Origin of the sequence: Tateyamaria sp., from assembly GCF_039940735.1 — a bacterium.
In the GTDB taxonomy this organism is placed as follows: domain Bacteria; phylum Pseudomonadota; class Alphaproteobacteria; order Rhodobacterales; family Rhodobacteraceae; genus Tateyamaria.
This window is the reverse complement of sequence record NZ_JBDVGB010000048.1, coordinates 115,344-172,646: the sequence shown is the minus strand read 5'-3', so window position 1 is coordinate 172,646 and position 57,303 is coordinate 115,344. Positions and strand designations below refer to the sequence as shown.

Here is a 57,303-nt window from a genome sequence, read left to right as displayed (position 1 = left end):
TTGATATGAGCATTGCGAACATCGAACGGCACGACACTGACATTCTGATTTTAGGCTCTGGCGGGGCCGGCCTTTTTGCCGCACTACACGCGCAACAATCCGCGCCCGAAGGCACCAAGATCACGATCGCGGTCAAAGGGCTGATCGGCAAATCCGGGTGCACGCGCATGGTGCAAGGCGGCTACAACGTTGCTCTTGGCGGCGGCGACACGGTCGAGCGTCATTTCATGGACACGATCAATGGCGGCAAATGGTTGCCCAACCAAGACATCGCCTGGCGGTTGTGCGAACAGGCCGTTGTGCGCATCCGCGAATTGGAAAACGAAGTCGGGTGTTTCTTTGACCGCAACCCTGATGGGTCATTGCACCAAAAAGCCTTTGCTGGGCAGACGGCGGATCGCACTGTTCATAAGGGCGATTTGACGGGCATCGAAATCATCAACCGTTTGATGGAAAAGGTGCTGGCAAGCGGTGTTGAAAAGCTGCAAGAACACCGCGCCGTTGGCCTGATCCCGACAAAAGATGGCACCGCCTTGGCTGGTGTTTTGATGATCGACATGCGGACAGGCAAGTTTCGGCTGGTGCGCGCAAAGACCGTTTTAATGGGCACGGGCGGCGGGCCAAGCATGTACAAATACCACACGCCAAGCGGGGACAAGACGATGGATGGCCTCGCTATGGCGCTGCGGGTGGGGCTATCATTGCGTGACATGGAAATGGTGCAATTCCACCCCACGGGCCTGTTGGCCGGCGATCACACCCGCATGACCGGCACCGTCCTCGAAGAAGGACTGCGCGGCGCCGGTGGGCAGTTGATCAGCCACGCGGGCCGGCGATTTATGTTTGACTACGACGACAAAGGCGAACGTGCCACGCGCGATGTGGTCAGCCGTGGCATCTATTCTGAGATGCGCAAGAACAATAACCCCGAACAAGAGGGCGTGTTTGTTTCGATGGCGCATCTTGGCCCCGAAAATGTGCGCAAGAAATTCAAAGGCATGGTCAATCGCTGCGCTGACAGCGGGTTTGACCTTGCTGCGGGCAAAGTCGAAGTGGTGCCAACGGCGCATTACTTTATGGGCGGCGTCATCGTCGACGTCGACACCCGCACCGCGCTCGAAGGACTTTATGTTGCGGGCGAAGACGCAGGCGGCGCGCATGGATCTAACCGTTTGGGCGGCAATGGGGTTGCCAACTCAACCGTCTATGGCGGGATTGCGGGTGACACCATGGGCGCCGACATCCGCAGGATGCCCGCCTTGCGCGACCCGGACGAGGCCGTCTTGGCCGCTGAATATGAACGCGCGACCTATCCTCTTCAGCACAAGCCTGACCTTGTCCTTCCCCTGCGCAAACAGTTGCAGGATCTGATGTGGGAAGAGGTCGGCGTTATGCGCACTGAGGCTGGCATGAAGCGCGGCCTTACAGGCATCGCCGAAGTGTCAGATGCCTTGATGGATGTCGGCGTGGATGACGGCAATTTGGCCTTTAACCTCACGTGGCACGATTGGCTGAACCTGCGGTCACTGTGCGATGTCTCAGAGGTCATCACCAAGGCAGGCATCACGCGTGAAAATTCACGTGGTGCCCATTTCCGAGAGGACTTTCCAGACCCCGGTGCCATGAAAGACAGTGATTTTACCGTAGCCCGCTTGAACGACGGCGCGGTCGAGGTCACAAATGAACCCGTTCAATTTACGATTGTGCGCCCGGGCGAGACAGTCTTGCCGCAGGGCGCACCCGAAACATTGGTGGCAGCGCAATGATCCCGATAAAGCTTATCCAAAACACCGCCGAAATCTTGATGGACAAGGCGGCCATCGAAATCCCGCAAGATTACCTTGATGGGCTGCAACAGGCCGCCAAAACAGAAGATGGCGATCTATCGTCCTTTGTTTTGAAGGCGATGTTGGAAAATTACGAAGCCGCCAAGGAAGATCGCCGCGCGATGTGCGGTGACACCGGCGTGCCGCGTTGGTTTGTGAAAATGGGTAATGACGCACAGGTAGAGGGCGGCATGATCGCCCTTGAGGGGGCATTGCGTCAGGCCACGGCCACCGCCACCAATGGCGTCCCGCTGCGCCCCAATCGGGTGCATCCGCTTTGGCGCACGGATCACAACAACAACGTCGGGATCGGCGCACCCGAGATCGAATACGGGTTCGAACCGGAGGGCGCTTGGATCGATCTGATCACGGTTCACAAAGGCGGCTTGTTCGGGACAGATTACCGCATGCTGTTCCCCAGTGATGGCATCCAAGGGATCAAACGGTTCTACCTTGATAGTCTGATGGCCTTTGGCAAGCGCGGCCTTGCCTGCCAACCTGCAATCATCGGCATCGGGCTTGGCGGATCGAAAGACACCTGCATGGCGCTTGGGAAACGCGCGTCGACCTTGCGTGTCGTTGGCAGCATGAACAGCGATCCAAAGATTGCAGAAATGGAGGCCGAGTTTAAAGAACTAGGCAATTCCATCGGCATGGGTGCGATGGGTTTTGTGGGCAAAAACATGGTTATCGATTGCAACATCGAGGTGGGCTACTGCCACACCGGCGGGTTGCCGATGTCGGTCCATGCGTTTTGCTTGTCATCGCGCCGGGCGGTTGCACGTATCCACGCCGATGGGCGTGTCGAATACCGCACCGATCCAGATTGGTTCACCCCCTATCAACGCCGTGAAACCGTCGATTGGACCCCTGTACAGGAGGCCGCAGAATGAGCATCCGCGAAGTCCGCCTGTCAACGACCCCAACGCCCGAAGCCATCGCAGACCTGCGCTTGGGTGACATCGTTTACCTTGACGGGTTGATGTATACCGCGCGCGAAGGCGTCTATATGCGCGCCCTCGAAGAACAGGCCAACATCCCAATGGAGTTGCCCAGTCAATCGGCCGCCAACTTCCATTGCTCGCCTGCTGCGCGGATCAATGGGGATGGGTCTTTTGACATTGGCGCCGTGACGGCCACCGCCTCGTTCCGGTTTGCCAAGTGGTTGCCCGAATGGATGGCCAAAACCGGGGCCAAATTGATCGTCGGCAAAGGCGGAATGACCTCAAAGGACTACAAGGACTATTTCGTACCCAACGGGGCCGTTTACCTTTCGACCGTAGGCTATGGCACCGGCGCGTTGCTTGGGCGCGGGGTGCAAAGCGTCGAGGCGGTGCACTGGAACGAAGAACTTGGCATTGCGCAGGCCATGTGGGTGTTGAAGTGCAACAAGATGGGACCGTTCATCGTTGCGTCTGATATGAACGGCGACTGCCTATTCGAACGCGAAAACGCAAAAATCGCCGAGAATGTTGCTCGCGTTTACGAAGGCACCACACCTGCGACGTTGAAACGTTACGGCGAAACGGACGACCGGACGGATGAGGTGATTTGATATGCGCAAGGGTACGCCGCTCCGACCGACGTCACGCCTAACGTAAACCGTGAATGCCCAACACCTTTTGGGTCGACGCTCGGGCCAACATTGCATCGTGATGTGCGGACAACTTTGGAAAGGCTGTGATCGACAAGCCCACCGCCGCCATCCACCGCGCCATCAAGAACAGATACGGATCGCAATAGGTATAGGTCCGCCCCAAAGCCCACGGCCCTTCGTTGATTTCTTGTTCTAGAAAACCTGCGCAGTCAGTTAGGTTTCTTGCCACATTGGACTGCATATCCTTAACCGAAGCATCCTGTTCCGCCCATCTGCGCCCACGGTGATTGTGGGCAAAAGCCACGTGGGCCGTCGCGCACAGGTAAGCGGCCAAAGATCGCGCCTGTGCTTGTGCGTTGTGGCCTTCGGGCAGTGTTGCGCCGTCTTTCTGTGTCGCTGCGATATATTCAAGAATGGCGGGGTTTTCAGTGATGGTGGATTGCGGCGTCACAAGCACAGGAATCCGGCCCTTCGGGTTTATCTGCAAAAATTCCGGGGCTAAATGGTCGCCATTCGGAATTGAAACCTCGATTGCCTCGTAAGATGCTGCGACCTCTTCCAAGAGGATATGTGCCGCAACTGCGGACGATCCATTCGAGTAAAAGAACTTTAGCACCGCGGTACTCCTTTTGGGGTTCGGTATAATTTTGAGTGTGTCAGACACTCAAAACACTTCTGAGGTCATGATGCCAACGCCCATCATAAGCGTCAAAAGAATAAGAAGCCGACGAAAGGCGTTGTCGGTCAGTCTTTTGAAAACGGTGATGCCAATTTGCGCGGCGATCAACCCGATCGGTATCGTGATAGCAAGGGCAAGAAGGGCCGTCGCATCATAGGCCCCTTTCCAAAACAGCAGGCAAATTGTTGTGCTTAGAATGACGACATTAAAGGGTTGTAGCACGGCCCGTGTTTCCGACTTTGTCCAGGGTCGGATCGACAACCACATGGCTGGTATCGCGCCAGATACGGCCGCCGCACCGCCAAGGATGCCCCCGAACAAACCAACCACGGAATCTATGACCGGTGTGCGACGCGAAAAGGCAGGCAGTGTCGCGCGAAACCCAAAATAACACCCATAAAGGATCAGCAATGCGGCGACGGCAATCCGCAATGTCCCCTCATTGATCCGTTCAAGAAGCGCCAGACCAATCGGTATGCCAACAAGGCCCGGGATCAAAAACCGAAGCAACCTTGTGGGTTGGGATTTGATTTCGACACGCACAACCCAAAGCCCCTGCAAGCCAACCAAGACCGACATAAAAGCGACCACCGCAACCGCTTGGATCGGGTCCAGTACAACCAGATAAAACCCAAGCGCAAACAGCGCGGTCCCTGTGCCCGACAACCCGTTTACGAACCCGCCCGCAAGCGCGCCCAAGGCAAGGTAAACATGAAATTCAGTGATCACCCGCTGGCCGCCGATCGTTCAGACGTGGCCCGTTCAATGACCCCCGCCAAAACCGCATAGATTTCATCGATGGCTTGCATTTTGATATGGCTTTCTTGATGGATCAACCCAAGGGTCCGGTGCGGTGCGTCCGCCCCCAGACGAAGGCATTTAACAGCAGCAGCGTCCGGCGCCTTAACCGCAAGATCAGGAACAATCGAAACACCTAAGTTGGCGTTAACCATGCTGCCGATGGCCTCAGGGCTGTCCAACTCCATCGTTTCCGACACTCTTATACGCTTTGCCAAAAGCCAATTTTCGATCACCATGCCAAGAACGGCACTTCGATTAAAGCGGATGAATGGCCTCGTTTTCAAAAGCCGAATGGGATCGTTTTCGGGTTCTTCCGGGGCGGCGATCAACTGCATCGGCTCTTGGGTCAGCTCGCGAAACAAAACGCCGTCAGGCATCAAGTTCGGTTTGGTCACGATCGCAGCATCCAAATTGCCCCGCTCGACCTCTGTAATCAACGTTCTAGTAAGACCTGGCCTGATATGAAGGCCAAGTTCTGGGTAGTTTAATTTCAATTCCGCCATCGCTTGTGGCGTCAACCCAGTGAGGGTCGTGCGCAAAGCCCCAAGGCTGATGACGCCACTTAAGCCACTGTCCCCAAGCGCGGACGGCACAAGATTGTCGTAATCCGCGACGATGATGCGCGCCTTTGCAATGATCTGATGCGCCACGGGCGTGAGTTCAGGCGTTCTGGTACTGCGATCAAACAAAGCAATGCCCAAATCAGCCTCTAGTGTTTGCATTTGCTGACTGACGGCGGCGTGCGTCACGTGCACCACTTTCGCAGCCGCACTAAAGGTGCGCGAGTCCGAGACTGCGATCAAAGTGCGAAGCAAACGAATTGTCATTTTGAGGCCTTTTGGAAAGCAACCCTTTCCAGAGGTGTAAGTTTTTTTGGCTATGCTAAAGACAACCTTACTCATACGATATCGAAAAGCCAAATTCAAATAATAGAATTCAATGGGAGAGAGAATATGAACCGAACAAAATTGGCGGGTGCCATAGCGCTTGGAACGATGCTTGCGACGACTGCGGCTTGGGCCGAGTATCCAGAACGCGCGATCAACATGGTCATTCCCTATGGCGCGGGCGGTGCGACTGATATCTCGGCGCGCACCATCGCAGAACCCCTTGGCGAAGCCGTTGGCAAGCCATTGGTCATGGCCAACGTCACAGGCGCAGGGGGTGCCACAGGTTCGGTCGCAGTTCAAAACGCAAAGGGTGACGGTTACACGATGTTATTCGCGCGTGTCGGATCCCATTCAGTGAACCCGGCAATGAAGGCCACGTTGCCCTATGCATTGGACGATTTTCGTTTTGTTAATGTCTATGAAATCAACCCAGTGGCATGCGCCGTGACACCGGCATCCGGCATCACATCGATGGCAGAATTGACCGCAAAAGTTGCCGAAGGCGGCGTCACTTATTCGTCTTCAGGCGTTGGGTCCTTGCCGCATTTGGCAAGCGCAATGGTGCTGAAAGAATTCGGCGTCGAGAACCCATTAACGGATGCCACGCACATCCCGCAAAAAGGCGGCGGCGCGGCGGTCACAGCAGTTTTGAATGGTACCGCGACGTTTTTGTGCACGAACTCATCCGCATTGGCGAGCTTTGTGGCCAACAAACAAATGGTCCCACTTTTGGTCACAACGGCAGAACCGGTTGTTGGCTTTGATGCGCCAACTGCGAATGACCTAGGGAAAGACGCTTTGAATCAATTGGTTGGTTGGACGGGCATTGCAGGCCCCGATGATCTTCCTGATGATGTGGCCGAAAAATGGGGCGCGTGGATGGCCACGGCGACCCAAGATCCAAAGTTCAACGAAACCATGTCCGCCCGTGGATCTGTGATCCAACTGATGGGGCCTGTGGAAGCCAATGAATTCATCCAAGGTCAGTTCGAAACCTTCCGCGCGCTGGTTGATGAATTGGGCATGCGTATCGAAGGTTAACGCCTTTTTGTTTGAAGACATTTATGTTTTGCGGCCACCCTACGCGTGGCCGCAGACGTTTTAAGGGAATATCTGATGTCACCAAAAACAGTTCAGTTTCGGCTGGGGTTGGGGGCTTGCGTCGCAGCCTTGTTTCTTGGCTTCGTCGCAATTCCGATGTGGGTATCATCCCCAAGCAATGTTTCAAATATCGTTTTATCGCCAACGTTTTGGCCCTATGTGCTGACAGTGCTGACCGGGTTGATGGGCATCGGGCTGTTACTGGCAGCGCGCCAAGCAGGCACGACGGTAGCCGTTGAACACACGCATCCCACGGATGGGGCAGCTTGGTACAGGCTCCTCAGTCTGGGCGTTATCATGATCATAACAATGTTCGCCCTGCCCCGGCTTGGCATGGTTTGGACAACAATGGTTGTCTTTGGGATCACGGCCTTTTTGTTTCGCACGCGTCATCCCAAAACCGCACTTGTATGCGCCGTCATGATCCCCTTTTTACTGTACCTCTTTTTCGCCCATGTGGCCGGCGTCGCCATCCCTCAGGGTAATTTTGTGAGGTTGCCATGAGCTTTGCCGACAGCATACTGGCCGGGCTTAGCCTTGTTTGGTCGTTTGAGGCGTTTTTTGCCCTGTTTGCAGGGATTTGCATCGGTGTCATCGGCGGCGCCATCCCCGGATTGTCCGCGACGATGGCCGTCGCACTAACCTTGCCTTTCACCTTCGCGATGCAGCCCATCACAGGTATTTTGCTGTTGTTAGGGGTTTATAAGGGCGGCATTTTTGGCGGCTCAATTCCCGCGATCTTGATAAAAACACCCGGCACCCCTGCGTCGTCGGCGACGATTCTGGATGGGCATCCGATGGCCGAACGAGGTGAAGCAGGGCGTGCGCTTGGTATGGCGCTTTGGGCGTCTTGCACGGCGGACCTTGTGTCGAACTTAGCGCTTATTCTGTTTGCGGGTTGGCTGGCGTCCTTTGCACTGAATTTCGGCCCACCTGAATTTTTTGCACTTATTCTGTTTTCGCTAACCATCATCGCTGGCGTGTCCGGAGATAGCCTGTTGCGCGGTGCACTGTCGGCACTGCTTGGGCTTTTGCTTGCGACCGTCGGGCTTGATCTGGTCTATGGCACCAACCGCTTTACGTTCGGCGACCCCAACATGATGGGCGGGCTGAATTTCATTGCTGTGCTGATCGGTCTTTTTGCGATTCCTGAAGTGATTGCAATGGCATGGAACCCAACGGCGCACCTTGGCAAGGCGCAATCTCTGGGCAAATCAAAAGTCACCTTTGCAGATTACCGCCGCAGCTTTAAATCGATCATCCGAGGGAGTTTCATTGGTGTTTTTCTTGGCTCGATCCCGGGGATCGGCGCTGCACCTTCCGCATTCCTAAGCTATTCCGAAGCCCGTAGAAAATCGCCCAACAAAGACAACTTTGGCAAAGGGGAAATCGAAGGCGTTGCCGCCTCAGAGGCCGGCAACAACGGCGTCGCGGGTGCCACGTTGATCCCGCTTTTGGCGCTTGGGGTTCCCGGCGATGTGATCACTGCCATCATCATTGGCGCGTTTATGGTTCATGGCCTTCAACCCGGCCCGATGATGTTTATTCTAAACGTCGATATTATCTATGGGCTGTTCATCGGGCTGATTGTCAGCTCGGTCTTTTTGTTCATTGTGGGCAGTGTCGCCATCCGAGGATTCAAATTCGTGGCAGATGTGCCGAAACGCATTTTAATGCCCACCGTCCTTGTTTTGTGCATCTATGGCGTCTTTGCCGTGAACAACAACATCTTTGATGTGGGCGTTATGTTCGCCATGGGGTGGGTCGGTTACTTGATGTTACGCTATCAAGTGCCCGCCGCCCCGTTTCTGATCGCCTTTATTCTGGGGCCCTTACTAGAAGACAATTTCCGCCAATCCATGCTGATGTCAGGAAGCGATCCTATGATCCTGCTCAGAGGCCCAATCACGTGGTTTTTCTGGACGCTAACTGTCATCACAGTCGTGGCGATTGTGCGCACTATGCTAAGGACGTCGAAAACCGCGTGAGCCAATGCAATGCTGCGGTGATTGCCGACCATTTGGGCCTGTTCCGGTATCCTGATACGTGCATTGTGGTTGCAATTGATCCGGCCCCCGCCCTTACTTAGGTTGGGTTCAACTATCCCGCACATTCGGAGCGCCCCATGACAGAGTATGTGATCGAAACACCCCCCGTTGTTGCCTTGCCCGTGGCCGGAACAACGGCTCAATTCCCAGTGCGCCGTGTCTATTGCATCGGGCGTAACTATGCGGCTCATGCGATTGAAATGGGGCACGATCCGGACCGCGAGGATCCGTTTTTCTTCCAGAAGAATCCGGACAACCTCGATACATCCGGGACGTTCCCTTACCCTACAAAATCAAGCGACGTGCATCACGAGGCAGAGATGCTTGTGGCGTTGAAATCAGGCGGCACAGATATTGCTGTAGGTGACGCGCTTGACCACGTATTTGGCTATGGATTGTCGCTGGATATGACGCGTCGTGACCTTCAGGGCATTCAAAAGAAAATGGGCCGCCCTTGGGAAATCGGTAAGGCTTTTGAGTTGTCTGGCCCCTGTGGCCCGCTGCACCCGGTGTCTAAGGTTGGGCACCCTGATCACGGCCGGTTAGAGCTGAAAGTGAATGGCGAGGTGCGCCAAGAGGCCAACCTGAACCAGATGATCTGGAAAGTGCCCGAGATGATTTCATACCTGTCAGAGTATTTTGAGTTGGCGGCAGGCGACGTCATCATGTCTGGCACACCGTCGGGCGTGGCTGCGGTCGAAAAGGGGGACGTCATGCGCCTAACCATCGACGGCCTTGGCGTTCTGGACGTGACCGTCATTTAGGTACAGGTTGACCGATTAGACGGCCCCCAAACATGCAAAGACCCTGCACCTGTTTCGTCAGATGCAGGGTCTTTTGGTGCCATCGCTGACACGCTATTTTCAGAGCGTGGCGAGGATATCCTGAAGCGTTTTGGATGCCCGCATCACATTTTCAGTTTTGCATTGATCCGTCAGGTAATACCCGCCCAAGTCCGCCGGGCTGCCTTCGGCTGACGTGAGTTCCGCCAGAATGGCCGCTTCGTTTTCGGCCAACGCTTTGGCGACAGGCGCGAACTTGGCATTCAAATCTGCGTCTTCGTTCTGTGCGGCCAACGCCTGTGCCCAATACAGCGCAAAGTAATAGTGGCTGCTGCGGTTGTCCGTTTGACCGACCTTAGGGCGTGGTGACTTATCGTGGTCCAGCACGCCTTGGGTCGCGCTTTCAACGGCAGTCCCAAGGATCCGTGCGCTTTGATTTTCCTTGGATTCGGCCAAGAATTTCAAGCTTTCACCAAGGGCGCAAAATTCGCCAAGTGAATCCCAACGCAGGTGGTTTTCTTGGGTCAACTGTTGAACGTGTTTTGGCGCAGACCCGCCTGCCCCGGTTTCGAACAAACCACCGCCATTCATCAACTTGACGATCGACAGCATCTTGGCCGAGGTGCCAAGTTCAAGGATCGGGAACAGGTCCGTCAGATAGTCGCGCAAAACGTTGCCGGTGACGGCAATGGAATTCTTGCCCGCGCGGATCGTTTCCAGTGACAAGCGTGTCGCGGCGCGCGGTGTCATGATCTGGAACTTGTCGGCCATGCCTGCGTCGGCAAGAAGCGGCGTGATGTATTTCAACAACTCCGCATCATGTGCGCGGGATGCGTCCAGCCAAAAGATCGCCTGACAGCCTTCAGCCCGTTGACGGCTGATTGCCAATTGCACCCAATCTTCAATCGGGGCCTGCTTTGTCGACGCCGAGCGCCAGATATCGCCAGCCTCGACCGCGTGCTCAAGCGGCGTGTCGCCGTTGGCAAGAACGATGCGCACAGTGCCTGCGTGTGGAACTTCAAACGTTGTGGGGTGAGACCCGTATTCTTCGGCCTTTTGGGCCATAAGGCCAACGTTCTGCACAGTGCCGGCCGTGCTGGGATCAAGAGCGCCCGTTTCTTTAAAGTAGGACACTGATTCTTCGTAAACCGGCGCATACGAGCTGTCGGGAATCACGCAGTTCGTGTCGGCGGCTTTGCCATCTGGCCCCCAGCCTTTGCCGCCTGCGCGGATAAGTGCGGGCATCGACGCATCGATGATCACGTCGGACGGGACATGCAAGTTGGTGATGCCTTTGTCCGAATTCACCATATACAGCGCCGGGCGATCTGCCATGACCGCATCAATTGCGGTGCGAATTTCGGCACCTTCAGGCAGCTCTGCGACCTGTTCCAACAACGCGCCCAACCCCGAATTCGGGCTGATGCCTGCCGCGGCAAATTTTTCACCGTAGGTGTCGAAGACCGGTTGCAGGAACACCTTGACCGCATGACCAAAGACGATGGGGTCAGACACCTTCATCATGGTGGCTTTCAGGTGGAGCGAGAACAAAACACCCTGATCTTTTGTCGCAGCAATTTGTTCCGCCAAGAAGCTATCGAGCCCGCGCGCGGACATGAAAGTCGCGTCAACAACAGTGCCCGCAGCATATGACAGGCCATCTTTCAAAACGGTGATACCACCGTCAGCCGCAACAAGTTCGATCCGCGCGTCACCGGCTTGGCCAGCGGTCACTGTGGTCGACTTTTCGTTTGAAAAGAAATCGTTGCCAGACATCGTCGACACGGTTGTCTTGCTGTCAGACTTCCATTCACCCATCGAATGCGGGTTGGACATTGCGTAATTCTTGACTGCAACTGCGGCGCGGCGATCCGAATTGCCTTCGCGCAAAACCGGGTTTACCGCAGACCCTTTGATGGCATCAAAACGCGCGCGAATGGCTTTTTGCGCCTCTGTTGAAACATCCTCAGGATAGTCCGGAATGGCATAGCCTTTGTCTTGCAGTTCTTTGACGGCGGCCATGAGTTGCGGCACCGATGCAGAAATGTTGGGAAGCTTAATGACATTTGCGTCCGGCGATTTCACCAGTTGACCCAGTTCGGCCAAGTCATCCGATTGGCGTTGTTCGGCTGTCAAACCTTCGGGGAACGTCGCAACGATGCGTCCCGCCAAAGAGATATCTTTTACCCCAACCGTGACCCCTGCAGCCTTTGCAAAAGACTGAATGACAGGAAGGAGCGACACCGAGGCAAGCTGCGGTGCTTCGTCAACTTTAGTGTAAATGATATCAGGCGTTGCATTGTTAGCCATGGAACTGTGCCGATCTTTTTAGTTTGAGTTTATTTGCTGAAGTCTTGCCGTTGTCATGCTTCAAAGGCTCTCAAAATGCAACTGCGCCACGTGCCATTGTTGCCGGAAATGACCTGCCAGACGCATAAAATAATCGTGCGCCAGCTGCGTCCCCTAACATCGGTGATGGTGCGCGCACTTGGCTTCAAATGCGTGCCGCACTAGGGCGCCAATCACACTTAGCAGCGACCTGAACTCAAATGAAAACCGCAATGTCCAACGCCAAAACGTTCGGCCACACGTCACAGTTCAGATGTATATGATTACCCATTGCGCGCACAACTTCCCACGCGGCACGTTGAGGTCCCGTTAAAGCACCAATTCCGTGACGGTTTCGCGAATGTTCTTGATGCTAAAGGGTTTGACCAAAAATTTGGTGCGATCATCCTGCACAAGAGATTCCGAGAGGTTTCGCTGGCTAAAACCACTGACCAAAATAGCGGGCAACCCCTGGTTCATTCTTCGCAATTCGGACACTGTCGTAACACCGTTCATCCCCGGCATAACAACATCGACAATCGCCAAATCCAGTGCAGGAATCGTCCGCGCAAGTTCAATCGCATCTTCGCCCGAAGATGCTCTGTGAACCTCGTGGCCTAAAGTTTTCATGAGCTTAAAAACCACATCCTGAACGTCCTTTTCGTCGTCCACGACAAGAATGGACTTACGCTGCGGTGCAGGAAGAGCGTGCTCTGGCTCAGGCGTGGTTTCGCCCAAAGCTAGTGCCGTGTCTTCGGCCAGTTTGCTGAAATAAAGTCGGAACACAGTGCCCCGATGTGGTTTGCTTTCAAAGGTCAGACCGATACCAAGCCGCTTGGCCAACCCAAGGACGCTGGACAAGCCCAGCCCCCGGCTTACACCCTTGGTTGAAAAATAGGGGTCAAAAACGCGCTCTGCCGTGGCGCTATCCATGCCCCGACCTTTATCACTGACTTCAAGAAAAACGCACCGATCCGGAAACTCAGCGCAATGCCCCGTCAGACACTTTTCGTGCCGTATGGACGTACAGTTCGCCATTCCAGCCTTGATTTCGATCCCGGGGTGTTTTCCGGGCTTTGATGCATCCAAGGCATTGGCAATTAAGTTCGACAAAATTTGGATCAGCTGCACACGCCGTCCCATGATCTTGGGGAAATTGCCTTCGATCTGGATGCGTATGTTTCCGTCACCTTCTAAAACCGGTATAAATTCGCTCACGGCACTGGACACGATTTCCCCAAGAGCGATTGGTTCAGCCGCTGCCGACGGATTATTGCCGGCAAAATCCATCAACTCACCGATCACATCCCGTGCGCGCCACATGCTTTCTTCGGCCGCACGCAGATATTCTTGCGACGGATGCTGAGGTGACATTTCCATCAAGGCCAGCTCAGTATTTCCGATCATCGCCGCTAGCTGATTGTTGAAGTCATGGGCAATTGTACCCGCCATGATACCAAGGCTCTCAAGCTTACTGCGCACCCTCAAAGCCGTGTCCATCGAATTGCGTTCTAGTTCGAGGTCAAAGCGTTGCAGCTCTTGCCCGGCCCTTGACGAAATCATGCGCATCAACTGACATTTGCATGCGCGCGATGACATCGGGCGGTCGTGAACAAAGGCGATGTGACCAATCGTTTGCCCGGCACTATCACGAAACCCAAACCCCAAATAGGCTTCGGCAGAGACACTCCGAAGCAATTCAAGGTGTGGAAAATCGTTAAGCACGCCCCTTTCTTGGAAAAACATATCACTTTCGATCATTTTCCCACACGGAGACCCGTTGTAGGGTAAGTCTTCACCGACCCATTTTTCCAGCGACGTTCCTTCGCTGTATGCAGCGAGAATTTTGAAAACCGACGGTCCATCGCCGCAACTTTTCACCAAAACAACCGCCTGGACACCCGTCAGTTCTACGGCCTGTTTCACAATCATTCGAAAAATTTCGTCGTTCTGCATCGCAGACGGACCAACGGGGCTGATCATGGTTTCAATCGCATGCGATGTCGTGACCCGGCGTAATTCATCCGAAATACGATGAAGATATGGGCCGATGGCCGTTTTGACATTTTCAACAAGAGTTGGAGCAATCGCTTCGGACCACTTCAAAGCCAAGACTCCGAATTCACAACCTTTTGCATTGATCAGAGGGAAACCGACATAGGCCTTTGATTTCAATTTCCTTAGAAAGGCGGCTTCCGGATACTGCTTCGTGGCGTTATCCAAAATGGCGATGGGTTCACCTTTTTGCAGAACATCAAAGCAAGGCGTATTGCGTGTCGGGAAACCTGTTGTATCGAAATTTATGGCGTCCGAGCTGAAGGCTTCAAAAAACAAATGCTCGGCCTCTACCACCCGCAGAGAACCAATCGTTACCGTATGTGCACCAAACAGGACTTTTGCCGTCCGGCAAATTTCCGCCAGACACTCTCTTCCTGTCAGTTTTAATGCGGCGCCCACATCCGGTGAACCCACATCAAACCCTTTATTAAATTCGCTCAACAGAACGTCCCCACTGCAATAAATTGCCTCACCAAAGGTTAACAACGTAAAGCTGTGAGTGTTAACATTTCATTAACGAAGATCTTTATCAAATAGTGCTTTTTTAAAAATAAAAATCGAAATCTCCACCACCTAGCACAATCAAATTGATGGCTCGTCATTCGCTTTCAAAAAGAAATTTCAGGCACATGGCGAATACGCTATTAAGTCACGGCAGACTTTCGTTGATATTGCGGTTGATCCCATAAACGCTTCGTCATAACATCCGACAGGGTTTCAACAGCTCGCTCCACATCATCTTCATTGATATAAAGCGGCGTAAAGCCAAAACGCATTATATTAGGCGCACGAAAGTCGCCAATGACATCCCGCGCAATCAATGCTTGCATCGCGGCGTAGCCGCTTTCAAACGCAAACGAAACTTGGCTGCCACGCATCGCACCGTCCCGTGGGCTGACAAGGGTCAGTTCTGGGCACGCGCGTTCCACCCCTGCAATAAACAGATCGGACAACCGGATGGATGCGGCACGCAAATCCTCCATGTCGACGCCTTCCCAAACGGTCATCGCCTCTTCTAAGGCAGCCAATTGTAAAACTGGGGGCGTGCCCACACGCATACGCTCAATGCCCGGCGCGGGGCGGTAATCCAATTCAAAGGCGAACGGTGCGTCATGGCCCAGCCAGCCGGCCAGTGCCGGTTGCATGTCCGCGGCCACATCAGCGCGGGCATAGATAAACGCAGGCGCACCGGGACCACCATTGAGGTATTTATAGGTGCAGCCCACCGCAAATTCGCAGTTCGAAGCCGCGACATCCACCGGCATTGCCCCCGCTGTATGCGCCAAATCCCACAGCATGACCGCACCCGCCCCATGGGCGGCCTGCGTCACTTGGGCCATGTCGTGCAGACGCCCGCTGCGGTAATCGACTTGGGTGATCATTGCGACAGCAACAGTGTCGTCCATCGCATCGACAACATCTTCGGGCGCGACAATGCGCAACTCGTACCCTTGCCCAAGCTGTTGGACCAATCCTTGAGCCATATACAGATCAGACGGGAAATTACCGCTGTCTGACAGGATCACCCTGCGATCAGGGCGCATTTTTAACGCAGCGGACAGGGCCTGATACACTTTGATCGACAGGGTATCGCCCATTGTCACACTGGCATCGGGGGCACCAATCAACCGCCCAATAAGGTTGCCGACACGCATGGGCTGCGCCATCCAGTCATCGACGTTCCATCCCTTGATCAGATGCGCTCCCCATTCATCCGTCATCATGGTCTGCACCCGCGCAGCGGCCCCCTTGGGCAACGGGCCAAGCGAATTGCCATCCAAGTAAATCATGCCCTCTGGCAAGATGAATTTCTCTTTAACTGGCAATGTTGTTTTGGTGCTGTTCATAACTGACCTCGAAGGTTCCAAAGTTCTGGGAAAAGTTCGACCTCTAGCATTCGGCGCAGGTATGTCACGCCTGATGTGCCGCCCGTGCCCCGCTTAAATCCGATAATCCGTTCGACCGTCGTGACATGATTAAAGCGCCAGCGGCGAAAGTAGTCCTCAAGGTCGACAAGCTTTTCGGCCAGTTCATAAAGCGACCAGTATTCGCGTGGGTTTTCATAGACCTTTGTCCATGCGTGCATCACGGCATCATCCGCAAGGTGGGAGGCGTCCATGCGAAAGACCGCCTGATCAAATTCCATATCCAGCCCTTGCGCCAACTGATCAAGCGCAACGTGGTATAACGACTTGGTTTCCAGTTCTTGCCCCAGCATGTGATGTAATTCTGGGCGGTGTTCATGCACCTTCATCATCGCGCGATTGCGGTTACCCAGAATGAATTCGATCAAACGGTATTGGTGCGACTGAAAGCCCGAAGACGCGCCCAAGTCATCACGAAATTCGGTGTATTCGCTTGGCGTCATTGTCCGCAGAACGTCCCACGCGGTGTTAAGTTGTTCGAAAATGCGCGACACGCGCGTCAACATTTTGAATACGGGCTGAAAATCGCCCTTGGCAAGCAAATCTCGAGCGCTCGACAGCTCGTGTAACGCAAGGCGCATCCACAGTTCGGATGTTTGATGTTGGATAATGAACAGCATTTCATCATGCGCCGTCGACTGCAGGTTCTGCGCCCCAAGAATTGGGTCCAGTGACAGGTAATCGATATAGGACATGTCTTTGGCAAAGGACATTTTGGCCCCGTCGGCCTCTGGATCATGTGTTGGCATGTCTCATGTCTCCTTTCCTTGTTGCGTCGTCTGTTGTCGTCACGGCTTGCCTACCCATATTGATCAAAGACCAACGAAGGCTTGGCAAATTGGACTGCTCGGATCTTTCAGGCCTTCAATGACCGTGAAATGATCGTGCTTTGCGTCGATGACACAGGTGGTTGGTGCATCCAGCCCTTCCCACATCTGCGCCATGATCTGAGTTTGACGGATAAATTCTGGCCGCTCACCCCCGCCAACCCAACACGTCAGAGGCGTCGCCGCTGCTGGTGTCTGCAAGACGGGGCTTTCGGATACAGCCTCGGCCGGATCGATACGCAAGACTTCGTTCATTTTGGTGTGCATCAAAGGGCGCAGATCGTGCAGCCCACTGATGGACATCGTGCGCGCAATCCGTTGTCGGGTGGCAGCGTCAAGCGGGCTGTCGTGGCACATCAGCCGGGTTGCCAGATGCCCGCCTGCGGAATGCCCCGACAGGCAAATCGGGCCCTTAACCCGCGATGCCGCATGGGCGACGGCTGCCCCCATTTGCTGTGTCATGCGGCTGATGCGCGCCTCTGGGGCCAGAGTGTAGCTGGGTAAGGCAACCGCCCAACCAAGCGCACGCGCACCTTCGGCAAACTGTGTCCAGTAGGATTTGTCCAACCGCAACCAGAACCCACCGTGAATGAAAACAGCCAACCCCTTTGGGGTGTTTTCCGGCCAGACGATGTCCAACTTTTCACGCGGCGAATCACCATAAGCAATGTCAGTTTCGACAGAAACGCCAGCGCGGTATTGCGCAGCACCTTCCAACCAAACACCCGGCAACGCGTCTGACCCCGCAATGTGGGCCATATTCGCAAAGGCATCATCCCAGTCTTTTATCGGTGCCAGCATCTATCCCACCTTGCTTGATATGACGGCATTGGGGCCCAAAACGTGTGATAGGCCAAAATACTAAACCGGTGTTGCCGAATTAAGCGGCAGAAAATTCGTCGAAGGCCTCAAGCGCCTTTGCACCGTAAGCAATCGCGGGGCCACCGCCCATATACCCGATCATCTCAAGCGCTTCGCACAGTTCCTGGCGCGTTGTGCCAAGGCGCACCAAGGACTGGACGTGAAAACCAATGCAACTGTCGCAGCGCGTCGACACAGCGATGCCAAGGGCGATCAGTTCTTTGGTTTTTTCATCCAATGCGCCATTGCGTTTGGCGGCTTGGGACATTGTGTTGAAGCCATCAAACATGCCCGGTGCCTGTTTGCTTAACGTGCCGATGCGGCCCATCGTATCGGCCAAAAATGTGGTCCAGTTCATTTAGATGTCCTTTTTGATTGGTTTAACGGCTTTCATCCGCCTTCATTTTGCGTTCCAGCCAGCGCACAAAGAAACTGATGATCAGCACCAGCACGAGGTATTCCAGAATGAGCAGTGAATAGATCTCAAGCGGGCGGTATTCTGTCACCACCAATTCATTAGCGCGGCGCGTCAATTCTTGCATGCCAATGACCGAAGCAAAGGCTGACATCTTGACGATATAGATGAATTGATTGGCCAAGGGCGGCAGGATACGTTTGATCGCTTGGGGCAAGATCACATAGATCATGGTCTGGCTGTAGGTCAGCCCAACGGTTTTGGCTGCTTCAGTCTGCCCCTTGTTGATGGACTGGATGCCGGATCGATAGATTTCCGCTGTGAACGCGCTGTCTGAAATAGCAAGCGTGATGATTGCCCCCCAAAACGCATCGATGCTGACGCTGATGCCAATGGATTTCAGCACCACAGGCAATCCGTAAAACACCCAAAACAGCATGGGTAGCAACGGAATGGCGCGCACAAATTCGATGTAGATCCGAGACGGCAAGCGCAGCCAACGGTTGGACGACATGCCCGGCAAGGCAACAATCATGCCAATCACCATCGACATCGCAGCGGCGATTACGGACAAAAGGATCGTGGCCCAAAACCCGTTCAACAGGAATTTGATGTTGTTGGCCCCGCCCGTTGTGCGCGGGTCAATCACATACCAACCCCAATTGCCGCTGGCGCCGCAACCCGCAAGCACCAGACAAGCAGCCAACAAAAACACAAGACGTCGGTTCATCACATGCCCCTCAGTGTTGCAAAATCTGGGAAAGGAATTTCTGGCAGCGCTCGGTTTTGGGCGCTTCAAAGAACGTCTCCGGTGGGCCGGTTTCGATGATCTCGCCTTGATCCATGAAAATCATACGGTTGGCCGCGCGCCGGGCAAAACCCATTTCGTGCGTGACAACGATCATCGTCATGCCGTCCTGCGCCAGATCGACAATTACATCAAGCACCTCGGAAATCATCTCGGGGTCCAGCGCCGAAGTTGGTTCATCAAACAGCATAATCTTGGGCTCCATACACAACGAACGCGCAATGGCGACACGCTGCTGTTGCCCGCCGGACAATTCGCTGGGCCGTTTGTGGGCCTGCTCGGGAATACGCACCCGTTCAAGATAGCGCATCGCGCGTTCCTCAGCCTCTTTACGGGGTAAGCCGCGCGCTTTCATTGGACCAAGGGTCAAGTTTTGCAGGATGCTGAGATGCGGAAACAAGTTAAACTGCTGAAACACCATGCCAACTTCGGAACTGATCGCCGCTGCTGCATTTTTGTCGGCCATCTCGATGCCGTCAACGACGATGGAACCAGAATCGTGGTTTTCAAGCGCATTCACACAACGGATCAGCGTCGATTTCCCCGATCCAGAAGGACCGCACACAACAATGCGTTCGCCCAAAGACACTTCGAGATCGATGTTTTTGAGGGCCTGATAATCGCCAAACCATTTATTCACCGCACGAATACTGATGACGGGTGCGTCTTGCATACTTGTCCCCCCTCTCAAATGAGTTAGATATCTCCTATCCGTGAAGTTCAAACAAAACCACGCGAAATGCGCGTTGAACAGACCCAACAGGGTTACTCGATGCGCAAAAACCCTACGGGAGACAAAAGATGAAACTATTTAAAACATTCGGATTGGCGCTGGGCCTTGCAGCAGGCCTTGCAGCAGGCCTTGCAGCAGGTGCCGCGACGGCACAGTCCGCATTGAACGACATCCTGTCGGGCGGCGTTCTCAAAGTCGGCACCACCGGCGACTGGAACCCAATGACCGTGCGTGACCCCGCTACCAATTCCTACGTGGGCTATGACATTGACGTCATGACACAATTGGCAACCGATCTTGGGGTCGAAGTTGAATTTGTCCCGACCGACTGGAAAACTTTGGTGAACGGCGTAGTTGCGGGCAACTATCACATGACAGGGTCTGCTTCGATCAGCCCGGCACGTCTGAAGGCAGCTGGCTATTCCGACAGCTACATCTCTGTCGAAATCTTCCCCTTTACCACCGATGACAAGGTCGCAAACTTTGACGGCTGGGATTCGATCAATTCCGGTGACGTCAAAGTATCGACCACGCTTGGCACAACCTTCGAAAAGAACGTGCGCACCTGGTTCCCTGAGGCCGACATCACAGTCGTCGAAGCCCCCGCACGTGGCTTCCAAGAAGTGTTGGCAGGGCGTTCCGATGTCTTCATCACCTCCAACATCGAAGGTGCGACACTGCTGGAAAAATTCCCGAACCTGCGCCTGATCGATGTCGACGCAGCACGTGCGCCGACCCCCATCGCAATGCTTCTACCACAGCAGGATCAAGTGTGGATCAACTACGTGAACAGCTGGATCGAACTGAAGAAAGCCCAAAGCTTCTTTCAAGATACCGCCGTTAAGTGGGGCCTATAAGGTCCAGCTAACTTAACGAAACTTAAAGGGCCCCTTTCGACGGGGCCTTTTTTCATGTCCGGTGCCGGCCTATTCGGCCAAATGGCATGCCACCCGTGTCGCATTTAGCGTGCGCATCACGGGGCGTTCCGCCTTGCAAACATCGGTTGCCAATGGGCAACGCGGATGAAAGGCACAGCCCGTTGGCGGATTGATCGGGTCCGGAATTTCGCCCTCAGGCAAAACCGCTTCGCGTCCAAAACCGTCCATACGAGGCGCCGCTTCCAGCAGCATTTTTGTGTAGGGGTGTTTGGTGTTGGCGAACAGATCTTCAGGCGTGGCCTCCTCCACAAGACGGCCCAGATACAGGACGCCAATTCGATCGGCCATATGCTGCACTACCGTCAGATCGTGACTGATTAGCACGTAAGTGAGCCCAAAATTGTCCTTAAGATCGCTCATCAGGTTCAGAACCTGTGCCTGCACAGACACATCCAACGCCGAGGTCGGCTCGTCACACACAATCAACTTGGGCTCAGACGACAAGGCGCGCGCAATGCAAATCCGCTGACGCTGACCGCCCGAAAACTCATGTGGGAACTTGCCCGCGTCCAAGGCCGACAGGCCCACTTGTTCTAGCAACTTCTCGGCCAAGCCGGTCGCATCGCCACCCCGCGCCACAACGGGTTCGACGATAATATCGCGCACCCGCCAACGCGGATTAAGCGACGCAAACGGGTCTTGAAAAATCATCTGAATGTCCGAACGGACCTTGTCGACCTTACCCGCATCTTTTTCGGATGCGAGATTCACGCCGTTGATTTCAACGGTGCCCGAAGTTGGCTTGAGCAACCCAACCAGCATCCGCCCGATGGTGGATTTACCCGACCCGCTTTCGCCAACCAGCGCATAGGTACTGCGTGCCTCGACTTCAAAATCCACATCCGACACGGCCGTCAGCAATGCCTTTGGGCGGCGTTCGATCACGCGGTTCAACCATGGTTTGGAAACGTCAAAGACACGCGTCAACGCGGCGACAGAAATCAGGGACATCAAGATACCTTTTCTGTCGCAAGCGGGAACCAACAGGCCGCAACCCCATCCGTGATCTGCGGACTTGGGGCAACGCGACATTTATCCTCGGCATAGGCACAACGCGGATTGAAAGGACACCCAGCAGGCACCTTATTCAACCGGGGCATCGCCCCTTCGATTTGGTGCAGCCGTGCCTTGCCAGCCGAGGCCAGCGGGGTCGAGGCCATCAGCCCATGCGTATACGGATGGCGCGGATTGGTCAGCACATCGCGCACATTGCCAAGCTCGGCCAGCCGCCCAGCATACATCACGGCCACCCGGTCGGCAGCTTCGGCAATCACGCCCATATCGTGGGTGATCAGCATGACGGCAGTACCGCGATCCCGACACAACCGTTTGAGCAGCGCAATGATCTGCGCCTGCACGGATACATCAAGCGCGGTGGTCGGTTCATCCGCGATGATCAGCGACGGCTCAGCACAAAGCGCCAGCGCGATCACAACCCGCTGGCGCATACCGCCGGAAAACTCGTGCGGATAGCTATCGATGCGTTCGGCAGCGCCCGGAATGCCGACTTCCTCCAACGCGGCCACAGCGCGTTTTTCCGCCTCGCCGCGGGTGATATCAAGGTGCGTCAGCATGGTTTCGGTCAACTGATCGCCAATGCTCAACAGCGGGTTAAGCGAGGTCAGCGGGTCTTGAAAGACCATGCCGATTTCTTTGCCACGCAATTTACGCATCGCGTCGCCCTTTAAGGTGTCGATTCGATTGCCATTGAGCCAAATTTCCCCGGCAGCGATATGGGCAGGTGGGGTCAACAGGCCGATGACCGCATTGCCAGCCATTGATTTCCCCGCACCGGATTCACCAACAACACCAAGGATTTCGCCTGCGCGGATGTCATAGCTGACGCCGTCCACGGGTTTTACGACGCCATGGCGGCTGGGGATTTCGACGCAAAGGTTGCGGATGGAGAGGACGGGGGAGGTCATAGACTTCTTAGTCCAAGGGGTCTCGCCCCTCTAACTGACATTGTTTTAAAAACAACTTTTGCTTTCGATTCGACCGCTCGATACTCTGGGTAGTTCATTAGGTTTTCAGCAACTGTAGTATTCTCCAGACCGAGTTCATTAAAATTTTTGAATGCCTCGATTAAGGCGCGGCATGATTTCACGTCTTCTGGTGTGAAAAGCGGTGGGGTTATCCAATCAGCAGGGTCGCTCCAATCATCCCAAAAATTGGAAACGGCATCACTACCTACGATCTTCAGCAATGATCCATCCGCAATATCTTGGACGTTAATGAACAGTGTTTCACGTAAATTTTTTTCTGATTCGTTTACCATCACCGCAACCTCGGATTCAGCGCATCGCGCAGCCAGTCGCCCAGCAAGTTCACGCTGAGTGCCAGCACCAGTAGCGTCACGGCAGGGAATAGCAAAATCCACCATTCGCCGGAAAACAGGAAGCCTTGGCCGATGCGGATCAATGTGCCCAAAGACGGCTGCGTGGCGGGTGCGCCGACGCCTAGAAAGCTCAGCGTTGCCTCGGCGATGATTGCCAGCGCCAGCGAAATCGTTGCGATAACCAGCACAGGCGACAGCACGTTGGGCAGGATGTGGCGCAGCATGATCGAACCGGGTTTGCGGCCAATCAGGCGGGCAGCTTCGACGTATTCTTTGCGTTTTTCGACCATCGTGGCGCCGCGCACCACGCGTGCGAATTGCACCCAGTCGCTAAGCCCGATTGCCAAAATCAGCACCCAGATCGCCATTTGATCGCGGTATTCGACCGGCGTGATCCCCTTGGCGATACCAAAGATCAGCATCGCGACCAAAATCGACGGAAAGGTCAGTTGCACATCCGCAGTGCGCATGATGATTGTCTCTGTCCAGCCACCGACATAACCAGAAATCAGCCCCAGCGTGATGCCCAGCACCATGGCGAACAGCACGGCGGCCGCACCCACAAATAGCGATACGCGCATGCCATAAAGGATCGTGGAAAACACGTCGCGCCCCTGATCATCAGTGCCCAGCAAGAAGCTTTCGCCCGTGAACGCATTCGGCGCCAACGGCGCGGTAAATCCGTTCATCAAATTCAGCGATGCCGGATCAAAGGGATTGGTAGGTGCGATCAACGGCGCGAACACGGCGGACAGCACAAGAAACACAACCACAATTGTGGACACCACAGCCACAGGCGAGGTCTTGAACATATAGAAGATATCGCCGTCCAGAAACACGCGCAGGCGGGACTGCTCGGCTGGTTTAACGGAACTGTCGGTCATCAGTGTCCTCCTGCCCGATCAACACGCAAGCGCGGATCGATAAAGAAATAAAGGATGTCGACGATCAAGTTGATGCCCACAAACATGACCGAGATCAGCATAAGGTAGGCGGCCATAACCGGAATATCGACGAACTGCACCGCGTTGATGAACAACAAGCCGACACCGGGCCATTGGAATACGGTTTCAGTGATGATCGCGAACGCAATGATCGCGCCCAGTTGCAGACCAATCACGGTGATCACGGGCACCATGGTATTTTTCAACGCGTGCCGAAAATAGATCGCGCGGTCATTCAAGCCACGGGCGCGGGCAAACCGGATGTAGTCTTGGCGCAGCACTTCCAGCATCTCGGACCTCACAAGGCGCATGATCAGCGTCATCTGGAACAGGCCCAGTGTGATCGATGGCAAAATCAACGCTTTGCGGCCCGTGTCGGTCAGCAAACCCGTCGTCCAACTGCCAATTTTGACAGTGTCGCCGCGCCCAAAGCTGGGCAGCCATCCAAGTTCGACGGAAAAGATGTAGATCAGCAAAATCCCGATCAGGAATGTCGGCAGTGATACGCCAATAAGCGAGGCTGACATGATAAAGTTCGCAACAAACCCGCGGCGTCTGATGGCTGTGAACACGCCAAATGCGATGCCAAAAACGATAGCAAGGATGCCGGACACAGCGGCCAATTCCAGGGTGGCGGGCGCGCGTTCCAGCAAAATTTCGGCCACAGGTCGCCCTTGGCGAAAACTGACGCCGAAATTACCCTGAACGGCCTCTTGCAGGAATTTGAAATACTGCACCGGAAAGGATCGATCGAGGCCCAGTTGCGCACGCAAACGGTCAATGTCGTCTTGGGTGCGTTCTTGGCCCAACATGTTGTCGATGGGATCACCGACAAAGTTGAACATCGAAAACGCCACCAGCCCAACAACCAGCAGAACAATGGCGCTTTGGAACACGCGTCGCAGGATAAAGGCCAACATGAATAAGACTTTCAGGAACGGTCGGGGCGCGCGATATACGCGCCCCGAAGGTTCTTAATTAACACTCACCCAACGCAGGATAAAGAAGTTATCCGGGCGTTGTACCAGATCGATATTGGCGCGCGCGCCCCAAACGAGCGGCTGCACGTACATCGGCACATAAGCCGTGTCATCCTGTAGAATTTGCGCGGCTTCATCCAACATTCCTTGGCGTTTTGGCTCGTCTATCTCGGATTGGATCATCGGCAGCAATTCGTCCACGCGTGCGTTGGAATAGCCGCCAAAGTTCCAGCTGCCCAGACGCTTTTCCTCGTTTGGGGTTGCGGCAAGAAAACGAATGGGGTGTTCGGCGTCAAAGGTGCCCGGTGACCAGCCCAACAAGTACATGTCGTAGTTGTCAGCGCGCAATTCGGGCCAGTAGTTTTGTACCGGCATCGCATCCAGTGTCGCGCGGACGCCGACTTGGGCCAGCATGCCTGTGATGGCCTGACAGACGGCCTCGTCATTCAGGTAACGGTCGTTGGGACACTTAAGGCCAAAGGAAAAACCTTCACCGTACCCTGCCTCGGCCAGTAGAGCGCGGGCGGCTTCGGGGTCATAGACGGGATCATTGCCAAGGCCTGCCGAATACCCGCGCATCGCAGGGCTGACCAATTGGTTGATCGCCTCGGCGTTGCCGCGCATCGTGGTTTGCAGGATGGCAGGCACGTTGATCGCCATGGCCACAGCCCGGCGCACGCGCGGATCTGCAAAGGGGTTCGCATCCGTTGTTTCAGTCGAATACTTCAGCGCATCCGCTTCGTGCGGGAAGCCCAGCATAATCACACGCGCCTCGATGCCTTGGATGACTTTGACGCTTGGGTCGTTTTGCAAGCGCGCGACGTCCTGCACCGGTACCGGGTTGATGAAATCAACATCGCCTGACAGCAAAGCGGCCAGTGCTGTGGCCGGGTTTTGGATCGGCGTCAACTCGGCACGGCTGATGTTGTGGGTCGCCTCGCCCCACCAGCCAGCGAACGGTTCCAGAACCGTGCGCAAGCCCGGTTCGCGATTGGTGATAGCAAATGCGCCCGTACCATTGGCGTTGAGCGTGGCGTAGTTACCCGTATCTTTGTTGGGGCGTTCGGCCCCGTTGGCGGCGGCCCAACCGCTGTCCATCATCATCCAGTTAGCGATGCTGTCGGGAAAGATCGGGTTGGTTGCGGTAGTCATGATATCGACGGTGAAGTCGTCGACAACAACGACCTCAGACACTGGCGCAAACCAGCTGCTTACGTCTGCCTCTTCGCTTGAGGCGCGTTGATAGGAAAACAACACGTCCTCAGCACTAAAGGCCGCACCATCCTGAAAGGTCACACTCTCGCGTAATTTAAACCGCCATCCCTCACCTGCGCCAATCGGTTCCCAGCTTGTGGCAAGAGCGGGTTCAATCGCCATGTCCTGCCCGCGCCGTACCAAACCTTCGTAGACGTTGTTCAAAAAGCCCAGAACCGGGGCAGAGTTCACTGCATGTGGGTCCATGGTTTGGGGGTCCGTCGTGACCGCCCATGTAAATTCCTCGGCGTGAAGCACAGGGGCAAGAGCGGCGAAAAGAGCGGCATAACTGAAAGTGCGTAACATCATCGGTCCTAAATCTGGTTCAGCGCTAAAATAAAAAGGGCGCGCCAGATGGTCCGGCGCGCCCTGATTTTGGTTACTTCATGGTGAAGTATTTAACCTTTGGCTGGTCCTCGGCGTCGACTTCGATGCCAACTTTTTCGGACATACCCCAGTTCAACACTTGGTGGTGGATCGGAATATACAGCGAATTGTCCTGAATCACCCGCCAGATGGTCGCAATGTCAGCATTACGCGCATCCAGATCCGTGTTGGAGGCCAACGAGCCGATCATCTCGTCCAGGTTATCATTGTCAAAACCCGTGCCGTTCCACGTCCCAATGTCAGCCTCGCGACCGTGTACAAGGAAGTTAAAGATGTATTCGGAATCGTAAGTCGGAACACCCCAACCCAGCATGTAGAAATCGGTCTTTCCGTCGGTGATCAGCGGAAAGTGCTGTGCCTTAGGCTTGGCATCAAGGTTCACGTTAACACCGATTTGACCCAACATCCCAACAGAGGCCTGACAGATACCTTCGTCGTTGATGTAGCGATCATTCGGGCAATCCAGACGGATCGAAAACCCATCCGCGTAACCCGCTTCGGCCATCAAAGCCTTGGCCGCTTCGATATCAGTTGAGGATTCAGCGTCCATTTCGGCTGTCCAGCCATTAACGAACGGTGGTGCGATCATGCCCGCAGGTATGGATTGACCACGCATCACAACCTGACGGATCGCATCACGGTTGATCGCCATCGACATCGCACGGCGCACGCGCTCATCTGCCAGCGGGTTCTTACCATCGACATTATCGCTTTCGATGTCATCCGCGCCTTGGTTCATCCCAAAAAAGATCACTCGGTTTTGCGGCGCTTGTTTGACGACCAAACCATCGACAGCATTCACGCGCTCAAGGTCTTGGACAGGCATATCTTGTAGGAAATCAACCTCGCCCGACAGCATCGCAGCCACACGGGTCGCAGCGTTTTGAATCGGGGTATAGACGATTTCGGTAACTTCCATCGGGAACTGATCAATGCCCCAATAGGCATCATTGCGCGCCATCACGGTTTTCACGTCTGGTTCGCGGCTGACCAGCGTATAGGGGCCAGTGCCGTTCACGTGGGTTGTGGCATATGTGATCTCGCCGCCCTCAAAATCTTGCACAGCGACAGTGTCGTTCGCTTCGGTCCAGCCTTTGTCCATCATGTAAAGGTTGGTCAGGTTGCTTGGCAGGATCGGGTTGGGCCCGTCGGTCACAATCTCAACCGAAAGATCGCCAACGGCGCGAACTTCGGTGATCGAGCCAATCAGCTCTTTCATATCAGAATTGGGCTGCTTGGCGCGTTCAAAGCTGAACACGACGTCTTCGGCAGTGAAATCAGCGCCGTCGTGGAATTTTACGTCTTCGCGCAGGTTAAACACCCATACGTTCGGATCGTCAGCCGATGGCGCCCAATCGGTGGCCAGTGCAGGTTCAAACGCGCCGGTCACATCGCGGATGATCAGAGGTTCATACATCTGATGGCGAATGGTGTGCGTCGGGCCTTCGTTTTGGGAATGCGGGTCAAGGGTCAGCGCATCGCCTGAACGCGCCCAGCGCAGTGTTTCAGCTGCCAAAGGCGCCGCAGTGGTCAGCAACAAAGCCCCCACTGTCAATGCAAGTGTCGGTTTCATAAAGAACTCCCTATAGTTGTTATTTTTCTGCGCCAAGCTTGGTGCATTTTTTGCTTTTGGCAAGGGCTGAGGTGAATTTGGTGTGGGAAATGACCGTTTTCCGACCGAAGCGCTTAGGAAAACGGAGCAACACGCGAGCATTGAAATTTCGGCCATCAAAGTGCCCCCGCCAACATGTGCCGGCGGGGGCGTGTTTACTTAATTCGCAACAAGACGCAGTTTTTCCAGATCAGCACCGACAACCACATTGCCCGTGAAACCGCCATCCGCTGCAGCGGTGGTGTAATCGGCATTGGTCAAAGGTGCAGGCAGTTTAAACGGCCCTTGGCGTGGCGCGCCCACAGGTGGGATCAAGTGCGTTAGCATCAGATGCCCCGCCCCTGCCCGTTCGGCCATTGCACCCAAATCGGTCGCGGTGCTTTGGCGGAAGAAAATGGGCGGTGGGAAACCTGTTGCTCCATCCGGCCCCATAACGGGGTGAATGGTGGAATGCACAATGACATCCGCACCTTCGGCCAAAGACTCGACCTGTGCAGAGGTGGACGCATCACGCGGTGGCGCGGGTTTGTCGTTGCCCGCATCGCCGCCAATCACAACACTGCCTGCCGGTGTATCAACGCGGTAAGACGCATGCCCCGGCACGTGGCGCGAAAAGACGGCCGAAACCGTGACGTCGCCCGATGACCAGACCTGTTGCGCACCCTCATTCGGGCCAAAATTCGCCACCTCAAGCAGCTCTGCCGGGCCACCCGCCAAACGTTTGGGGTTCTCGGCCAGACGCTGCGCGATCTCGCCCGAATTCATCATCGCAGCACCGATATAGTTTGCATAGTTCTGGCAGGACAGCGTGTGGCCCGCCGGGCTTTTGGCGTCTTGCGAACACACCACAGGCAGCTTTGGACCTGCGGAATTGAAATGCCAGCGCAGTTGCGCGATGTCGGGCAACCCTTCGACGTGATCCGAGTGCATGTGCGTCAAAAACACCGCTGACAAACGCCCAACCGGCACGCCGATTTTGGACAGTTGTTGTGTGGTGCCCCGCCCGGTGTCGAACTGCATCAACACATCGCGGCAGTTGTTTTCTTCGGTGCCGTAGGTGACCAAAGTGCCAGACCCGGCTTGACCCTGAAACACAGGTGGGCCGCCCTGAACCCCAGTAATCGTGACCTCAACACAATTGGCAGCAAGTACCGGTGATGCGGCAAATGCCAGCGCGACCGTGGCCGCATACTTTAGATGTTTCATGGATAACCTCCCAGTCCATGGCTTCATATGACACCGCCCAAACGGTGCCTTCGATCCCACGCAAATGAAAGGCGCATGCCTATTCTTTTGCCAAGATCACGTCGAATTTGACCGCCAAAAATGGCGCATCCACCTTGCCCGACAGCGCCATGCCATCCGGGAATTCCGAGGCGGGCTTTTCGTGATAGGTCATCACCAAATCTTTTCGCACACCGAACACGGTGTCCTGATCAAGGTATGGATCATCATCGGGGAAAATCTCGGTCACAAGGTCACGGTACCCCGGTGCTTTGACGATGTAATGCAGGTGCGAAGGCCGCCATGGATGCCGCCCGCAAGCCCGCAGAATATCACCCACAGGGCCATCTGACGGCACCGTGTATTCCACAGGTTTCACCGTCGTGAATGCATAGCGCCCGTCATCACCGACTGTCATCAGCCCATGAAACGAAAACGTATCTTGTGCGTCGTCTTGACTGGCGTAAAGCCCGTTGGGCGCGGTCTGCCAAATGTCGATTTCAGCACCCGCAATCGGGTTGCCATCGGTGTCGCGGATCACCCCTTCGGCCAGCAGGATCGGCCCGCCAAAGTCGCGTTTCATATCGCCCCCAACGGCCAACGCAGGCGCGCCGGACACGTGGAATGGTCCAAGCACCGAAGACGAGGTCGCATCATCACGCGAATGCAGCATATCGACCAGTGACGACAAGCCCAACACATCCGAAGCCAGCACAAATTCATGTCGGTCTTCGGTTTCGATCGCAGCGCAGCCTTCCAGGAACGCGATACCGTCGCGCCATTCTTCGTGGGTCAGATTTGTTTCGCGCGCAAAATCATGCAGGTGCTGCACCAAGGCGCTCATGATCTCGCGCGTGCGCGGCGCCATATCATTGGCCATGTAGCCTTTGAAAACGTCGGTGATGTTGTCTTTGGTTACGTTACGCATGGGCGAGGTCCTTAAAGCAAAGCAAGGCTGAGGATCGGGAATTCGATCAGGATGAACAGGATGATCAGCATCACAAAGGCAAAGGGCAGCGCGCCCATGAACACATCCTTGAGCGATATGCTGTCATCATTGAGCGTCGATTTGATCACAAAACACGATATCCCAAGGGGCGGCGTCAGCAGCCCGATTTCGGCACCGACCACGGTGATGATCCCAAACCAAATCAACGACATATCAAGCGCTTCGACCAGCGGCAGGAACAGCGGGACAACAATCAGAATGATCGAAGCCGTGTCCAAAATGGTGCCCAAAAAGATCATCAACAGCACATAAAGCAGCATGATCGTCCAGAACGTCGCATCACTGCCCGCCAGCAAATCCTGCAATTGGTTGGGCAGACCTGCAAGGCCAAGCATCCGGCTGTAAATCGATGCCGCAGTGATCAAGAACAGGATGGCGGCGGTGATATGACCGGTTTCCAACAGCGCCTCCCAAAACCCCTTGAGCGTCATGGAACGTCGCACGATTGCGATGATCAACGCGACCAGTGACCCGGTTGCCCCGGCTTCTACGGCTGTCATCCAGCCGGTATAGATCCCACCCAAAACGATAGTGATCAGGCCGACAGTCGGCAAGGTTTTCGATGCAATTTCGCGGCGTGACATCCATTCGGTTTCGGCCACAGCCCGACCACCGACAAAGCCCGGCGTAAAGCGCCCCATGAACCAGATCGCAGCCACATAGGCGATGGCAAGCATGATGCCCGGAATGACACCCGCAAGGAACATGTCGCCAACGGATTGTTCAGACACAAAGCTATAGATAATCAACATCGCAGATGGCGGAATGATCATGCCCAGAACGGAACTGCCGGCCACAACACCAACAGCAAAGCGCGGGTTGTAATCCTGTGCGATCATTTGCGGCACGGAAACTTTAGTGAACACCGAAGCTGAGGCGATGGATGACCCTGTAACGGCGGCGAACACGGCATTCGCACCGACAGTTGCCATGCCAATCCCACCTTTGACCTTGCGAAACCGCATGGTCATGACTTCATATATATCCCGCCCCAACCCGGCCTTGGACACAATGAGCCCCATAAAGGTAAACAGCGGAATGGTGGCAAAACTATAGACCATAGCGCTGTCGCCGACCGCAATCTTGAGCAGGTTCAGCGACAGGGTGAAGTTGTCACGCATGATCCAGATCGAAACGATAGACACCATGCCCAGCGCAATCGGAATATAAACGCCCGCATAGATCAGAAAGACGATGGCAACGACCGAAATTAGGCCAATTTCAATAGGAGTCATGCTTTGGTCTCGTCATGTTCGGGGGTGCGGATAAGATGTGGGCGGTCCTGCGCGGTGATCACCTTGATCGCAAAGATCAGGCAGGCCAACGCGCTGCCCGCAGCGATAACCAGTTTGACCGGCCACCAGGGAATGGTGAACACACCGGGCACGCCAAAAAAGTCATTTGTCCCCCACATTTTGATGAACTCGGGAAACATGATGTAGGCGATCAACCCCATAAAGATGGCAGACACCGCGTTGATGATCCGCCGCAGGCTAGATGTCAGTCCGGGACGTTTGTAATGCAGCAAGTTCAAAAACCCATCCGAGCGTGTCAAACGGTCCACCCGAACCACATCAGCCAGTTGCAAAAACACGATCATGACGACGGCCAATTGCACAATTTCATAGGTGCCCTTGAGCGGGGCGTTGAACAGACTTCGTGCAATCACGTCGACGTTCAGGATCACCACCAACCCAAGTACCGTACATGTCCCGGCAACGTTGGCTGTGATCGCAAGGGTATTGGCAACCCGAGAGAGGCCAGTCAGTGCAGACTTCAGCATAATCTTGGCCCTTCTCGGGTTACTTAAAGGTTTTAGGGTTTGGACCAGTCGCGCACGCCGACAAAACCGCCTGCGTCCAGCTTGCCAAGGTAGGCCGCCAACATGTCAGAGCCCGGCTCGCCTTTGTCGTTCAACGTCCCGGCCCATTCCAACGCAATGTTAGGCATTGCATTGGCCCACGCCGCGCGATCTTCGGCAGAGACATCAATGATCGTGCCGCCTGCGTCGGTATAAGCTTTTTCAGCCGCCGCCGCGCGATCCATAGCGATACCGGCCAAGTGGTCGCGGTAATCTACGGCCACAAGTTGCAGCACCTCTTTGACCTCATCCGGCAGGCCGTCCCAATAGTCTTTGTTCACGGTGATGGTTTTGGAATTCACCGCGCCAAGATCCGCACGCAGCATGTAAGGCGCCACTTCGGAAATCTTGAACGTGGCTGCCGCTTCGGGCCACAGCATGCCAGCATCCACCAGACCGGTTTGCAGCATGTTGTAGAAATCCGTCAGACCGCCGCGCACACCAGCAGAATCCTTGATCCCTTCGAGATAGCGCAGGTTCAGGCCCGCACCGGCGATTTTAAACCCTTCCAGATCAGCAATGCTGCTGACTTCTTTGGTCGAAAACATCTGATAGCTGTTCAGTACGACGCCAGTGGCCAAGTAAACTTGGTTTTGGGCGGCAAATTCGTTCTGCATCGCAGGGAATTCACGGGCAATTTCGTCAATCGCCTTAGCAACGGCACGCGCATCCGAAGACACAAACGGCGTCACCGCAGACAGACCTTGGCTGGGCAATTTAGACGAGTGAAAGATCGTGGTGACGATGCCGATATCGCCCAGACCCAGTTGGACGCCCTCAAGCACCCCTTTGGGTTTCACGATGGATCCACCGTAGTTTTCCTGCCAACCCATTTTGTAATTGCCGGTTTCGGCAAGACGGCGGTCGACCTCGGGGATAAAGAAGTTGGTGAACTCTTTGACCCACAAAGCGCGGTCAGGATAACCGTCGATCACGACGGCCGAAATGGTTTCGGTTGCAGCAACGGGGAATGCTGTCATCGCCGCAAGGGCTGCACCCGCAAATGCGCGTTTCGTCCAATTCATCATGTTGTTTTTCCTCCCAGAAAACGGGCCATTCGGCCCTTTGATTTGATTTAGTTGGCCTTTACCCAATTGACGGTCAGGTCGGTGCCGGCACCTTCGAACAATTTAGCGATGGCGCAGTATTTTGACGTTTCCGCCCCAACAAGATCAAGGTCTTCTTGGCTGGCGGGCGTCACGCAATTGACCGTCAAAGTGATGGCGGGAAACGGCACGTCGATCTCTTCCTCCATGAGAACGCCGCGTCGGTCGAATTTGCAATCTGCCGCGATTGAGATTTCGCCCAAATCGATACCCAAACGATGCGCGTTTTTATTGCCAATCACGTTGGTACACGCAATCAACGCCGTCATCGCGGCTTCGGTTGGGGTGGGGCCAAGGTTGGTGCCGCCACGTTCCGTCGGTTCGTCGATGACCACGTTCAAATCACGTACCGGAATTTCCGTGCGCGCATGTGTCGGGCAGGCCGCAGTGGCGCGGTACGTTACGACAGTTTTCATTTTTACGGCCATTGTTGGCTCCCCTTCTCAGACGATAGTACAGGCTTGATCAAACGCAAAACGCGGCAGTTTCTGGAACAAAGCGGTTTCATCCGCATAGCCAATATTGCACAGGAAATTGGATTTCAGACTGGTGCCCTGAAAGAATTCTTCGTCAACGATGGCATTGGAAAAGCCAGACATCGCACCGACATCTAACCCGACAGCACGGGCCGCGATCATGAAATACGCACCTTGCAAAGTGGCGTTACGATCAGCCGTGTCCTTGCAATAAGCTTCGTTGCCATCAAACATGTGGCGCCGATCTTCGTGCGGGAACAAGAACGGCAGTTCTTTCCAGAACTCCATATCTTGCGCGATGATGGCCGTGACAGGCGCGCCCATCATTTTCGACACGTTCTGTGGCTTGAGCGACTTGGCAAGACGTTGCTTGCCCTCAGGGGACGACACAAAAATGAAACGCGCAGGCAGCGTGTTCATCGACGTCGCACCATTGATCGTGATGTCGTAAATTTCTTCGAGCATCCCGTCGGGAATGGGTTTGTCTGTCCATGCGTAATGCGAACGCGCATCACGAAGGATCAGATCAATCGCATCATCCGAAAGGCGGCCAATACGTTTACGCAATGCGCGATGGTCTTCCTGCGCTTTAGCGCGCAAGGCTTCCAGCTCTGTTCCTGTTGGCGCACTCATTCTGCGGCCACCGCTTTCGCGTGGTCTTTTTCATCGACAATCGGGTTCGAACAAATGCCGATCCCTTCGATTTCGATATCGACCACCTCACCCGGTACCAACCAACGTGGGTTTGGTTTTTTGGCGTGGCCCACACCGGGGGGCGTGCCCATCGCGATCAGATCGCCGGGGGCCAAAGTTGTATATTCCGAAATGGTCGCAATGGTTTGCGCAACAGACCAGATCATGTTGCCCGTGTTTGACGATTGCAGAATTTCGCTGCCCACGCGGCTTTCGATTTTAAGGCCCGCAGCGCCTGCGGGCACTTCGTCTGGCGTGACTACAAAGGGACCAATCGCGCCAGTGTCGTCAAAGTTCTTGCCCGGCGTCCATTGGTGCGTTTTACGCTGATAATCGCGCACAGAACCGTCGTTGAATACGGTATAGCCAAAGACATGATCAAGCGCGTCGGCCTCAGAGATATGACGCCCGCCTTTGCCAACGATGAACATCAGCTCCGCTTCGTAATCCAGTTTTTCCGAACATGTCGGGCGCACAAGTGGCGCACCAGCGGCCATGATCGAACTCTTGCCGCGCATGAACAGGGCCGGGTAATCGGGGATCTCGTACCCACCTTCTTTGATGTGATCCGTATAGTTCAGACCCAAACAAATGATGGTGCCGGGCGCAGCGACTGGCAGTGCCGGCGTGATCGAAGCCACTGAAACGCGCGGGGCACCGTCCATCTTGGCGGACACTGATTCGGCCAATGCCGGATCAAGGATCAAAGCCATCAGGTCAGCGCCAACCGCAGCGTCCAAAGCCGTAAGATTAACGGCTTCTTCGCCCGTGACCGCAAAAACCGCCGCGCCATTCGGCGTCTCGCCCACCAGATATTTCATGATCAGAATCCTTGTAAATTTGAATCATTTCTGACTACAATATGGACATAAGTCAATTAATATCGATTTTTTACACGACAGGGATCGCAACCATGGTGGCTTGGGCAGACTACAAATCAGATGCAAAATCACGCGGCGCTTTGGCGCTTGAGCTTTATGCTGCGGTGACAACGCCGGCCAAAGACCCCGGCGACGTCAAGGCCGCTGTGCCTGATCATCTTGCCTATCAGGCAGAACTTGAACGCGCAGGCGCGCTTGCTTTTGCGGGGCCAATGTCGGATGAAACGGGCGACCACATGCAAGGCATGGGCTTAATCATTTACCGCGCGGAAAGCCTAGAATCCGCACGCAAGCTTGCCGAAGCCGACCCCATGCACAGTTCCGGCGCGCGCAGTTTTGTATTACGTCGTTGGATGATAAACGAAGGATCGCTGTCTTTGTCCGTCGGACTATCGACCAAGGGTGTCACACTGACCTGACCAAAGGATTTCGGCATGAACATGATAGACGACAGCAGCGGTAGAGAAACCTCAGCCACACGCGCCGCCTATATTGCGCTGCGTCAGATGATCCTGACTGGCGAATTGCCGGCGGGCCAAAAGCTAAAGATCGAACAACTGCGCACCCTCTTGGACACCGGCGCGTCGCCTGTGCGCGAGGCGCTTAGCCTTTTGACCTCGGATATGTTGGTGGAACGCATTGATCAACGTGGATTTCGTGCCGCACCTGCCAGCATCGCCAACTTCGATGAAATTCTGTCGTTACGCTGCACCCTCGAAGAGATGGCGCTGCTTCAATCCATCGCCAAAGCTACGCCCGATTGGGAAGAACGTCTGGTGCTGTCCCATCACCGCATGAAGCGGATGACAGATACAGAAACCTTCGAAGACGCGCACAAGTCCTTTCACATGACCCTGCTAAGCAACGCAAATTCGCCCATGTTGGAACGCTATTGCAGCCAACTTTATGACTTGAACATCCGGTATCGAAATCTTGCCGCTGGCGGTAAAAATTACCAAAACCGCAATATTCCCGCCGAACATGACACCATTTTTGAGGCCGCGATCCAGCGCGACGCGCAAACTGCTTGCGAGGCGTTGTTAAGCCACTACCGCCTGACAGGGGCCTATCTGACAACACAGCTAACCGACCTGTAGCTTTGCCGATTTAAACTATGTATTTGCAATAATATCGATATTATGACACCCTCCTTCGCAAAGATGGAGAAATACCCGTGCAGCGCAATCGTTTTCTTGGGGACATTCTGTCCACGTTGTTTGATCGAAGCGAAACGATCCCCCGAACGGATGACACCCGCGACATTTTTGATCTATGCCGCGCCTTATTGTCCAACGAAGGCAACGTTTCAGGGCTTTCCTTGGCCGAAACCGCGCTAAAACGGTATCGGACACTTTCAGATGACGACAAGGTCGCGTTTTTCCTGTTTTTGAATGACGAATTGGACATCGACGCCCCTGCCCTGTCCGTCCTTGCCGCCGCCTATGCAGAAGATCCAAGCCCGGTCGCCTTTGAAGCACTCTCAGCGACCGCTGAACCCAAACGGCAGGAACTGTTGCGGCGTTTGAACCAGCCTCTTGGTGCAACGGCCGACCTTGTGGCCATGCGCGTCGATTTGTTGCGCATCCTGAAAGAACATCCCGAACTTGCGCGCACCAACCACGATTTCACGCACTTGCTGCGCAGCTGGTTCAACCGCGGATTTCTGGTTTTGAAAGCGATCAATTGGGATACGCCCGCGCGAATTCTGGACAAAATCGTGGCCTATGAAGCCGTACATCAGATCAATGACTTGGATGATTTACGCCGCCGCTTGTACCCCCCCGATCGGCGTTGCTTTGCGTTCTTTCACCCTGCCATGCCAGATGAGCCGCTGATCTTTGTCGAAGTCGCGTTGACCAAAGCCGTACCCGGCTCAGTGACCAAGCTGTTGTCCGAAGGACGCACCCCACTTGAAGCCGAAGACGCCAAAACCGCCGTGTTCTATTCGATCTCGAACTGTCAAAAAGGGCTTACCGGCATTAGCTTTGGCAATCTTTTGATCAAACAAGTGGTGGCTGAACTATCGATGTCTTTTCCACAGCTGGAACGCTTTGTGACATTGTCGCCCATTCCGGGTCTGAACCGCTGGCTGGCCACCCAAACCGAAGACCAAGAATACGGCCACATCGCAAGCGCGATCCTCGAACATAGCGCCGACCCACAAGACCTGCGGATTATGGCCGCGCGCTACTTGCTGGCTGCAAAGCGCGGCGACGGCATGCCATTGGACCCTGTCGCACGCTTTCATCTTAACAACGGCGCAGAGGTCTACGACATCCACGCAGATGCCGATTTGTCCGTAAATGGGCGAACGCAGTCCAGCGGCGCCATGGTTAATTACATGTATGATCTGGCGCGCACCCAAGCCCACCACGAGGATTTTGCGTTGCGTTCTATTGTGGCCGCGACCAAACCTACGCACACTTTATCGACCACCGCACTACCGAACAAACCCAAGGAACCTACACCGTGACCAATACTTTGTATGACGCCCTGATCGCCCCCCATGCGAACAGCGACGCCGCGTTCCTGACCCTTGATGATGGCAGCACGCTGACATTTGCTGACTTTGCCGGGCGCGTGGCACAACTGGCACATGTCTTGACCCAAGCGGGTGTCGCTGCGGGCGACCGCGTCGTGGTGCAGGCCGCAAAAATGGCTGACACCATCGCGCTGTATGGTGCAGCGGTTCAGGCCGGCGCGATCTATTTGCCGCTTAACACTGCCTATACCCAAAGTGAGCTGTCATACTTTATCGAAGACGCCGCCCCCGCTTTGGTCGTCTGTGACATCCGCAACGAGGCCGGGATGACCGCCCTTTGCGGCGACAAAATCCCTGTTCTGACATTGGCAGGTGACGGCAACGGGTCGCTTTCCCAGCAAGCCAATGCGCAGGCGACCACGTTCCAGACTGTTCCGCGCGGTCCCGATGACCTTGCCGCATTGCTTTACACCTCGGGCACCACGGGGCGTTCGAAAGGCGCGATGCTGTCGCATAAAAACCTGTTGTCCAATGCCCAAAGCCTGACCGATCTGTGGCAGATCACAAACAAGGATCGCCTGATCCATGCCTTACCAATCTTTCACACCCATGGACTATTCGTCGCGATGAACACGTCGCTTTTGGCGGGCGCTCAGGTTCGGTTTATGACCAACTTTGACGTGGACACGATTGTGTCTGAAATTCCTGCCTCGACCATGCTGATGGGCGTGCCGACATTTTACACCCGCCTGCTCGGCGATGCCCGCCTGACCCGCGATCTGGTCGCAAAAATGCGCCTGTTCGTATCTGGTTCTGCACCGCTGCTGGCAGAAACGCATACCGCATTCGAAGACCGCACAGGCCAGCGCATTCTGGAACGCTACGGGATGACGGAAACCAATATGATCACGTCCAACCCGTTTGATGGCGAACGGCTGGCGGGCACTGTCGGGTACGCCCTGCCCGGCTGCGAAGTGCAGATCACCGACAATGGCACCCCCGTTGCACCGGGCGATATTGGCATGATCGAAGTGCGCGGCGACAACGTGTTTCAGGGCTATTGGAACATGCCTGAAAAAACCGCCGAAGAACTGCGCGACACTGGGTTTTTTATTACGGGTGATCTGGGTGTCATGTCAGAGGACGGGCGTGTCGCAATTGTTGGACGCCAAAAAGACCTGATCATCTCGGGCGGTTACAACATCTATCCCAAAGAAATCGAAGACGTCATCAACGATATCGACGGCGTTCTGGAAAGCGCTGTGTTTGGTGTGCCGCACGCAGACTTTGGCGAAAGCGTTCTGGCGGCCGTCGTGCTTGAAGATGCCAGCCTGACCCCGGATGCCATCGCGGCGCTGGTCGAACCGAACCTTGCACGTTTCAAACACCCGCGCCGCTATATCATGTCCGACGCGTTGCCACGCAATACGATGGGTAAGGTGCAAAAGAACGTCCTACGCGCGGATCACGGCGGGTAAGGCGCATATTTATGCGCCTTACGTCTATGGCCATCGCATACTGAATAGGCGATCACTTGGTCAAACAGGAGGCGCAGATGCGATTTGCAACCTACATCGCCCAAGGGCAAAGCTTTTACGGCGCAGTCACCGACAGTGGCATGATCGCCCTAAATGACAGTTTCCCCCAATGGCCCACGCTTTTTGACGCAATGGCCGCTCAAGGGATCGAGCAATTGGTCGCCGCCGCCAAAGACAAACCCATCACACACCATGACTTCACCTATGACATGGTCATGCCCAATGCCCGTCGCATCCTATGCGTCGGCGTGAACTTTCCCGAACGGAATGCTGAATACAAAGACGGCAGCGAACAACCCAAATTCATGTCCCTGTTCCCGCGCTTTGCCAGCGGGTTCACCGGCCACGACCGCCCGTTGATCCGCCCCCCCGAAAGCCATCAATTGGATTACGAAGGCGAAGTCGCCATTGTCATCGGAAAGCCCGGCCGCCGTATCACACAAGCCAATGCATACGATCACGTTGCCGCGCTCACCATCTGTAACGAAGGCACGATCCGCGATTGGGTCCGCCACGCAAAATTCAACGTGACCCAAGGCAAAAACTGGGACAGCTCTGCATCCATGGGGCCTTGGTTGGTGCCGTTCACCGACCCTGCACAGATCGATGATGCCCGTATCATCACACGCGTAAACGGGGAAATCCGCCAAGACGATGTCCTGTCGCGCATGATGCACCCGATCCGGCGCGAAATTGAATATATCTCGACCTTCATGACGTTGCAGCCCGGCGACATTATCGTAACCGGCACGCCGACTGGATCAGGCGCGCGCCTTGATCCGCCGCAATACCTCAAACCCGGCGACGTGGTCGAAGTCGAAGTGAACGGCATCGGAACCTTGCGCAACACAGTCGAGGACGAGACGCAATGACCCCTCAGGATCACGCTGCTGCGGCATCCGCGTTGCTGAGCGCCGAAACAACTGGCGTGCAAATTGGCCTGCTGACGCAACGCCACCCACAGATGACAATGGATGATGCCTACAAAATCCAGACCGAGATTTACCGCGCCAAACTGGCAGCGGGGCGACAGGTCATCGGTTGGAAAATTGGGCTGACCTCCAAGGCGATGCAAAACGCACTTGGCATCGACATTCCCGACAGTGGCATTCTGTTTGACGACATGGCGTTTGATCACGGCGCGGTTGTCCCAAAGGGCCGTTTTATCCAACCAAGGATCGAGGCCGAAATTGCCTTTGTCATGAAATCGCCCATTGGCGGCACACAAGTCACCCGCGAAGATGTTTTGGCGGCCACGGACTATGTCGCACCCAGCATCGAAATCTTAGATACGCGCATTCAACGCGTTGATCCAGAAACGGGCAACGCGCGCACTGTGCTTGATACCATCAGCGACAACGCTGCCAATGCGGGCGTCGTTCTGGGCCGTGAACGCCACGCACCCGACGCGGTGGACTTGCGATGGATCGGCGCAATCGTAACGCGCAACGGCGAAGTCGAAGAAACAGGGTTAGGTGCGGGCGTGTTAAATGATCCGGCGCAAAGCGTGGCATGGCTGGCGCGCCGTATGGCCCAATACGGCCAATCCATCGAAGCGGGGCAAGTCATTCTGTCTGGCTCTTTCATCCGCCCGATTGAGTGCCCATCTGGTACAGATATTCACGCAGATTTTGGCGCATTTGGCACGGTAGAATTGCGCTTCGCTTAACGCTTGATCCATGACGCGTTTAACAATGCTATGCCCGTGGCGGTCGTCAGTCGATCTTGATGCATTCAATGCTGGTCAATTCGGGTTCCCCGCCACGTGCGCCACTGCCAGCCGCAATCCACAACTTGCCGTCGTAAACGCAGCAATTGGTGCCATGGCGCGCACGATTAAGGGCCGGTCCCATCGACCAATGCCCTTGTTCAGTGTCAAAAACTTGCATCTCGGTAAAGGCCTCCATCCGACCGGCCTCTCCTCCGACATAATGGATTTTAGACCCCAAAACCCCGACGCCGCCCGCAGCCGTTTCAATGGGTAAAGGTTCGACATGCACCGACCACGTTTGGGTGGCAAAATCGAAGACATCAACATCGCCAATCGTCGCAAAAAACAACGCGTTGTAATCCGTGCCGTTGTGCCGCCCCGTTTCGCGCCCGCCAAAGAAATACAGCTTGTCGCCCACAATCGCCGCCGGGGCGTGATCGCGTTTATTGGGGGCGTCGGGAAGAATTTGCCATTCGCCCGTTTCCGGGTTGATCCGATCAAACCAGCATTGCGTGTCCGCATGATGCCCATCCACGATGCCGCCCACCACATAGATCCAGCCATCGTTGTGCATCACGCATCCAGATGCGCCGCGCCGCCGATCTTTTGGGATGGTCGGCCCCTCGCTCCAACTATCTGTGGCGGGCGTATAGATATAGACATTCGCCAAGGGCGTTTCGCGCGGGAACACGCCCGTCATGGTGCCCAGCATCCACAAGGCATCGCCCACACGCACAGGCTGAAAGTGGTGGATTTCCATCGGGGGTGGGGCCGCGTGGGTCCACGTTTGCGTTGCGGGGTCAAAGACGTCGACTGGTTGAATGCGTCGCCCACCAAACAGATAAAATTTTCCGTCAAACTCGGCAAAACCATTTTCATGCCTGCAATGTGGTGCGCCGTTGCAGGTTTGGGTTTCCCATTTGGCCATGACGCGTTTCCTTTTTTGCGATGCGTTTAGTTTAAGCAGCACAAAGGACGCGGCACAACCGAACCCGCCCTTAAACGATACCGCCCCCAGCGCCGCTTACAGCAGGGCGCACCTGCGCCACTTGCGCGCGATACCCCGAAGCCCGGTAAGTCATAACCGGGTCAATCGCACCGCTGTTTTCAAACCGCGCCATGGCAAGAATAGGTTCAACATCCGTGCGAAACCCCTGCTTCAGCAGGGTCGTCGCCATCAACGCATCATTGTCGTTTTGAAACCCTTCAAGGGCCGCGCGATCCACCAACAATGCTTGGGCATAGGCGCGCTGCACTTCGGTGGCCGACACCATCAGGCTTTCAATCGGGTCGGTCACGTTGTGGCTTTGATCCAGCATATGCATGGGGTTGAAGTCCGGGTTTGCCTCGGCCTCCACCAATTCATTGAAGACAAGGAACAGGCGGTAGGGATCGATGCTGCCGGTATCCAGATCATCGTCGCCGTATTTGCTGTCGTTGAAATGAAAGCCACCCAGTTTGCCGAATTGCGTCAACCGCGCCACGATCATTTCGATGTTCACATTGGGCGCATGATGCCCCAGATCCACAAGGCATTTGGCCTGCGGCCCCAATTGTTGCGCAATCAGCAGGTTGGTGCCCCAATCCTGCACGACCGTGGAATAAAACGCAGGCTCGTACATCTTGTGTTCGCTCAGCAGCGTCCAGTCGTTTGGCAGTTTTGCATAGACTTGGCCTGCGGCTTCTAAATAGCGTTCAAATTGACGGGTAAAGTTGGTTTGGCCGGGAAAGTTGGACCCATCGCCGACCCAAATCGTCAACGCCTTGGATCCGATCTGTTGACCCAGTTCGATACAAGCAATGTTGTGTTCAACCGCTTGGGTTCGCGTCGCCGCATCCGTATGCGAAAGGGAGCCGAATTTATAGCTGTGCGCCTGCCCGTCTTGATCCTGAAAGGTATTTGAATTCATCGCATCGAAGGTCAGGCCGACTTCTTCGGCCTTACTGTTCAAGTCACTTGCAGGTTGCGCATCCCATGGGATGTGCAAGGACACAGACGGGGTCGCCCGCGTCAGTTGTTGGATCACACCGCAGTCCGATAACTTGTCAAAAATGTCGCGCGGCTCGCCTGCGCCGGGAAAGCGGGCAAAACGCGTGCCACCGGTGCCGACACCCCAACTGGGCACCGCAACGCCGTAAGATGCGACCTTGGCCTTGATGGTGTCGATGTCGATACCGCGCCGGTGCAAATGTTCGCCCAGTGCGGCATAATCCTCGTGCAACGCTTTGGCGCGCGCATCATTAGAGGCCGAGATGACGTCAGATTTGATCATAAGTCTAAATCCTTATCGCGTGAATGCCTGCACATTGCCTGCATCGACATTGATGATGTTGCCTGTGGATTTTGCCGAATGATCAGAGGCCAGAAAATAGGCCGCCTCGGCGATGTCTTCGGGCAGAACCGAACGTTTCAGCATTGAACGCTCGCGGTACATCGCCTCAAGCCCGTCTTTGTCGGTGCCATAGGTGTCAGCGCGTTGTTCCAGCCATTCGCCTTCCCAAATTTTTGACCCCTTTAGCACGGCATCAGGATTCACCACATTGACGCGCACCGCCATGGGCGCACCTTCTAACGCAAGGCACCGTGCCAGATGGATTTCAGACGCTTTCGCCGTGCAATAGGCCGCTGCATTGGGCGATGCGGCCAGCCCGTTTTTCGACGCAACAAAAACCACGGCCCCGCCCATGTCTTGCACGCGAAACAACTTGAATGCCGCACGGCTGACAAGGAAATAACCCGTGGACAGGATCGACATGTTCTTGTTCCACAGCTCAAGCGTTGTGTCCTCGATCGGTGCAGAACTGGCGATGCCCGCGTTGGACACAAGAATATCGATACCACCAAATTCTGCGGCGATCTGGTCATAAGCTGCGGCGACTGCGACCTCGTCCGTGACATCCATCGATACGGTACGCACCACATCCGCAGAAAAACGCGCACTTAGGCGCCCAGCGGTTTCGGCCAATGCAGTATCATCGATGTCCGCCAACATCACACAGGCGCCTTCGCGCAAATAACGTTCGGCCGTCGCCGCACCAATGCCCCCGGCACCACCCGTGACCAAAGCCACCCGGCCCGCCATGGATTTTGGCGCGGGCATGCGTTGCAGCTTGGCCTCCTCAAGCAGCCAATATTCGATATCAAAGGCTTCTTGTTCGGGCAGCCCTTGGTACTCAGAAACGGCATCCGCCCCGCGCATAACGTTGATCGCGTTGACATAAAATTCGCCCGAGATACGGGCGGTCGCCTTGTCCTTGGCAAAGGTGATCATGCCCACACCGGGGATCAAATAGACCACCGCATTGGGATCACGAATGGCCGGACTGTCATCGCGTTTGCAGCGGTTGTAATAGGCCTCATATCCCTCGCGATAAGCAGCCACGGCCGCCGTTAACCCCGTAAGTGTGGCGTCCATATCCGGCTTTGCAGGATCAAAATCCACCACCAATGGGCAAATTTTGGTGCGCAGAAAATGGTCGGGGCACGACGTGCCAAGGGCAGCAAGGCGGGGCATGTCGCGCGCATTCACAAATTCCAACACGGCATCATCATCTGTAAAATGACCCACCATGTGCTGTTTTTCTGACACCATGCCACGGATGGCAGGCATCAATCGTGCGGCAGCAGCGCGGCGTGCGTTGGCATCAAGGCTTTGATGCACGGCACCGCCAAAGGTATCCTTGCCCGCTGTTTGTTCCGCGAACCAATCCATCGCCGTCTGGATGATCTCAAGCGAAAGTGCGTAACAATCCTGCGCATCATCTGCCCATGTGAACAGCCCGTGGCTTTCCAACACAACGCCCTGCGCCTGCGGGTTCTGCGCGCAGAAATCAGACAGCCACAGACCAAGTTCGTAGCCCGGTTTTTTCCATGGCAACCAGCCGATACGGTCGCCAAAAATCTGCTGCGTCAGCGCCTTGCTGTCCTTGGCCGCGGCGATCGCAATGATCGCATCCGGGTGCATGTGATCAACATGTTTGGCGGGCACATAAGCATGCAATGGCGTATCAATCGAGGCTGCGCGCGGGTTTAGGTTGAACGTGCAATGAGGCAGATAGGCCACCATTTCGTCTTCAAAATCGACGCCGCGATACAGGTCGCGCAGGGCGTTCAACTTGTCCATGTAGAGGGTCGAAAACCCATCCATCTTAATGGACCCAACATCGCCCCCCGACCCTTTGACCCACAACACTTCGACCACGTCACCCGTCAACAGGTCGTCTTGCATGACTTTGGCCGATGTATTGCCGCCGCCGTAATTTGTGATTCTCTTATCAGACCCCAAAAGGTTCGAGCGGTACAACAGTTTTTCCGGCTCGCTCATAGTGCTGGCGCGCGCCTCATCCCATTTGTTTTCAAGGCGTTGATGGCTTGAGGATGTGGTCATGTTTGTCTCCGTGGGCGCAGTCATTTTAGGGATACCGTGAGCGCCTCGCCAGCCCAAGTCAATCATTTTCAATCAAAAGCTGTCATGCCGCAGCGCAGAATGACAGAACATGATAATTAATGATTGACATAATGTCGCGACTCACTCCACGCTCGACCAATTCATGGGGACAATCATGCACGAAAAAGACCGCCACCGCGTTATCCTATCCGCCGTTCAAGACCGCTCACTTGTGACCGTGATTGACCTGTGCGCATTGACTGGCGCTTCTGAGGCGACAGTGCGACGCGACATCAACACCATGGATGAACGCAAGCAATTGCGCCGCGTGCGTGGCGGCGCCGAGGCGCTAACCACAGCGCCCTTTGTCGGCTTGGCCGGGCGGCCTTTTTCGGTGAACGAAACCATGAACAGCGGCGAAAAGCAGGCCATCGCTGCCGCCGCTGTCGAGCTGTGCCAAGATGGCGAGCCGATTATCATCAATGGCGGCACCACGACGTTTCAGATGGTGCATCCGCTGGCTTCGCGCCGCATGCAAGTGTTCACCAATTCATTTCCAATCGCCGAACATTTGCTGAAAAATTCGCGAAACACGGTGATGTTGTCGGGTGGCATTATTTACCGCGAACAGAACATCATTTTGTCACCATTCGATAACGATGTAACCCGCAATTTCTATGCCAAACGCATGTTTATGGGGGCCCAAGGCATCGGCCCACTAGGCCTGATGGAACAGGATCCGCTGCTGGTTCAAGCAGAACAAAAATTGATCGGTCAGGCCGAAGAACTGATCGTTTTGGTCGACAGTTCCAAATTCGCCAATCGGTCCAGCCTTGTGCTGTGCCCGCTGGATCGGATCGACACCATCATCACCGACGACAAAATAGAAGACCGCACAGCGGCGATGCTTGACGCAGCAGGCGTGACATTAATCGTAGTGCCTTCGGGTGCTGCGCAAAAAGACGGGGTGGCCGCATTGCCAGCCTGAGCGAAACCACTCCAGGGAGGAAACCATGAGTGTATTTAAGAAACTGGTAACATCATTTGCGCTAGCCGGTGCCATGTTTGGCACGCCTGCCTTTGCCGAGGACGTGCGTATCGCGTTGGTCGTCAAAGCGCTAGGCATTGGCTTTTTTGAAGCCGCCGCAGAAGGTGCCGAGCAGGCCGCAGACGAGCTTGGCAACGTCGAGATCATCTATACCGGTCCAACGGACACCACCGCCGAAGGTCAGATCGAAGTTATCAATTCGTTGATCGCGCAAAACGTCGATGCGATTGCGGTATCTGCCAACGACACGGACGCGTTGGTGCCGGCCCTTAAACGTGCCATGCAACGTGGCATTACAGTGATCAGCTGGGATTCCGGCGTGGCCGCCGAAGGGCGTCAACTGCACCTTAACCCATCGTCCAACGCGTTGATCGGTAACATGATCATCAAACTGGCCGCAGATCACCTGCCGGATGGCGGTGAAGTCGCCTTGCTGTCGGCCACCACCACATCGACCAACCAAAACATTTGGATGGAAGAGATGAACAAGGTGATGGGCAACTATCCCGGCATCGAAGTTGTTTCGACCGTTTACGGCGATGATTTGGCCGATAAATCCTATCGCGAGGCGACGGGCCTGATGCAATCCCACCCTGATCTGGATGCCATCATTGCCCCAACATCCGTTGGTATCGTGGCGGCCGCGCAGGCTGTTGTGGACGCTGGCAAAGTGGGTCAGGTCAACGTGACAGGCCTTGGCCTGCCATCCGAGATGGCGGGTGCGATCGAGTCAGGTGCGTCGCAGTCCTTTGCGATCTGGAACCCCATCGATCTGGGATATTCCGCGACAATGCTGGCCTTTGAACTCAGCCAAAACGGCGTCGAAGCCGCACCCGGTGCCGAAGTCCCAATGGGCCGCATGGGCACCCTGACGCTGGATGACAACAACGAAGGCGCGATGGCTGATCCGTTTGTTTATGACGCAAGCAACATCGAACAGTTCAAGTCGATCTTCTAAAACTTCTTCCTTGTTTGGCCCGGTGCGTGGTTTAGCATCGGGCCAAACACCTTTCTATTTACACACAAAAACGAGCCCCCCGTCATGCCCATCGGCGATGCCCCCATTGTATCCATGGACGCGATCACCAAGACGTTTCCTGGGGTCAAAGCGCTCGATCGGGTCAAGCTTGACCTTTACCCAGGTCAAGTGACGGCGCTTGTGGGTGAGAACGGGGCTGGCAAGTCCACCACCGTGAAAATCCTAACTGGCATTTACCAACCCAACGGCGGCACAATTCGCCTAAACGGCGCGCCAATAACGTTTGCCACGCCCAACGACGCAAGCCGTGCGGGCATAACCGCCATTCACCAAGAAACCGTGTTGTTTGACGAGCTGTCTGTGGCAGAAAATATCTTTATCGGCCACGCGCCGCGCACCCGTTGGGGCCTGATCGATAAGGGGCAAATGCACCGATCCGCCGCCAAACTGCTGGCCGAAATCGGTGCCCCCTTTGGCCCGCACACGCCGCTGCGCGACCTTGGCATCGCCAACAAGCACCTTGTTGCCATCGCCCGCGCCTTGTCGGTTGATGCGCGCGTTGTGATCATGGACGAACCCACAGCCGCCCTCTCTCACAAAGAAATCGAGGAGCTTTACGCGCTGGTCGAAGCGCTGAAAGCCCAAGGCAAAGCAATCTTGTTCATTAGCCACAAGTTCGACGAAATTTTCCGCATCGCGGATCGCTATACCGTGTTCCGTGACGGCGCTTTTGTGGGCGATGGCCGGATCGAAGACATTTCCGAAAACGATCTGGTCACGATGATGGTGGGCCGCGCCGTTGACCAAATTTTTCCTGACCGCACCCGCCTCAGCGGTACCGAGGCGCTTAAGGTCGTCGGCTATGATCACCCCACCGAGTTTGCCGATATCAATTTCACCCTGAACAAGGGCGAAATCCTTGGGTTTTACGGCCTTGTTGGTGCGGGGCGCTCTGAATTCATGCAAGCATTGTTTGGCATCACCAAACCGACCAAAGGCGTGTGCCGCATCAATGGCAATATCAGCGTCATCCGTTCACCTGCGGATGCAGTGAAAAACGGCATCGTTTACGTTCCTGAAGATCGCGGAAAACAAGGCGCCATCATCGGTCTGCCGATTTTCCAAAACATCACGCTGCCCTCGGTTGGGCGCACCTCGCGTCGAGGTTTTTTGCAACTGGCCGAGGAATTCAAACTGGCGCGCACCTATGCAGAGCGTCTGGACTTGCGGGCAGCGTCACTGGATCAAGACGTGGGCAACCTGTCTGGCGGCAACCAACAAAAGGTGGTCATCGCCAAATGGCTCGCGACGAAGCCGCAAGTCATTATTCTGGACGAGCCAACCAAGGGCATCGACATCGGATCAAAGGCTGCTGTGCATGAATTTATGGCCGAACTCGTGGCACAAGGTCTTTCGATCATCATGGTCAGTTCAGAAATCCCAGAGGTCATCGGCATGTCTGACCGCGTCATCGTGATGCGCGATGGGCGCATCGCTACTGAACTGGAGGGCGACGCATTGACGCCGGAGACACTGGTGCGCCATGCCGCAGGCATTGCAGAAGGAACAGCCGCATGATGCGTTTTGTCCCTGTGCGTGAAACGATTTTGGCCTCGGCCATTTTGGTGCTGCTGATCCTTGTGGCCTCTCGATTTTCGGGATTTGTCGCGCCCTCAAACCTTGCCAATGTGTTTAATGACACCGCCCCATTGGTCATTTTGGCCTTGGGGCAGATGGTTGTCATTCTGACCCGCTGCATTGATTTGTCCGTCGCGGCAAACCTTGCGTTGACGGGCATGGCTGTGGCGATGCTGAACCTTGCGATGCCGGGCTTGCCAATCCCTGTGATCCTTGCCGTCGCCCTTGTTCTGGGCGCTGCAATGGGCGCCATCAATGGCATCTTAGTTTGGAAACTAGAAATCCCGCCCATCGTTGTGACCCTTGGCACCATGACCATCTTTCGCGGCATTATCTTTTTGTTATCAAACGGAAAATGGGTAAACAGTCACGAAATGTCGCCCGCGTTCACAGGCTTTCCACGCACAGTGTTGCTGGGTCTGCCTGTCTTGTCATGGATCGCGATCATCACCGTGTTGATCTTTGGCATCATGATGGCACGCACCGCTTTTGGGCGGTCTATTTTTGCCGTGGGCGGCAACCCCCATGCGGCCGTTTATACCGGGATCAACGTGGGCAAAACGCAATTCTGGGCCTTTGTGGTGTCCGGCGCGCTGGCCGGGTTAACGGGGTATTTGTGGGTTGCGCGCTATGCCGTGGCCTATGTCGATATCGCCGGCGGATTTGAGTTAGAGGTCGTGGCGGCCTGTGTCATCGGCGGCATTTCCATCGCTGGCGGCATCGGGTCCGTCGGTGGCGCGGTGCTGGGCGCATTGTTCCTTGGCGTGGTCAAGAATGCGCTGCCGGTCGTCAACATCTCACCCTTCTGGCAGTTGGCCATTTCAGGCAGCGCAATCCTGATCGCTGTTGCCTTCAACGCGAAATCCGGACGCGCCAAGGGCCGCATCATCCTGAAATCTGCCGAGAACACCCAATGAGCGACACGCGCCATATTCCAGACCGCCTTAACAGCCGGACGGCGCGCGTCTTTAAAAGCTGGGAGGCGTTGCTGCTGGCCGTCGCCATTTCGATCTTTGTGATCAACAGCTTTGCCTCGCCTTACTTCCTGAGTGCTTGGAACCTGTCGGACGCGACGTTTAACTTTACCGAAAAAGCGATGATCGCGTTTGCTATGGCGCTGCTGATCATCTCGGGCGAAATTGATCTGTCTGTCGCGTCGATCATTGCACTTGCCAGCACGGCCATGGGCTTGGCGCTGCAATACGGTGCAGGCACGCCCGAATTAGTGCTGATCGGATTGCTGGTCGGCTTGCTGTGCGGTGCGTTCAATGGGTTCTTTGTCACCGTTCTTGGCCTGCCATCGATTGTGGTGACCATCGGCACCATGAGCCTGTTTCGCGGCATCAGTTTTATCATCCTTGGCGATGATGCATTCCGTGGCTATCCCAGCGATTTTGCATGGTTCGGGCAGGGCTATATTTATTGGGTGTTCACGGTCGAGATGCTGTTGTTTGTCGTCATCGCCCTCATCTATGGCGTGTTGCTGCACAAAACCAACTTTGGCCGCGCGGTGTATGCCATCGGCAACAACCCAACGGGCGCATTGTTCAGCGGCATTCGCGTGGCGCGCGTCAAATTCATCCTGTTCTTGTTGACAGGGTTGATGTCGGGCGTTGCTGCGGTGTGCCTGACCTCTCGCCTTGGATCGACCCGGCCCAGCATCGCGACCGGGATGGAGTTGGAAGTCGTCACCATGGTTGTCCTTGGCGGTGTGAACATTTTAGGCGGCTCGGGCTCGATCCCCGGCGTGGTGATTGCGGCCTTTGTCATGGGCCTTGTGACCTTTGGTCTGGGCCTGTTGAACGTGCCCGGCATCGTCATGTCGATCTTTATTGGGCTCTTGTTGATCGGGGTGATCGCCCTGCCCCGCTTGTGGGCGATGCTGGCGGCAAGGCGGGCAAAATGAGCGAACGTTATGTTTTTCGCATGCGCCTTAATCCGGGGATGGAGGCAGAGTACAAACGCCGCCACGATGCCATTTGGCCCGAGCTGGTCGCACTGCTGCGCGAGGCTGGCGTCAACGATTATTCGATCCATTTGGACCGCGAAACCCTGTTGTTGATTGGCGTTCTGATCCGTACCGAAAATCACGGCATGGACGCGTTGCCAGATCATCCGGTAATGCAAAAATGGTGGGCGCATATGGGTGACATCATGGAAACCGCCCCAGATAATTCCCCCGTGGCAGTGCCCCTGACACCCCTGTTCCACATGCCATGACCGCGCTGCGCCACATCGCCGTTATTGATATCGGCAAGACCAATGCCAAGCTGGCGCTGGTCGATCTGGAGACATTAACCGAGATCGCTGTGCTTACCCGGCCCAACATAGTGCGGCAAGGCCCCCCTTGGCCGCATTTCGACACCGAAGGGCACTGGGTCTTTTTACTGAACGCGCTCAAAACCTTTCACCGCGATCACAGGGTGGATGCGATCTCGATCACAACCCATGGCGCAAGTGTTGTGTTACTGGATCGCCATGGCGACTTGGCGGCACCAATCTTAGACTATGAACACCCCATTCCGGACACTCTCACCGCGCAATACGACGCGATCCGCCCGCCCTTTGAGGTCACCGGATCACCGCGTCTGGCGGATGGGCTGAATGTTGGCGCGCAATTGCATTATCAATTCGCCACCGATCCAGACCTGCACGCCCGCACGGCCCATATCATTGGGTACCCGCAATATTGGGGCCACCGCCTGACGGGAGAGATCGCCAACGACGTAACCTCGATCGGCTGTCACACCGATCTGTGGGCGCCGCGTTCTGCCTGTCTATCTGGTCTGGTTGATGCCCTCGACATCCGCGACAAGATCGCTCCTGTGCGCAAATCCAACGACATCTTGGGCACACTTTTGCCTCAGATTGCAGACGCAACGGGCCTTTCGCAAGACACCCCTATCGTCTGCGGCATCCACGATTCCAATGCCTCGCTTTATCCACATCTGCTGTCGCAAAGCGGCGCGTTTTCGGTGGTGTCGACCGGAACATGGGTCATCGTGATGAGTATGGGCGGGAACGCCGTGACATTGGATCAAACGCGCGACACCTTGATCAATGTGAATGCCCTTGGCGCCAGCGTGCCCTCGGCCCGTTTTATGGGTGGGCGTGAGTTTGAGGTGATCATGGATGGGTGTGACTTTACAGCCGATGACACCCATGCACAGACCGTGCGGGATCAAGACCTCATGTTGTTGCCCGCCGTCGCCCCAGACACAGGCCCGTTCCAAGGCCAGCAGATGGCATGGCACGGCGCAGCCCCACCCAAAGGGTCAGGCCTGCGCGCCATCGCTGTGTCGTACTATCTAGCCATGATGACCGACACCTGCCTGCGCCTGACTGGTGCACAAGGCCCGACGATTGTCGAAGGACCGTTTTCAAGCAATCGCCATTTCCTAAATATGCTGCGCGCCGCCACAGGTCGCCCCGTGCTGCACAGCACATCCGTCACAGGCACAAGCATCGGTGCGGCCCTGCTGTTTGGTGGGTCTGATGCTCTCAAACCTCCAGCAGAGTTTACAGCCCTTGGCAGCCAACCTGCATTGGCGGCCTACGCTGAAAGTTGGCGGCAGCGTGCGGGCTAAAGTGTGACCCAAGCCGCATTGCGCTGGGACGACCGCACACAGGCATCAATGAATTGCACACCGCGCAAACCATCCTGAATGGTCGGGTACATAACAGCACTGTCGGACTCAGTCCCTGCTCTCCGCGCCTCAATGGCATTCGCCGCCTCGGTATAGATATTGGCGAAACCCTCCAAATACCCTTCAGGATGACCTGGAGGAATACGGCTGACGCGCCCGGCGGCATCCCCTGCCCCTGACCCATTGCGGGTGATCAGACGCTTGGGTTCACCAAAGGGCGTGTACCACAGGTAATTGGGGTCTTCTTGCGCCCACTCCAAACCGCCCTTGTCGCCGTAAACACGCACACGCAAAGCATTTTCATTACCCGGAGCCACCTGCGAACACCAAAGCATCCCCTTGGCACCCCCTTCAAAGCGCAGCATTACATGGCCGTTGTCATCGACCTGTCGGCCCGGCACAAAAGCATCAAGATCAGCCGCCAGACTTTCAACACGCAGGCCCGTCACAAAACAGGCAAGGTTGTGTGCATGGGTGCCAATGTCGCCAGTAGACCCACCCGCCCCAGATCGGGCGGGATCAGTGCGCCATTCGGCTTGCTTGAACGTTTCATCCTGCGTCAGCCAGTCCTGTGGGTATTCGACTTGCACCACGCGAATGTTGCCGATCTGACCAGACGCGATCATCTCGCGCGCTTGGCGCACCATCGGATAACCCGTGTAGTTGTGGGTCAGCACAAACAACGCGTCCGACGCCTCTGCAGCCTTCACCAGTTTTTTGGCATCTGCCAAAGTCGAGGTCAGCGGCTTGTCACAAATCACATGAATGCCGCGTTTCAAAAACTCGCGAGCAGCGGCATAATGAACATGGTTTGGGGTCACAATCGACACCGCCTCGATCCCGTTTTTCAAACGTGCCTCACGGATCGCCATCTGCTTAAAGTCATCATAAATCCGTTCAAGCCTAAGCGCCTGCCCCGAGGCCTGCGCCTTTTCCGGGGTCGAAGACAACGCCCCCGCAACCAACTCAAAACGATCATCAATGCGCGCCGCAATTCGGTGCACGCCGCCAATAAAGGCGTCGTTGCCACCGCCCACCATACCAAGTCTAATTCGTGTCATCAGTTCCTCACTCGGTTTCGACGGACGTCGATCCCTCTTCATCTTGCAAAACAAACTCCCCCCGGAGGGGCGATCAGCCTCTCGCGCCGGTGTATCTATTCAATACCCAGTATCTTGCGATTTGCCGCCTCGTCCGTGCCACCATCAGCAAAGTCATCAAACGCCCGTTCGGTAACCCTGATGATGTGATCCGACACAAAGGCCGCCCCCTCGCGCGCGCCGTCCTCGGGGTGTTTCAAACAACATTCCCATTCCACCACGGCCCAACCGTCAAAGTCATTGGCAGCCATTTTGGAAAAAATCGCGGCAAAATCAACCTGCCCGTCGCCCAAAGACCGGAACCGCCCCGCGCGGTCCACCCACGGCTGATACCCCGAATAGACACCTTGCCGTCCCGTTGGGTTGAACTCGGCATCCTTAACGTGGAACATCTTGATGCGGTCTTTGTAGATGTCAATGTTGTCGAGGTAATCCAGACATTGCAGCACATAGTGCGACGGATCATACAGCATGTTGCAGCGTGCATGATTTTCCACACGTTCCAAGAACATCTCAAAGGTGACGCCATCGTGCAAGTCTTCGCCCGGATGAATTTCATAACAAATGTTTACGTCATTGTCCTCGGCGTGATCCAAAATCGGGCGCCAGCGGCGAGCCAGCTCGTCAAAGGCAGTTTCGATCAAACCCGCAGGGCGTTGCGGCCACGGATAGATGTAAGGCCACGCCAGCGCGCCCGAAAATGACACGTGGTTCTTGATCCCCATATTGGCGGACGCGCTGATCGCTTTCATCACCTGATCAACGGCCCATTCCTGACGGGCCTTAGGGTCGCCATGCACGGATGGGTCCGCAAAGCCATCAAAGGCAGTGTCGTAGGCCGGGTGCACGGCAACCAACTGGCCTTGCAGGTGGGTTGAAAGTTCAGTCACCTCGACGCCATTCGCCTCGGCCTGTCCTTGGAATTCGTCGCAATAGGTTTTGCTTTCGGCCGCTTTGGCCAAATCGAACAGGCGCGCATCCCAACTGGGCACTTGCACGCCTTTATACCCGCAATCAGCGGCCCACTTCGTAATGCTGTCCCACGAATTAAACGGCGCTTCATCGCCTGCGAACTGAGCCAGAAACAGCGCCGGACCTTTGATGGTTTTCATAATTGATCCTCCCAAATCAGAAACCGCGTTATGGCGGCATATTTTCCTTTAAATAGATGTCGATGCGGATGCGTTCTTGCGCCAGATTGATTGGCATATTGTCGCTGTTTGCACGCATGATCCGCACAGCGCTGCGCACCAAATGACCGGCATCTTGGCTGATGACCGCATCAAATATTCCCTCGTCCAACGCGGAGCGCGACAAAGACGTCAGTTCGTGTGCAACAACAACGGGACGCGTCAATTTTGGATAGGTCGCAAAGTGGCGCAGCAATCCATCATTGCCGGCCGCCGATGAATAAATACCTATGATTTCTGCATTGTCCGTAAATACTTCGGGCAAAAGCTGCTGGATCAAGTCCGGATCATCACGCCCTTCAAGGGAAGCAAGTATGTCCAGATGCGGAAAGTCCCGCGCCATCGTTTCGTCAAAGCCAAGGCGGCGTTCAAGGTGATCGCGCGCCAGCATGGAACCCGTCAGAACCAGAACTTTCCCTTGTCTGTCACCCAAAAACCGCCCCAACAATTGCGCGGCCGTACGACCGGCGGCTACGTTGTCGACCCCCACATAGTTGTCGCGTTCCGAGCTCGGAATATCAGCCACAAGCGACACAACCGTGACCCCATTCGCCTTTAATTGCGCAACGGAATCGCGCACCGACGGGGTTTCGGGGCCAAAAATAGCGACACCGTCCACTTGGTTTGGGTCGATGCTTTTTATCGCAGCCGCAAGCGCCATCGGGTCAAAAGCCGCAACACGTAGAAAGGACAACTTGGTACGTTCGTGACGAAGGTTTCGGTTTAGTTGGTCGATCTGTGTCTCAAGCATCGACACAAATTCATTGTTGGTCGACGGCAAAATGAACGTGAAATGATAGACCCGCCCGCGCGCCAAATTGGCCGCCGCCGTATCGCGCACATAGCCAAGTTCGGCAATCGCTTGGTTAACTTTTTTCACCGTCACCTCGCGCACACCGGGGCGCGCGTTTAGTACCCGATCAACCGTTGCAAGGCTGACCTGAGCGACACGAGCAATGTCGTTGATCGTAGGCGTCGTGGTGGTGTTTTGTTCGTACTTCATTGCGCCCTTTTGACGTCCTCACATTACTTTTGCCAGACCCTCAAACAGCAGCGCGACTGCTTCTGCACCGGGGTCGTTGTGGCCAATTAGATTTGCCTCAGGCACATACGCGGCTCGCCCAGCCTTGGCACGCCCCATGTTGGCGGTTTTGTTGGCCCCGGCCCGCGCCGCCAAGGCCGCCGCTTCGACCCCGTCACCCAATGCACGCAACGCCGGGTCAAGTGCATCGATCATCGTGCGATCCCCGATTTGAGCACCACCCACCTGACTGATCCGGTCCAGCCCCGCCATCAAGGCCTTGGATGTTGGTTTGCCATTGGCGCAGGCATCCCCCGTCGCACCAAAAAAGATCGCAAGGATCACCCCAGAAGAGCCACCCATCGTTTGGCTAAGTTCGGTGCTGACGGCGCGGAACAATTGCGTGTGGTCCGCCAGCGGCATACGGTCCAACGCCCCTTTTAAGGCTCGTGCGGCTGTCGCCAATGTGCTGCCTGTATCGCCATCGCCCGATTTGGCATCAAGCGTGTTCAGGTCGCTTTCTGCCGCCACCAGCAGATCACAACATTGCGAAATAACATCCGCCGTCTTGGCATTTACCGAAGGGATCGGTTGGATCGGGCTTAACCCATCCGGCAAAGGTTGCGTTTTGATAGGTACGATGTCGTTCATGCCCGGCCATGCCGCCAATGACACAGGGGCCGCCAAATGTGCCGCGTTGCTGTCATCAAGAGGCAGCACTGACACCGAAAAACCGTGCATGTCCAACGAGGTCATCAAGGCCGCAGGCCCAATCACATGTTTGATCTGCGCCGCTTTGTCGGAATTGGCCAACTCAAACGCCAGCACAGCCATTTCAAGCGGGGTCGTGGCCCCAAGGTTATTCAAGATCGCCACATGCGGCCCGTCACCAATTTCAGAACGCAGCTTGTCGAGCACCACATCCATAGCCATTTTTGCATTCTGAAAAGCGACCTGTTCAACGCCTGCCTCGCCGTGAATACCTAGGCCCAATTCTGCCTTGCCTATGGGAATGCGATCTTCCTTGACCGACCCCGGTACAGTGCATGTATCCAACGACATCCCGATGGAGGCCATGCCCGCGATCGTGCGTTCAGCCGCCGCCTTGACTGTGTCCAAATCCGCGCCCTGTTCTGCCAGATTGCCGGCAATCTTGTGCACAAACAGCGTGCCCGCCAC

Annotated in this window: 55 protein-coding genes (2 of these 55 running past the window's edge); 22 read left to right on the top strand and 33 right to left on the bottom strand. The window is 55.5% G+C overall.

Translation table 11 applies throughout. From position 1 onward, the window contains the following. The 4 genes in view from ABJF76_RS09835 to ABJF76_RS09820 are tightly spaced (at most 1 nt apart) and all read left to right on the top strand, a layout consistent with a single transcriptional unit that may run on beyond the window. Positions 1-4, top strand: partial view of a succinate dehydrogenase gene (locus tag ABJF76_RS09835; protein ID WP_413822263.1) — the 3' end only. The gene continues 350 nt to the left of window position 1, outside the view; only the last 4 of its 354 coding nucleotides appear in the window; the start codon falls outside the window, past its left edge; it ends in the stop codon at positions 2-4. Between the two features lies 1 nt (position 5). Continuing rightward, positions 6-1,766: an L-aspartate oxidase gene (locus ABJF76_RS09830; RefSeq protein WP_413822262.1), complete on the top strand. Its 1,761-nt coding sequence runs from the start codon at positions 6-8 to the stop codon at positions 1,764-1,766. Further along, positions 1,763-2,719, top strand: coding sequence for a fumarate hydratase (locus ABJF76_RS09825; protein WP_413822261.1), 957 nt, complete (start codon positions 1,763-1,765; stop codon positions 2,717-2,719). Before ABJF76_RS09830 ends, ABJF76_RS09825 begins: the two co-directional genes overlap by 4 nt. Continuing rightward, on the top strand, positions 2,716-3,381 hold the full coding sequence (locus ABJF76_RS09820; RefSeq protein WP_413822260.1) for a fumarate hydratase C-terminal domain-containing protein: 666 nt from the start codon (positions 2,716-2,718) through the stop codon (positions 3,379-3,381). The genes ABJF76_RS09825 and ABJF76_RS09820 overlap by 4 nt, the downstream gene beginning before the upstream one ends. Before the next feature lie 37 nt (positions 3,382-3,418). On the opposite strand, the gene ABJF76_RS09815 is transcribed toward ABJF76_RS09820, so the two are convergent. Genes ABJF76_RS09815 through ABJF76_RS09805 form a run of 3 tightly spaced genes read right to left on the bottom strand, consistent with a single transcriptional unit; the run spans position 3,419 to position 5,730 of the window. Beyond that, entirely contained in the window at positions 3,419-4,039 is a 621-nt protein-coding gene (locus tag ABJF76_RS09815) for a glutathione S-transferase family protein (RefSeq protein ID WP_413822259.1), read from the bottom strand. A 48-nt stretch (positions 4,040-4,087) separates the two neighbouring features. Then, a complete protein-coding gene (locus ABJF76_RS09810; RefSeq protein ID WP_413822258.1) occupies positions 4,088-4,831 on the bottom strand; it encodes a sulfite exporter TauE/SafE family protein in 744 nt (247 codons plus the stop codon). Beyond that, on the bottom strand, positions 4,828-5,730 hold the full coding sequence (locus ABJF76_RS09805) for a LysR substrate-binding domain-containing protein (protein ID WP_413822257.1): 903 nt from the start codon (positions 5,728-5,730) through the stop codon (positions 4,828-4,830). Before ABJF76_RS09805 ends, ABJF76_RS09810 begins: the two co-directional genes overlap by 4 nt. 126 nt (positions 5,731-5,856) lie before the next feature. Between ABJF76_RS09805 and ABJF76_RS09800 the strand changes: the two genes are divergently transcribed. The 4 genes from ABJF76_RS09800 to ABJF76_RS09785 all read left to right on the top strand — a co-directional run bounded on the left by ABJF76_RS09800 (position 5,857) and on the right by ABJF76_RS09785 (position 9,706). Next, a complete protein-coding gene (locus ABJF76_RS09800) occupies positions 5,857-6,834 on the top strand; it encodes a Bug family tripartite tricarboxylate transporter substrate binding protein (protein ID WP_413822256.1) in 978 nt (325 codons plus the stop codon). Between the two features lie 75 nt (positions 6,835-6,909). Next, positions 6,910-7,398 (top strand): tripartite tricarboxylate transporter TctB family protein, encoded by a 489-nt coding sequence (locus tag ABJF76_RS09795; RefSeq protein WP_413822255.1) that lies wholly within the window; start codon positions 6,910-6,912, stop codon positions 7,396-7,398. Continuing rightward, the gene (locus ABJF76_RS09790; RefSeq protein ID WP_413822254.1) at positions 7,395-8,882 is read left to right on the top strand and encodes a tripartite tricarboxylate transporter permease; all 1,488 of its coding nucleotides are present in this window, start codon (positions 7,395-7,397) and stop codon (positions 8,880-8,882) included. The genes ABJF76_RS09795 and ABJF76_RS09790 overlap by 4 nt, the downstream gene beginning before the upstream one ends. 137 nt (positions 8,883-9,019) lie before the next feature. Next, on the top strand, positions 9,020-9,706 hold the full coding sequence (locus tag ABJF76_RS09785; protein WP_413822253.1) for a fumarylacetoacetate hydrolase family protein: 687 nt from the start codon (positions 9,020-9,022) through the stop codon (positions 9,704-9,706). 99 nt (positions 9,707-9,805) lie between these two features. Here ABJF76_RS09785 and ABJF76_RS09780 read toward each other — a convergent pair whose 3' ends face one another. From ABJF76_RS09780 to ABJF76_RS09745, 8 genes are all read right to left on the bottom strand, one after another. Then, a complete protein-coding gene (locus ABJF76_RS09780) occupies positions 9,806-12,034 on the bottom strand; it encodes an NADP-dependent isocitrate dehydrogenase (RefSeq protein WP_413822252.1) in 2,229 nt (742 codons plus the stop codon). 348 nt (positions 12,035-12,382) lie between these two features. Further along, the gene (locus tag ABJF76_RS09775; protein WP_413822251.1) at positions 12,383-14,551 is read right to left on the bottom strand and encodes a response regulator; all 2,169 of its coding nucleotides are present in this window, start codon (positions 14,549-14,551) and stop codon (positions 12,383-12,385) included. A gap of 203 nt (positions 14,552-14,754) precedes the next feature. Beyond that, a complete protein-coding gene (gene kynU / locus ABJF76_RS09770; protein ID WP_413822250.1) occupies positions 14,755-15,957 on the bottom strand; it encodes a kynureninase in 1,203 nt (400 codons plus the stop codon). Further along, entirely contained in the window at positions 15,954-16,784 is an 831-nt protein-coding gene (locus ABJF76_RS09765; RefSeq protein ID WP_413822249.1) for a tryptophan 2,3-dioxygenase, read from the bottom strand. The genes kynU and ABJF76_RS09765 overlap by 4 nt, the downstream gene beginning before the upstream one ends. 63 nt (positions 16,785-16,847) lie before the next feature. Further along, entirely contained in the window at positions 16,848-17,663 is an 816-nt protein-coding gene (locus tag ABJF76_RS09760; RefSeq protein ID WP_413822248.1) for an alpha/beta hydrolase, read from the bottom strand. A gap of 79 nt (positions 17,664-17,742) precedes the next feature. Then, on the bottom strand, positions 17,743-18,081 hold the full coding sequence (locus ABJF76_RS09755; RefSeq protein ID WP_413822247.1) for a carboxymuconolactone decarboxylase family protein: 339 nt from the start codon (positions 18,079-18,081) through the stop codon (positions 17,743-17,745). Between the two features lie 22 nt (positions 18,082-18,103). Next, positions 18,104-18,868 carry an amino acid ABC transporter permease gene (locus ABJF76_RS09750; protein WP_413822246.1) on the bottom strand — a complete coding sequence of 255 codons (765 nt, stop codon included), beginning with the start codon at positions 18,866-18,868 and terminating at the stop codon, positions 18,104-18,106. Positions 18,869-18,878: 10 nt separating this feature from the next. Then, positions 18,879-19,619, bottom strand: coding sequence for an amino acid ABC transporter ATP-binding protein (locus ABJF76_RS09745; protein ID WP_413822245.1), 741 nt, complete (start codon positions 19,617-19,619; stop codon positions 18,879-18,881). Positions 19,620-19,747: 128 nt separating this feature from the next. On the opposite strand from ABJF76_RS09745, the gene ABJF76_RS09740 reads away from it, so the two are divergent. Continuing rightward, complete coding sequence (locus ABJF76_RS09740) at positions 19,748-20,536, top strand: transporter substrate-binding domain-containing protein (protein WP_413822244.1); 789 nt, start codon at positions 19,748-19,750, stop codon at positions 20,534-20,536. A 69-nt stretch (positions 20,537-20,605) separates the two neighbouring features. Here ABJF76_RS09740 and ABJF76_RS09735 read toward each other — a convergent pair whose 3' ends face one another. From ABJF76_RS09735 to ABJF76_RS09665, 15 genes are all read right to left on the bottom strand, one after another. Continuing rightward, entirely contained in the window at positions 20,606-21,568 is a 963-nt protein-coding gene (locus ABJF76_RS09735) for an ABC transporter ATP-binding protein (RefSeq protein WP_413822243.1), read from the bottom strand. Beyond that, positions 21,568-22,542, bottom strand: coding sequence for an ABC transporter ATP-binding protein (locus ABJF76_RS09730; protein WP_413822242.1), 975 nt, complete (start codon positions 22,540-22,542; stop codon positions 21,568-21,570). The genes ABJF76_RS09735 and ABJF76_RS09730 overlap by 1 nt, the downstream gene beginning before the upstream one ends. Beyond that, positions 22,539-22,895 (bottom strand): hypothetical protein, encoded by a 357-nt coding sequence (locus ABJF76_RS09725; protein ID WP_413822241.1) that lies wholly within the window; start codon positions 22,893-22,895, stop codon positions 22,539-22,541. Before ABJF76_RS09725 ends, ABJF76_RS09730 begins: the two co-directional genes overlap by 4 nt. Next, positions 22,895-23,839: an ABC transporter permease gene (locus tag ABJF76_RS09720; protein ID WP_413822240.1), complete on the bottom strand. Its 945-nt coding sequence runs from the start codon at positions 23,837-23,839 to the stop codon at positions 22,895-22,897. Before ABJF76_RS09720 ends, ABJF76_RS09725 begins: the two co-directional genes overlap by 1 nt. Then, positions 23,839-24,819, bottom strand: coding sequence for an ABC transporter permease (locus ABJF76_RS09715; RefSeq protein ID WP_413822239.1), 981 nt, complete (start codon positions 24,817-24,819; stop codon positions 23,839-23,841). The genes ABJF76_RS09720 and ABJF76_RS09715 overlap by 1 nt, the downstream gene beginning before the upstream one ends. A gap of 54 nt (positions 24,820-24,873) precedes the next feature. After that, positions 24,874-26,439 carry an ABC transporter substrate-binding protein gene (locus ABJF76_RS09710; RefSeq protein WP_413822238.1) on the bottom strand — a complete coding sequence of 522 codons (1,566 nt, stop codon included), beginning with the start codon at positions 26,437-26,439 and terminating at the stop codon, positions 24,874-24,876. 73 nt (positions 26,440-26,512) lie between these two features. Further along, positions 26,513-28,093 carry an ABC transporter substrate-binding protein gene (locus ABJF76_RS09705; protein ID WP_413822237.1) on the bottom strand — a complete coding sequence of 527 codons (1,581 nt, stop codon included), beginning with the start codon at positions 28,091-28,093 and terminating at the stop codon, positions 26,513-26,515. Positions 28,094-28,291: 198 nt separating this feature from the next. Further along, positions 28,292-29,338 (bottom strand): MBL fold metallo-hydrolase, encoded by a 1,047-nt coding sequence (locus ABJF76_RS09700; protein WP_413822236.1) that lies wholly within the window; start codon positions 29,336-29,338, stop codon positions 28,292-28,294. A 79-nt stretch (positions 29,339-29,417) separates the two neighbouring features. Continuing rightward, a complete protein-coding gene (locus ABJF76_RS09695) occupies positions 29,418-30,284 on the bottom strand; it encodes a dioxygenase (RefSeq protein WP_413822235.1) in 867 nt (288 codons plus the stop codon). An 11-nt stretch (positions 30,285-30,295) separates the two neighbouring features. Continuing rightward, positions 30,296-31,600 carry a TRAP transporter large permease gene (locus tag ABJF76_RS09690; RefSeq protein WP_413822234.1) on the bottom strand — a complete coding sequence of 435 codons (1,305 nt, stop codon included), beginning with the start codon at positions 31,598-31,600 and terminating at the stop codon, positions 30,296-30,298. Then, complete coding sequence (locus ABJF76_RS09685) at positions 31,597-32,148, bottom strand: TRAP transporter small permease subunit (RefSeq protein ID WP_413822233.1); 552 nt, start codon at positions 32,146-32,148, stop codon at positions 31,597-31,599. The genes ABJF76_RS09690 and ABJF76_RS09685 overlap by 4 nt, the downstream gene beginning before the upstream one ends. 32 nt (positions 32,149-32,180) lie before the next feature. Then, positions 32,181-33,254, bottom strand: a complete 1,074-nt coding sequence (locus ABJF76_RS09680) for a C4-dicarboxylate TRAP transporter substrate-binding protein (RefSeq protein ID WP_413822232.1) — start codon at positions 33,252-33,254, stop codon at positions 32,181-32,183. Positions 33,255-33,301: 47 nt separating this feature from the next. Next, entirely contained in the window at positions 33,302-33,748 is a 447-nt protein-coding gene (locus tag ABJF76_RS09675; protein WP_413822430.1) for an OsmC family protein, read from the bottom strand. Between the two features lie 27 nt (positions 33,749-33,775). Continuing rightward, positions 33,776-34,441: a malonic semialdehyde reductase gene (locus tag ABJF76_RS09670; protein WP_413822230.1), complete on the bottom strand. Its 666-nt coding sequence runs from the start codon at positions 34,439-34,441 to the stop codon at positions 33,776-33,778. Further along, positions 34,438-35,322, bottom strand: coding sequence for a fumarylacetoacetate hydrolase family protein (locus tag ABJF76_RS09665; RefSeq protein WP_413822229.1), 885 nt, complete (start codon positions 35,320-35,322; stop codon positions 34,438-34,440). Before ABJF76_RS09665 ends, ABJF76_RS09670 begins: the two co-directional genes overlap by 4 nt. A 92-nt stretch (positions 35,323-35,414) precedes the next feature. Here ABJF76_RS09665 and ABJF76_RS09660 point away from each other — a divergent pair, with 92 nt between their 5' ends. The 6 genes from ABJF76_RS09660 (at position 35,415) to hpaH (ending at position 41,071) form a co-directional block, all read left to right on the top strand. Then, the gene (locus tag ABJF76_RS09660; RefSeq protein ID WP_413822228.1) at positions 35,415-35,801 is read left to right on the top strand and encodes a YciI family protein; all 387 of its coding nucleotides are present in this window, start codon (positions 35,415-35,417) and stop codon (positions 35,799-35,801) included. Between the two features lie 15 nt (positions 35,802-35,816). Then, positions 35,817-36,479, top strand: a complete 663-nt coding sequence (locus ABJF76_RS09655; protein WP_413822227.1) for a GntR family transcriptional regulator — start codon at positions 35,817-35,819, stop codon at positions 36,477-36,479. Between the two features lie 77 nt (positions 36,480-36,556). Then, positions 36,557-37,855 carry a malonyl-CoA decarboxylase domain-containing protein gene (locus ABJF76_RS09650; RefSeq protein ID WP_413822226.1) on the top strand — a complete coding sequence of 433 codons (1,299 nt, stop codon included), beginning with the start codon at positions 36,557-36,559 and terminating at the stop codon, positions 37,853-37,855. Further along, positions 37,852-39,342 (top strand): AMP-binding protein, encoded by a 1,491-nt coding sequence (locus ABJF76_RS09645; protein WP_413822225.1) that lies wholly within the window; start codon positions 37,852-37,854, stop codon positions 39,340-39,342. The genes ABJF76_RS09650 and ABJF76_RS09645 overlap by 4 nt, the downstream gene beginning before the upstream one ends. Positions 39,343-39,419: 77 nt before the next feature. Further along, positions 39,420-40,274, top strand: coding sequence for a fumarylacetoacetate hydrolase family protein (locus tag ABJF76_RS09640; protein ID WP_413822224.1), 855 nt, complete (start codon positions 39,420-39,422; stop codon positions 40,272-40,274). Next, complete coding sequence (gene hpaH, locus ABJF76_RS09635) at positions 40,271-41,071, top strand: 2-oxo-hept-4-ene-1,7-dioate hydratase (RefSeq protein ID WP_413822223.1); 801 nt, start codon at positions 40,271-40,273, stop codon at positions 41,069-41,071. Before ABJF76_RS09640 ends, hpaH begins: the two co-directional genes overlap by 4 nt. A 46-nt stretch (positions 41,072-41,117) precedes the next feature. On the opposite strand, the gene ABJF76_RS09630 is transcribed toward hpaH, so the two are convergent. From ABJF76_RS09630 to ABJF76_RS09620, 3 genes are all read right to left on the bottom strand, one after another. Beyond that, positions 41,118-42,041 (bottom strand): Kelch repeat-containing protein, encoded by a 924-nt coding sequence (locus tag ABJF76_RS09630; protein ID WP_413822222.1) that lies wholly within the window; start codon positions 42,039-42,041, stop codon positions 41,118-41,120. A 70-nt stretch (positions 42,042-42,111) separates the two neighbouring features. After that, positions 42,112-43,386, bottom strand: a complete 1,275-nt coding sequence (gene rhaI, locus ABJF76_RS09625; protein ID WP_413822221.1) for an L-rhamnose catabolism isomerase — start codon at positions 43,384-43,386, stop codon at positions 42,112-42,114. A 12-nt stretch (positions 43,387-43,398) separates the two neighbouring features. Beyond that, positions 43,399-45,501: a bifunctional rhamnulose-1-phosphate aldolase/short-chain dehydrogenase gene (locus tag ABJF76_RS09620; protein ID WP_413822220.1), complete on the bottom strand. Its 2,103-nt coding sequence runs from the start codon at positions 45,499-45,501 to the stop codon at positions 43,399-43,401. A gap of 175 nt (positions 45,502-45,676) precedes the next feature. On the opposite strand from ABJF76_RS09620, the gene ABJF76_RS09615 reads away from it, so the two are divergent. The 7 genes from ABJF76_RS09615 to ABJF76_RS09585 all read left to right on the top strand — a co-directional run bounded on the left by ABJF76_RS09615 (position 45,677) and on the right by ABJF76_RS09585 (position 52,753). After that, the gene (locus ABJF76_RS09615) at positions 45,677-46,489 is read left to right on the top strand and encodes a DeoR/GlpR family DNA-binding transcription regulator (RefSeq protein WP_413822219.1); all 813 of its coding nucleotides are present in this window, start codon (positions 45,677-45,679) and stop codon (positions 46,487-46,489) included. A gap of 25 nt (positions 46,490-46,514) precedes the next feature. Continuing rightward, complete coding sequence (gene rhaS / locus ABJF76_RS09610; RefSeq protein WP_413822218.1) at positions 46,515-47,507, top strand: rhamnose ABC transporter substrate-binding protein; 993 nt, start codon at positions 46,515-46,517, stop codon at positions 47,505-47,507. Between the two features lie 84 nt (positions 47,508-47,591). Further along, a complete protein-coding gene (locus tag ABJF76_RS09605; RefSeq protein ID WP_413822217.1) occupies positions 47,592-49,106 on the top strand; it encodes a sugar ABC transporter ATP-binding protein in 1,515 nt (504 codons plus the stop codon). Further along, complete coding sequence (locus ABJF76_RS09600; RefSeq protein ID WP_413822216.1) at positions 49,103-50,083, top strand: ABC transporter permease; 981 nt, start codon at positions 49,103-49,105, stop codon at positions 50,081-50,083. The genes ABJF76_RS09605 and ABJF76_RS09600 overlap by 4 nt, the downstream gene beginning before the upstream one ends. Next, a complete protein-coding gene (locus ABJF76_RS09595; protein WP_413822215.1) occupies positions 50,080-51,072 on the top strand; it encodes an ABC transporter permease in 993 nt (330 codons plus the stop codon). Before ABJF76_RS09600 ends, ABJF76_RS09595 begins: the two co-directional genes overlap by 4 nt. Then, the gene (locus ABJF76_RS09590) at positions 51,069-51,386 is read left to right on the top strand and encodes an L-rhamnose mutarotase (protein WP_413822214.1); all 318 of its coding nucleotides are present in this window, start codon (positions 51,069-51,071) and stop codon (positions 51,384-51,386) included. The genes ABJF76_RS09595 and ABJF76_RS09590 overlap by 4 nt, the downstream gene beginning before the upstream one ends. Beyond that, complete coding sequence (locus tag ABJF76_RS09585; RefSeq protein WP_413822213.1) at positions 51,383-52,753, top strand: FGGY-family carbohydrate kinase; 1,371 nt, start codon at positions 51,383-51,385, stop codon at positions 52,751-52,753. The genes ABJF76_RS09590 and ABJF76_RS09585 overlap by 4 nt, the downstream gene beginning before the upstream one ends. On the opposite strand, the gene ABJF76_RS09580 is transcribed toward ABJF76_RS09585, so the two are convergent. The 4 genes from ABJF76_RS09580 to ABJF76_RS09565 all read right to left on the bottom strand — a co-directional run. Then, positions 52,750-53,874 carry a Gfo/Idh/MocA family protein gene (locus ABJF76_RS09580; protein WP_413822212.1) on the bottom strand — a complete coding sequence of 375 codons (1,125 nt, stop codon included), beginning with the start codon at positions 53,872-53,874 and terminating at the stop codon, positions 52,750-52,752. The two genes, ABJF76_RS09585 and ABJF76_RS09580, sit on opposite strands and share 4 nt — an antisense overlap. Before the next feature lie 95 nt (positions 53,875-53,969). Then, a complete protein-coding gene (locus ABJF76_RS09575; RefSeq protein ID WP_413822211.1) occupies positions 53,970-55,025 on the bottom strand; it encodes a sugar phosphate isomerase/epimerase family protein in 1,056 nt (351 codons plus the stop codon). Positions 55,026-55,053: 28 nt separating this feature from the next. After that, on the bottom strand, positions 55,054-56,106 hold the full coding sequence (locus ABJF76_RS09570) for a LacI family DNA-binding transcriptional regulator (protein WP_413822210.1): 1,053 nt from the start codon (positions 56,104-56,106) through the stop codon (positions 55,054-55,056). Positions 56,107-56,124: 18 nt separating this feature from the next. Beyond that, positions 56,125-57,303 carry the 3' portion of a dihydroxyacetone kinase subunit DhaK gene (locus tag ABJF76_RS09565; RefSeq protein WP_413822209.1) on the bottom strand. It continues 447 nt past the right edge of the window, so only the last 1,179 of its 1,626 coding nucleotides appear in the window; the start codon falls outside the window, past its right edge — the gene reads right to left on this strand; the stop codon is at positions 56,125-56,127.

Excerpts from the sequence above, each read along its gene's own strand:
- ABJF76_RS09830 (WP_413822262.1), top strand. The coding sequence starts at position 6 with ATGAGCATTGCGAACATCGAACGGCACGACACTGACATTCTGATTTTA.
- ABJF76_RS09825 (WP_413822261.1), top strand. The coding sequence starts at position 1,763 with ATGATCCCGATAAAGCTTATCCAAAACACCGCCGAAATCTTGATGGAC.
- ABJF76_RS09820 (WP_413822260.1), top strand. The coding sequence starts at position 2,716 with ATGAGCATCCGCGAAGTCCGCCTGTCAACGACCCCAACGCCCGAAGCC.
- ABJF76_RS09805 (WP_413822257.1), bottom strand. The coding sequence starts at position 5,730 with ATGACAATTCGTTTGCTTCGCACTTTGATCGCAGTCTCGGACTCGCGC.
- ABJF76_RS09800 (WP_413822256.1), top strand. The coding sequence starts at position 5,857 with ATGAACCGAACAAAATTGGCGGGTGCCATAGCGCTTGGAACGATGCTT.
- ABJF76_RS09795 (WP_413822255.1), top strand. The coding sequence starts at position 6,910 with ATGTCACCAAAAACAGTTCAGTTTCGGCTGGGGTTGGGGGCTTGCGTC.
- ABJF76_RS09790 (WP_413822254.1), top strand. The coding sequence starts at position 7,395 with ATGAGCTTTGCCGACAGCATACTGGCCGGGCTTAGCCTTGTTTGGTCG.
- ABJF76_RS09785 (WP_413822253.1), top strand. The coding sequence starts at position 9,020 with ATGACAGAGTATGTGATCGAAACACCCCCCGTTGTTGCCTTGCCCGTG.
- ABJF76_RS09780 (WP_413822252.1), bottom strand. The coding sequence starts at position 12,034 with ATGGCTAACAATGCAACGCCTGATATCATTTACACTAAAGTTGACGAA.
- kynU (WP_413822250.1), bottom strand. The coding sequence starts at position 15,957 with ATGAACAGCACCAAAACAACATTGCCAGTTAAAGAGAAATTCATCTTG.
- ABJF76_RS09765 (WP_413822249.1), bottom strand. The coding sequence starts at position 16,784 with ATGCCAACACATGATCCAGAGGCCGACGGGGCCAAAATGTCCTTTGCC.
- ABJF76_RS09760 (WP_413822248.1), bottom strand. The coding sequence starts at position 17,663 with ATGCTGGCACCGATAAAAGACTGGGATGATGCCTTTGCGAATATGGCC.
- ABJF76_RS09755 (WP_413822247.1), bottom strand. The coding sequence starts at position 18,081 with ATGAACTGGACCACATTTTTGGCCGATACGATGGGCCGCATCGGCACG.
- ABJF76_RS09750 (WP_413822246.1), bottom strand. The coding sequence starts at position 18,868 with ATGAACCGACGTCTTGTGTTTTTGTTGGCTGCTTGTCTGGTGCTTGCG.
- ABJF76_RS09745 (WP_413822245.1), bottom strand. The coding sequence starts at position 19,619 with ATGCAAGACGCACCCGTCATCAGTATTCGTGCGGTGAATAAATGGTTT.
- ABJF76_RS09740 (WP_413822244.1), top strand. The coding sequence starts at position 19,748 with ATGAAACTATTTAAAACATTCGGATTGGCGCTGGGCCTTGCAGCAGGC.
- ABJF76_RS09735 (WP_413822243.1), bottom strand. The coding sequence starts at position 21,568 with ATGTCCCTGATTTCTGTCGCCGCGTTGACGCGTGTCTTTGACGTTTCC.
- ABJF76_RS09730 (WP_413822242.1), bottom strand. The coding sequence starts at position 22,542 with ATGACCTCCCCCGTCCTCTCCATCCGCAACCTTTGCGTCGAAATCCCC.
- ABJF76_RS09725 (WP_413822241.1), bottom strand. The coding sequence starts at position 22,895 with ATGGTAAACGAATCAGAAAAAAATTTACGTGAAACACTGTTCATTAAC.
- ABJF76_RS09720 (WP_413822240.1), bottom strand. The coding sequence starts at position 23,839 with ATGACCGACAGTTCCGTTAAACCAGCCGAGCAGTCCCGCCTGCGCGTG.
- ABJF76_RS09715 (WP_413822239.1), bottom strand. The coding sequence starts at position 24,819 with ATGTTGGCCTTTATCCTGCGACGCGTGTTCCAAAGCGCCATTGTTCTG.
- ABJF76_RS09710 (WP_413822238.1), bottom strand. The coding sequence starts at position 26,439 with ATGTTACGCACTTTCAGTTATGCCGCTCTTTTCGCCGCTCTTGCCCCT.
- ABJF76_RS09705 (WP_413822237.1), bottom strand. The coding sequence starts at position 28,093 with ATGAAACCGACACTTGCATTGACAGTGGGGGCTTTGTTGCTGACCACT.
- ABJF76_RS09700 (WP_413822236.1), bottom strand. The coding sequence starts at position 29,338 with ATGAAACATCTAAAGTATGCGGCCACGGTCGCGCTGGCATTTGCCGCA.
- ABJF76_RS09695 (WP_413822235.1), bottom strand. The coding sequence starts at position 30,284 with ATGCGTAACGTAACCAAAGACAACATCACCGACGTTTTCAAAGGCTAC.
- ABJF76_RS09690 (WP_413822234.1), bottom strand. The coding sequence starts at position 31,600 with ATGACTCCTATTGAAATTGGCCTAATTTCGGTCGTTGCCATCGTCTTT.
- ABJF76_RS09685 (WP_413822233.1), bottom strand. The coding sequence starts at position 32,148 with ATGCTGAAGTCTGCACTGACTGGCCTCTCTCGGGTTGCCAATACCCTT.
- ABJF76_RS09680 (WP_413822232.1), bottom strand. The coding sequence starts at position 33,254 with ATGATGAATTGGACGAAACGCGCATTTGCGGGTGCAGCCCTTGCGGCG.
- ABJF76_RS09675 (WP_413822430.1), bottom strand. The coding sequence starts at position 33,748 with ATGAAAACTGTCGTAACGTACCGCGCCACTGCGGCCTGCCCGACACAT.
- ABJF76_RS09670 (WP_413822230.1), bottom strand. The coding sequence starts at position 34,441 with ATGAGTGCGCCAACAGGAACAGAGCTGGAAGCCTTGCGCGCTAAAGCG.
- ABJF76_RS09665 (WP_413822229.1), bottom strand. The coding sequence starts at position 35,322 with ATGAAATATCTGGTGGGCGAGACGCCGAATGGCGCGGCGGTTTTTGCG.
- ABJF76_RS09660 (WP_413822228.1), top strand. The coding sequence starts at position 35,415 with ATGGTGGCTTGGGCAGACTACAAATCAGATGCAAAATCACGCGGCGCT.
- ABJF76_RS09655 (WP_413822227.1), top strand. The coding sequence starts at position 35,817 with ATGAACATGATAGACGACAGCAGCGGTAGAGAAACCTCAGCCACACGC.
- ABJF76_RS09640 (WP_413822224.1), top strand. The coding sequence starts at position 39,420 with ATGCGATTTGCAACCTACATCGCCCAAGGGCAAAGCTTTTACGGCGCA.
- hpaH (WP_413822223.1), top strand. The coding sequence starts at position 40,271 with ATGACCCCTCAGGATCACGCTGCTGCGGCATCCGCGTTGCTGAGCGCC.
- ABJF76_RS09630 (WP_413822222.1), bottom strand. The coding sequence starts at position 42,041 with ATGGCCAAATGGGAAACCCAAACCTGCAACGGCGCACCACATTGCAGG.
- rhaI (WP_413822221.1), bottom strand. The coding sequence starts at position 43,386 with ATGATCAAATCTGACGTCATCTCGGCCTCTAATGATGCGCGCGCCAAA.
- ABJF76_RS09620 (WP_413822220.1), bottom strand. The coding sequence starts at position 45,501 with ATGACCACATCCTCAAGCCATCAACGCCTTGAAAACAAATGGGATGAG.
- ABJF76_RS09615 (WP_413822219.1), top strand. The coding sequence starts at position 45,677 with ATGCACGAAAAAGACCGCCACCGCGTTATCCTATCCGCCGTTCAAGAC.
- rhaS (WP_413822218.1), top strand. The coding sequence starts at position 46,515 with ATGAGTGTATTTAAGAAACTGGTAACATCATTTGCGCTAGCCGGTGCC.
- ABJF76_RS09605 (WP_413822217.1), top strand. The coding sequence starts at position 47,592 with ATGCCCATCGGCGATGCCCCCATTGTATCCATGGACGCGATCACCAAG.
- ABJF76_RS09600 (WP_413822216.1), top strand. The coding sequence starts at position 49,103 with ATGATGCGTTTTGTCCCTGTGCGTGAAACGATTTTGGCCTCGGCCATT.
- ABJF76_RS09595 (WP_413822215.1), top strand. The coding sequence starts at position 50,080 with ATGAGCGACACGCGCCATATTCCAGACCGCCTTAACAGCCGGACGGCG.
- ABJF76_RS09590 (WP_413822214.1), top strand. The coding sequence starts at position 51,069 with ATGAGCGAACGTTATGTTTTTCGCATGCGCCTTAATCCGGGGATGGAG.
- ABJF76_RS09585 (WP_413822213.1), top strand. The coding sequence starts at position 51,383 with ATGACCGCGCTGCGCCACATCGCCGTTATTGATATCGGCAAGACCAAT.
- ABJF76_RS09580 (WP_413822212.1), bottom strand. The coding sequence starts at position 53,874 with ATGACACGAATTAGACTTGGTATGGTGGGCGGTGGCAACGACGCCTTT.
- ABJF76_RS09575 (WP_413822211.1), bottom strand. The coding sequence starts at position 55,025 with ATGAAAACCATCAAAGGTCCGGCGCTGTTTCTGGCTCAGTTCGCAGGC.
- ABJF76_RS09570 (WP_413822210.1), bottom strand. The coding sequence starts at position 56,106 with ATGAAGTACGAACAAAACACCACCACGACGCCTACGATCAACGACATT.